Raw genomic sequence first — 57,671 nt, 5'->3', positions numbered from 1 at the left:
GGACCTTTACATGGTGTTTTATTAGATTCGGATAAAGAATTTAAAAACTTTCAGATGTTAGAAATGGGAGGTGATTTCCAAATTGATAATTAACTATCTTTACCAAAATATATTTTACATAACATATAAGACAAGCCTGTTAAGATTATATTGCTCAGCTGAGTGATTACATAGTAAACGGCATGTCATAGTTGAAAAAAATTACACATATGAAATTAACGAGGATCTTTCAATACGCTTACCTTGTTTTTGCAGCTTTATTCTTGTACGATGTTGTGATGACATGGATAGATGAACAAGTCGTTGCTTACATATCTTTAGGGCTTGCTGCATTAGCAATTTTTATGTTTTTCTTTAAAAAACGATTTAATAATAAACTTGAAGACCGAAATAATAAGTAATTTATGACGGCTGACATAGTCATTATTATAAGTACACTTATACTTTCAGCTTTTTTCTCTGGTATGGAAATCGCTTATGTCTCTTCGAATAAAATTCATATCGAATTAGAGAAGAAACAAGGAGATTTTTTAGGAAAGATTTTAGGAAAGCTTACCGCAAAACCATCAAAATATATTGCCACAATGCTTATTGGAAACAATATTGCATTGGTGATCTATGGTTTTAAAATGGGTGAGGTTTTGGTGCGTTGGTTTCAAACCATGTTACCTTCAGACAGTACGGCTTTAACCTATTTGTTTTTAGATTTGCAACTGTTAACACAGACGGTAATTTCAACCTTGGTTATTTTAATTACTGCAGAATTTTTACCTAAAGTATTCTTTCAAATTTATGCCAACACTTTATTAAAGGTGTTAGCATTTCCAACCTATATATTCTATGTGTTGTTTTCGTGGGTTTCAGATTTTATTATTTGGATTTCAGATGCCGTTTTAAAATACATTTTTAGAGCTGATGGTGAAGATGTCGTTTTAGCAATGACCAAAGTAGAATTAGGTAATTACATTACGGAACAAATGGAATCCGTTGAAAATCATGATGATGTAGACAGTGAGATTCAAATTTTTCAAAATGCTTTAGAGTTTTCAGAAGTGAAAGCACGTGAGGTTATGGTACCACGAACTGAGATAACTGGTGTAGAGATTTCAGATTCTATCGAAAATTTAAGACAGCTTTTTATAGAAACAGGTCGAACTAAAATCATTGTTTACAAAGATAGTATCGATGATATTTTGGGTTATGTACATTCTTTTGAATTGTTTAAAAAACCAGAAACGATTAAGTCCATTATAATTCGTGTGGCTTTCGTGCCAGAAACAATACTTATTAAAGATGTGTTGAGTATTTTGACTAAAAAGCGTCGAAGTATGGCTGTTGTAATTGACGAATATGGTGGAACTTCTGGAATTATGACGGTTGAAGATATTGTTGAAGAATTATTTGGTGAAATTGAAGATGAACACGATATCATTGAGATGATAGAGGAGCAAATTAATGACAATACCTATAAGTTTTCAGCACGTTTAGAAGTGGATTATATTAACGAAACTTATAAGTTAAATCTTCCTAAGAGCGAAAATTATGAAACCTTAGGTGGATTAATAGTGCATGCTACAGAAGGAATTCCTCAAGAAAACGACGATGTACACATCGAAAATTTCAAATTTACAATTACAGAAGTGTCTTCTACAAAAATTGATGAGGTTTTAGTAAAGGTGCTTGATGTAGATTAGCAATTTTTTAGGGCATCAAAACGTAACATTTGGTCCATATTTCTGCACATTAAAGAGAAGAATTTTATGCGCCTTTCACATAAATTTTGAATAAAGCTTCTATCACTTATAAAAACTACACTTCTCCTTTTATTATTTACAATAAAATACTATTTTCGCAGACTTATTTACACCAAATTAAAGATATTACAAAAAGACTATGGCAGTTTTAAATAAAATTAGACAACGCTCACTGGTATTAATATTAGTAATTGCATTAGCATTATTTTCATTCGTAATTGGAGATTTATTCAAAAATTCTGATGCTCTAACAGGAGGATCTCAAGATGTAATAGCGACCATTAATGGTACAGATATCAACAGACTAGAGTTTCAGCAAAAGGTAAAAAATTACCAAGATAGAGCAGGTGGAGCACAAACGTCTACACAATCTATGAATGCGATTTACAATCAAGAGGTTCGTAAAATCGTATTACAATCAGAAATTGATGAATTAGGATTGTCTGTTGAAAAAGATGAAATGAGAGATTTGTTGAAGACTAGTTTTTCGTCATATCCAGAATTTCAAGATGCAAACGGAAACTTTGATGTTAATCGTTTAAATGCATTTATAGCGAATTTAAAAGATTTAAACGGAGAAACTGCTCCATTAGGAAACTTCCTTGTTAACTATGAAAGCTGGACAAACAACGAACAAACTATTGCAGCAAACGCAATTCAGCAAACCTATTACAACCTCGTTAAAGCAGGTATAGGAACAACTATTGCTGAAGCAGAAGAAGATTATTTAGGAGATTCTAAAACGGTAGATATAAGTTACGTTCAAGTACCATACACAACTATTGCAGATAGTCTAGTTGCGGTTTCTAAAAGTGAAATAACTGCTTATATGAAAGACCATGAGGATACCTATAAAACGGATGCTACTAGAGAAGTTGTATATGTAGAATTTAAGGAAGAGCCTTCTAAAGCAGATGAAGATGAAATAAAAGCAGAGCTGTTAGCATTAAAGTCAGATAGAACAGAATATAACGACAATAGTAAGAATACAGATACAATTCCTGGATTTGATTCTGCTACAGATATTGAAGAGTTTGTAAATACATATTCTGCTATAAAATACAACGATGCTTTCTTAAGAGCTGGACAATTACCAGCTGTAGCTAAAGATACTTTAATGAAATTAGGTGTTGGTAGTTATTACGGACCTTATAAAGATGGTGAATACTATAAATTATCTAAAGTTGTTGCAACAAAACAATTACCAGACTCAGTAAAAGTGCGTCATATACTAGTGCCTTTTGTAGGTGGACAAAGAGCAGATGCGTCTGTAACAAAAACTCCAGAACAAGCAAAGGCAACTGCAGATAGTATTTTTGCAAAAATTCAAGGTGGTACTAAATTTATGGATTTATTAGAATTATCTTCTGATAAAGTAAGTAATGAGCAAGATGGTGAAATTGAATTTGACTATTTAGCAGGAATGGCACCAGAATTTAAAGCCTATGCTTTTGATAATAACGAAGGTGATATTGATGTTGTACGTACGTCTTTCGGATACCATATTATTGAAATATTAGAACAAAAGAGTTTTAATAAAGCAGTAAAAGTTGCGACAGTTGCTAATAAACTTGAACCATCTGATAAAACACTTCAAGATGTATTTAATGTAATGTCTAAGTTTGAAATTGCTATAAAAGATGGTGATTTTAATGAAATTGCAAAAGAGCGTAATTTAACTGTAAAGCCAATTACATTTAATGCTTTAGACGAAAATATTCCAGGTCTTGGAAGTCAGAGAGAAGTTGTAAGATGGAGTTTTGATGAAGATACAGAAGCAGGCGATTACAAGAACTTTGCCATATCTAATTTCGGATTTATAGTTGCTAAAGTTGTTGAGGTTAGAGAAGAAGGGTTAATGAGTACTGAAGACGCATCAATCACAGCTTTACCAGAAATTAGAAAAGAAAAGAAAGCGAAGTTAATTCGTGAAAAAATTACAGGAACTACGGTTGCAGAAATCGCTAAGAATCAAGGTCAGAACGCTAGAACAGCAGCAGCTGTTACCATTAAAAACACGACCTTATCTGGTGCAGGTGTTGAACCTAAAGTTGTAGGAGCAGCATTTGGTTTAGCAGAAGGTGAAACGTCTAAGCCAATTGATGGCGAAAAAGGTGTTTACGTTGTAAATGTTACTAAAGTAAACGAGGCTACTAAGTTAGATAACTACGGAGCTATTGTGAATAGATTAAATGCTGAACGTAGAAATGCTGTACAGACTAAAGTGTATTCAGCTTTAGAAGAATCTGCAGAAATAGAAGATAATAGAGCTAAAACGGTGTACTAACCAACAAGCATTAAAATTATTTTGAAATGGCTTTACAGAAATGTGAAGCCATTTTTTTATCCTGTAAGGTTTCAAAAACCATGTAGGGATTTAAAGGTAGATAAAGTCAAAGTTTAGTCTTTATATTAAAACCATATCCTCATAAGGTAGAACAGTCTCAAAACCCTTGCTATTAAAATACGTTGAAGGATTTTCTTCACTTGCCACTAAAATAAAATCGCCTCCCCAAGCACCTAAACTTTTTATGGCACCATTAAAATCTGAGAATAATCGTGATTGAATAGGGGCTTGTTGAATGAGATTGGAGATAATGTTTTCATGGGCTTCAATCAAATTTTGAAATTCTATAAGCGACTTACAAACAAGCATTGCTTCAGTAATAGAATTGATGTCATCAATACTATTAGAATTTATGTTTCCAAGCGCTTTATAAGCTGAAATCCCATCACGACTGTTTTGTTTCTCATTGAGATAAACAAAATACAGTTGGTGTTTAAATTCAGGTTGAAACGTTACAGGTTTTACATTTGGATTTTTTTGATGCTTTTGAAGTTGAAATGATATGGCGTAATTATTTTTAGCACAAGCAATATCATAGCCGCTTCCACCAAATGTTTTTTCGAGTAATTGATAGGCATCAACATGTGCCCACTCTGCAATATTATTTATTAAAGTCGAAGAAGTGCCCAAACCCCAAAGCCGATTAAAATCTTGATGTGTTGTAATATCAAATCCTTGATTAGACTTTAAGAATTCAGGATTCAAGTTTTTGGCCACATTTAAAATTTGGATTAAGCGTTCTTTTACGTCTTGGCCTTTAATCTTTTTTTGAGGGTTTGCTGTTTCATTGAGCGCAGTAGATGTGTCTTCATAAGAAATTGTGCACTCAAACCAAACCTCATTCAGCTCATTATAGCTCTTCCAATTAATAACATTAAAATCATTAGACTTAATAACCAAACTCTGTCCATATTTTGTGGGAATAGCCAAAGCTTTCGCACCATCTAAGACAGCATATTCTGCCGTTAGTAATAGTTTTCCGTTGCTTCGGTATGTTGTTGCTTTGTCGTTCAAAAATGATCGAAATTAAGGTGTTGAGTTATTATGGCTTTGCGTCTCTGGGTCGTTGCGCGATACTATTCATCCGAGTGTGCTTTCGAATTTTGTTTTTACAATTTATCTACTCACGTATGTTTTTTAAAGCTTCCACAACAGCACTATGCGTTACCACATTCGTTTTAAAATGTTCAACAAGTGTTACTTTTTCTTTATCTGTAGCTTCAAACTGATTCAAGATGTTCATTAAGTGCATTTTCATGTGTCCTTCTTGAATTCCTGTTGTTGTTAAGGATTTTACAGCTCCAAAATTTTGCGCTAATCCGGCAACAGCAACAATTTTCATTAAGTCTTTTGCTGTTGGTTTTTGTAACATTTCTAAGGATAACTTTACTAAAGGATGTAAGTTGGTTAAACCACCAACAGTTCCTAAGGCTAATGGGATTTCAATCCAAAATTTAAAGATACCATCATCCACCGAACAATGTGTTAAACTAGTGTAGCTACCATCTTTTGCGGCATAAGCATGTACACCAGCTTCAACGGCTCTAAAATCATTTCCTGTCGCCAAAACAACAGCGTCAATACCATTCATTATGCCTTTGTTATGTGTTACCGCTCTGTAAGGTTCTATTTCTGCAATGGTAACGGCTTGTTTAAATTTTTGTGCAAAGTCTTCCGGATTCGGAATGTCTTTACTTTTTAAATCTTCAACTTTACATGAGACTTCAGCTCGCACCAAACATTGTGGTACGTAGTTAGAAAGAATACTCATAATTATATCTAGGTTTCCTTCTAACGATTTTTCAGCTTCACTTTTCAGAGTTTGTGCAAATTGTTCTAAACACGAGTTTATGAAGTTGGCTCCCATTGCATCGAGCGTTTCAAACGTAGCATGCAATTGATAATAGTTTTCAAGCTCTTTTGTTTTGTCTTTTAATTCAATATTTAAAATGCCACCACCGCGATTTTGCATGCTTTTCGTGATTGATTGAGTGTCCTCAAAGAACTTTTGCTTAATCACAGTATCTATATAAAGCTTTAAATCCTCGTTATCTCCATCATAAGTAAAATGAACTTGCCCGATTTTTTCAGTCGATATGACTTCAGCTTTAAAACCACCACGTTCTAACCAAAACTTAGCCGCTTTACTCGCCGCTGCAATGACTGAACTTTCCTCAATGGCCATTGGAATAGTATAAAACGTATCGTTAATTCGAAAATTTGGTGCAACACCTAATGGTAAATAATAATTTGTTATGGTATTTTCAATAAACTCATCGTGTAACTTTTGAAGTTTTTTATCAGTATTCCAATAGTTTTGAATAAGTTGTCTTGCGTTGTCTTTGTTGGTAAAATAGGTGTCTAAAAGCCACTCAATCTTTTCGGATTTAGATAGCTTAGAAAAGCCAGAAATCGTATTTGGCATCGTAGTATTGATTTTTTGTTTTTGGTCGGAAATACAACAAAATAAAAAACAGTTTCTATTCGCGATATTTCTCTTTATTTTTTAATCGTCTGATGCTAAGGCTTCACCTCAGAGAAATAAAAATAAATCACATCAAAAATAATTTATTTTGTAAAATTCGTCTATTGCCGACCAAAAACTTTTTAGTAAAAACAAAGATACTAGGATTGGAATAAAATGTTGGTATAATCGGTTGTAAATGCCTATTTAGTGTTAATAATAGTGATTTTTTGCATAATTTTTAGTAAACTTGGCATTGCTTTGTTGAAACATAAAATTTATGAGCTTGAGACACGTTGCGGCTGTATTCGCCTTTTTAATGACTTCCTTAGTTTTTTGTCAGGAAAAACAACTTACACTTCAAGAAATCTGGAGTGGTGAATTTAGAACAGAAGGTATGCAAGCCTTACATTCCATGGCGAATGGGAACCAGTATTCGGTGTTAAATTTTGATAGGCAAAGCCGAACTTCAACCATAGATATTTACGATTATAAGACATTAAAAAAAGTGAAGACCTTAGTCTCTTCCGCGGATATTTCTGAGATTAGAGGTTTCTATGATTATTCATTTAGTGCCGATGAATCTAAACTAATCTTAACTACAAAATCGGAACCTGTATTTAGACGTTCGACTTTAGGTGAGTATTATATTTATGATATCGCATCAAAAACAGTAACCAAAGTATCTGATGATTTGGTGCAAGAACCAACATTATCACCAGATGGTACTAAAGTAGCGTATGGATTTGAAAATAATTTATATGTAAAAAACTTAACATCAGGAAAGGTTGATCAAATCACAACAGATGGTGAAAAAAATAAAATAATCAACGGTATTACAGACTGGGTTTACGAAGAAGAGTTTGCTTTTGTAAGAGCTTTTGATTGGAATGCAGATAGCAACCAAATTGCCTATATTAAGTTTGATGAGTCTGAAGTGCCAGAATTTTCAATGGATGTGTATGGTTCAGAATTGTATCAAACGCAGCACGTGTTCAAATACCCAAAAGCAGGTGAAGCAAATTCTAAAGTGTCTTTGCAATTGTATAATGTAGATGACAAAAGCACCATAGAATTAAGCGAAGGTAAACCAGGTGATTTTTATATTCCTAGATTACAGTGGACAAATGACCCTAATATTTTAAGCGTTCAATTTATGAACCGTCATCAAAATGAGTTAGATCTTATACTTTTTGATACTAAAGAAAAGACAATGATTAATGTACTAGCTGAGATAGATAAAGCGTATATAGATGTAACTTTTAATCTTACATTTTTAAAAGATAATAGTTTTATATGGACGAGTGAAAAAGATGGTTTTAACCATATTTATCATTATTCAAAAGAAGGGAATTTAATTAATCAAGTAACCAAAGGAAATTGGGAAGTCACCAACTACTATGGTTTTAATGAGAAAGCCAACACCATTTATTACCAATCTACAGAGAATGGTTCTATAAATAGAGATGTCTATTCAATTCAGCTAAATGGCAAAAACAAAAAACGTCTGACTCAGAAGAATGGAACAAATAGTGCTTCATTCAGTGCTGATTTTACGTATTTCATAAATACATTTTCAAGCGCAACAACTCCACAAGAATATACATTATACGATTCTAAATCTGGTAAAATAGTAAAGCAGATTAAAGATAATAATGCACTAACTACAAAGTTGGAAGATTATGTGATGTCTGAAAAAGAATTCAGCACTATAACAGTAAATGGCAATGACTTAAACATGTGGACGATAAAGCCTAAGGATTTTGATGCGAACAAAACATATCCATTATTTATGTATCAATATTCTGGTCCAGGATCGCAGCAAGTGGCAAATCGTTGGAATATCACTAACGATTATTGGTATCAAATGTTAGCACAAGAAGGTTATATCGTTGTTTGTATTGATGGACGAGGAACTGGTTATAAAGGATCTGACTTTAAAAAAGTAACTCAAAACGAACTTGGTAAATACGAAGTTGAAGACCAGATTGAAGCCGCAAAGCAACTAGGAAAATTAGACCACATTGACGAATCGCGAATAGGAATTTGGGGTTGGAGTTATGGTGGTTTTATGAGTAGTAATGCACTTCTTAAAGGAAACGATGTCTTTAAAATGGCGATTGCAGTAGCACCTGTTACAAGTTGGAGATTCTATGATACAATTTATACAGAGCGTTACATGACCACACCTCAAGAAAATCCAAGTGGTTATGATGAAAATTCGCCGATCAATCACGTTGATAAACTTAAAGGTGATTATTTATTAATTCATGGAACAGGTGATGATAATGTGCATGTGCAAAACACCATGTTAATGGTTGAAGCTTTAATACAAGCCGATAAGCAATTTGAATGGATGATTTATCCAGATAAAAACCACGGTATTTATGGTGGCAACACGAGACTGCACTTATATAAAAAGATGACAAATTTTATCCATAAAACATTGGGTGATAAATTAAAAGCATCTGAAAATTAGAAATCTTTATATTAACAATTCAACTAACTAAACTATAAAATTATGTCAACAACAACTCAGCCAATTAAACGAAAGGAACTTTTTGGGCATCCAGTAGGACTTTTTATTTTGTTTTTTACAGAAATGTGGGAGCGATTTTCTTATTACGGAATGCGAGGAATTCTTGTGCTTTATATGGCAGCATCAGCTACTGCAATTGACCCAGGGTTGGGTTGGTCTAATAAAGATGCTATTTGGTTATATGGTTGGTATACGATGCTAGTTTATGTAGCTTCAATCCCAGGAGGTTGGATTGCCGATAAGTTTTTAGGCCAAAAGAAAACTGTAATGCTTGGTGGGTTGTTGCTTTGTGCTGGCCATGGAGTATTAGCAATCCCTCAAAGTTGGGCGTTTTTTACGGGTCTTATTTTAATTATTTTAGGAGTTGGTGGACTTAAACCTAACATCTCAACGATGGTTGGAGGTCTCTATAAAGAAGGAGATATTAGACGTGATAGTGGTTTTACTATATTTTATATCGGAATTAACATAGGTGCATTTTTGGCAAGTATTACGGTAGGTTTAGTAGCCTATTATTATGGTTGGCATTATGGATTTGGTTTAGCTGGTATTGGTATGTTAGTTGGTCAGGCTGTATTTATTTGGGGCCAAAAATACTTAAAAGGAGTTGGTGAATTCACAGGAGGAAGTCAGGCAACAGAAGCTGAACGATTAGCTTCAAAACGTCCTTTAAGTAAAATTGAAAAGGATAGAGTGGTTGTTTTATTAATTTCATTCTTAATCGTTGTGGTGTTCTGGGGAGCTTTTGAACAAGCAGGTGGCCTAATGAATCTTTACACAGATGCTAAAGTCGATAGATTTATCGGATTGAGCTGGTTAGAAGAAATACCTGCGGCAGTTTTTCAATCTTTAAATGCAGGTTATATCATAATTTTTGGAACCGTGATAGGTGGTTTCTGGATTTGGTGGAAGAAAAAAGGAAAGGAATCATCTTCTTTATTCAAAATGGCCATTGGTACCATAATTATGGGACTAGGTTATGTGTTTATGATGTTTGCATCGCAAGAAGCTAGTGCAGAAACTTTTGGTAAAGCAGCTATGGTTTGGATTTTCTTGGCTTATTTGTTCCATACGATAGGTGAGCTGTGTACATCGCCAGTTTCATTATCTTTCATTACAAAATTGGCACCTTTGAAATATGCGTCTATTATGATGGGTGTTTATTTTGCAGCAACAGGTTTTGGAAACAAATTAGCAGGAAGTATAGGTGAAGCATCACAATTGGAGTCTTTTACAGGTGAAATGGTAGTGAGTAAACAAGAAATTATACCATTTATATCTAAAGAAACCTTCAAAGTTAAAAATGAAAATAAGGAAGTTGTCGAAATAACAGAGTATCCTATTAATGAAGATAAAAATTTCAGCATTAAATCTACAGTTTACCCAGAGAATGGACAAGTCGTATTTAAAGATTTTGAAACTGGTAAGGATTTGAATGCATTATTTAAAATGTCTCAAGGTGAAGACTCAAATTCAAAGCAGTTATTAGAGGATTTGACCGAAAACAACGTTTCTGCTTCAAACCCATATCATGCAAAATTAGTATTCGAAAAGGATAAAGATAAAGCTCAGATTACTGAAAATAAAGGAGATGGAAATGACTATGGAGTGTCTTTTGTTTTAGAAGAAGAACAAAGTGAGCAAGAATATGCAACGTTCATGTGGTTAACTATATTTACAGTAGCTTTCGGTTTATTACTTTTATTGTTCTTGAAAAAATTGAAGAAATTAACTCATGGAGCAGAAGATAATGAGCATGAAATATTGGAACAAGAACCATTTGAACTTGCTAATCCAGACCTAAACGAATAACTACTATTTATTAAAAGCCAAACTCTTGTACAATATTTAGTATAAGAGTTTTGGCTTACTAACTAAACTATTATATATGAATACAGACATCGAAAACCTGTTTAAAGATAAAGTTCTTGGACATCCTGCTGGACTTTTTGTATTGTTTTTTACAGAAATGTGGGAACGTTTTTCCTTTTACGGAATGCGTGTATTATTGGTAAATTTCTTGACCATGGCAGCCATTGGCTATAATCCAGGTTGGGAATGGACTGTTGAAAATGCAGGTGCACTTTTTGGGACTTATGCCATGCTACTTTATATAACTCCGATTATTGGTGGTTGGCTTGCAGATAAATATACAGGATATCGATGGGCTGTTATTATTGGGTCGTTAATTATGACCGCAGGTCATGCTTCTATGGCTATTGAAACAGAGTTTTCATTGTACTTTGGTTTGTTCTTATTAGTTGTAGGTACAGGTTTCTTTAAACCAACTATGACTTCTATTATTTCAGATATGTATAAAAAAAACCCAGAGAAAAAAGATGGTGCTTATACCATCTATTATATGGGAGTGAACGCAGGAGCATTTTTCGGAATGATGCTTTGTGGTTACTTAGCTGAAAAAGTAGGTTGGGCTTATGGTTTTGGGCTTGCGGGAATCTTCATGTTATTAGGAACTATTCAGTTTTGGTTAGCAGGTCCTTTGTTTGGGAAAATTGGAGCTAAACCATCTAAAGTTCATGACGTAGAGTTACCTCAAAATATTAACGAAGAAAGTGTAGAAGTTGAAGATTCTACGGAAGAAAAAGAAGAACGACCAAATCCATTTACAACTTTCGATAAAGTTTTAATTATTATTTCCTCTATTATTGGTCTTGGGTATGCTATTAACGATCCAATGTCAAAAATTGGAGGCATAGATATGTTTTCATTTTTGCAAATTGGTGATTTTGAAGGACAATATACGGCTGTACTTTTTGCGCTATTGTTGTTTTTAATTTTAGTAATTGGACGAATTCTACGATATACTGCTGTGGTGAGGGATAGAATGATTGCGTTTATCATATTTGCTTTTTTTACGGTATTCTTTTGGATGTCATTTGAGCAAGGTGCATCATCTTTAGTGATATTTGCAAGAGACAATGTAGATCGAATGCTAAGTGGTAATTCGGCTACCATTTTCAACGTGGTTAACACCTTACTTACGGTAATTCCATTAATTATTATTTCTTATGTGCTATATGTCCTATGGAAAAAAACATTCAGTAAAATTGCAGGTTCAAACATTGTATTGGTTCTCTGTTTTTTATTGATGTGGGGAATTGTTGGTTGGATGCTTAACAGAGATTATAACACTATTGCTTATGATGTTGAATACTCTGCTATTGAACAACCTGATTTAGATGAAGACGGTAAGCAGAAAAAGGATAAAGACGGTAAATTACAGTTCGTTTATATTCCAGTTTCTGAAAATACTGCAGCTAATTCTGACCACCAAGTAGTAACAAGAACTACTTCTATTGCAGAACCACTGACTTTTAATTTGGGTGATAAATTAAACATAACACCTAAAAATAATGACGGTACTGAATTTGGGGTTTTAGATGATACACGTTTAGAACTCACTAGACAAAAAGGGAAAGAGTTAAATAGAGATAATGGAGTTGTGGCAGCTACAATTACCAATGTACGTGAAAACGAAGTTGAAATAACAGTATCTTGGTTTAGTATTTTAAACTCCTTTTTTATTATCGTTTTTGCATCTTTCTTTTCAAAATGGTGGGAAAGTAAATACAATCCAAGTGCCGCAACTAAATATGCGCTGGGTTTAAGTGTAATGGGAATTGGTTTTGGCTTACTAGCATTTGGTGCATTTGGCATTGTAGATGGAGTAAAAGTGAGTATGATTTGGCTGATTTTAGCCTATCTATTCCATACACTTGGAGAACTCTGTTTATCTCCTGTAGGGCTATCGTATGTAAGTAAGTTAGTGCCTGGAAGAATGATTGCCTTAATGTTTGGAATGTGGTATTTGGCCATTGCCATAGGTAATAAGTTAGCGGCAGTACTAGGTGGTCAGATAGAAAACATTACAAAGGAGTACAGCTTGTCAACTTTCTTTTTGATTTTTACAATTGTGCCTATAATTGCAGGACTTGTAATATTCTTTTTAAACCCATTACTTAAAAAACTAATGCACGGAGTACGCTAAGTAAACCGTTAAATATATCTAAAATGCTCCTGTTTAGGAGCATTTTTTGTAAGTTCGGAGCATTATTTGCTACAAATCGAATATGATGAAAAAAATAACTTTAGGATTAATTGCTGTTTTTGCTTTTTCAATAGTAGGAATCGCACAAGAGATTAACTGGGTCACTATGGACGAAGCATTGGAGCTTCAGAAAAAAGAACCTAAAAAGATTTTTATGGATGTGTATACCAATTGGTGTGGTCCTTGTAAAATGTTAGATAAAAATACGTTTGGTAATGCAGATGTTGCAGCTTTTGTCAATGAACATTATTATGCTGTAAAGTTTAATGCCGAAGGGAATGAAGAGGTCACATACAAAGACAATACATTTAAGAATCCAAATTACGACGCTACAAAAGCTAATAGACGAAATAGCGCACATGAATTTTCGAGATACTTACAAGTTAGGGCTTATCCAACAATGGTATTTTTTGATGAAGAAGGTGGTGTGATTTCTCCAGTGCAAGGGTATTTAAAACCACAGCAGTTAGAACTGTATTTAAAGATTTTTCAAAGTGATAAGTATAAAGAAATGACCTCCCAAAAGCAGTTCAATGAATACTACAAATCATTTAAACCTACGTTTAAAGAATAAGTTGATGTTGGGTTGAGCCTTAGACTGCGCTCAGGATAAACTAAAGTTGAAACCGATTTATGTCTTCAACTTTATTATTTAATAATAAAAGCTCCCTTTTCATTAGTTTGATGGAAAGGGATTTTTTTATGCTCACAAGTTTCCTTCCAGCGTTTTAAGTACGATTTATAATTACTTGCATCAGCAATAATAAGTTCAGGTTTTAAACTGTCTATAACTCTATTGAGATTCAATCTTGGTGAGTTTCGTAATAAAATATAATGTGGCCGAAACGTAACTTCCTTGTAAACGGCTAAACTATCAATTTCTAAAATAACCTTATTCTTAAACGCGTAAACCGATTGTAAACTATCTAAAGTAATCGTGTCTATTGCTTCACCAACCTTGTAATTCGTAATGGTATAATCTGATTTTAGTTTTTTAAAATCATAGTTGTGATAGAGCATTAATTTTTCATTTTGCTTTTTACCAATGATAGAATAACGACTCTTATTAAAAATTATAAATGCGTCATTTTGAGTCTGATGTTTGTTGTAAAAGTAAACTCCTTGAAGCCCAATAATCGCGATCAAACTAAGTGCAATCCATTTAAAGTTTCGGAATTTATAAGCTTGTACTAAAGCCATTATAATTGCATAAGTAGCCACAACCTGAAGTATCGTAAAAGGAATATCTCTGAACAGAAAGTTTTCAAATTGCGCCACCCAAGCTATAAATCCATTTAAGCAATCAATGATAAAACTATAAGTTATAACTAGGAAATTTGGTATTACATTTAGTAAAGCCAAAACAATAACCAGTATGCCCAAACCTAGTATGAGTCCTAAAAACGGAATGACAACAAGGTTAGAAATAAAAAACAATCCTGGAAATTGATGAAAATAAAATAGGCTAATGGGAACAACTCCAATTTGAGCTGCTAAAGTCACAGTGAAGATTTGCCAAGGTTTATCTATAATCCAATATTTGGGTTTCCAAAGTTTATAAAAAATAGGTTGAATAGTAACAATACCTAATACGGCCAAATAACTCATTTGAAATCCGACAGCAAATAAAAACGCAGGTTTAAATAGCAAAATAAGGAATGCAGAAATAATTAAGGTATTATAAATGTTAGTTCTTCGTTTAAGATGCATTGCGATACTAATAACACTAAACATGGTTACGGCTCGTGTTACAGAAGGACGTAATCCGGCTATAACAGCAAAACTCCATAATAAGGCGACTAAAATGATTGGTCTAATAAAATGACCATATTTAAGACGGAGTAATGGTTTAAATATGACATTTAGAATTATTAAAATAATACCAACATGAAGGCCTGAAACCGCCAAAATATGAATGGTTCCAGAGTTAACATAATTATCATATACGGTTTTATCAATGGTTTGTCGTTGGCCCAATAAAAGCGCATTCATTATACTTAGTGCATCGCCTGTAAAACCAGCTTCTACAAGTTTTAAGTTAATTTTAGTTCTTAAAGCATCAGCATAACCGTAAATGGTTCTTTTTGAATCTGAAAGTAGTAAGATGTTTGTTGAATTGAGGTAAAGTTGATGATATACCTGTTGCATTTCTAGATACTTACCATAATCAAACTGATGCGGATTTAGTGGTTTTTGAATCACTTTTAATTCAGATGACGTAAAGAATATATCATCTACATATATAGGCTTCGAAATACTATCGCGTTTAATATTAATTAATAAACGACCTATCGCTTCCTTATCGTTAAAGGATGTAATAGCAACAATATATTTGTCATTATAAGCGTCTGGTTTTAGTCGTTCTTCAATTTGAAAAACGATGGAATTATAATTTTCGCTAGCATTGAGATGTGTATAATGGTGAGGTCGCAGTTTTTCGTCTTGTATATTGTAAGACGTCATACCAACACCTATCATACAGCAGCAAGCTAAAATGCCAAAATAGGGTGCACGATTAATTTTTGATCTTAAAATTAGCCAATACACTCCTAGAGCAAATACCAGAGCAATAGTGAGACATAAAACGACATGAAAATCTAGCTTTAGGTAATGCGCCAAAAGAATGCCAAGAACCAAACAAATGGTTAGTTTTATTATGGTAAAATTTAGTAACTTCATGATTATGAGTTACTAAGATAAAGAAAATGTAAATTACAAGACGCGTCTTGCTTGCACAAAAGAGAAATACCAATACTTTTCAGCCAAGGAAGAAATCATAACACCTCTACTACTAGAGGCATGGAGAAACTCAACATTGCCTGGTCGCACACTGGTTACAATACCAACATGGTTCACGTTTCGGCTGTTCTTTTTAGTTGCAAAAAACACCAAATCACCAACGTTAACTTCTTTTAAGTCTATCCAATCACCTGTACTTTTAAGTGTAGATGTAGTTCTAGGTAAATTGACATCATATTTTTTATAACTCGTATGTATCAAGCCAGAACAATCCATGCCTTTTTTAGTGGTACCTCCATATTTGTAACGTGTGCCACTAAAAGTTTTTGCATATTTTACAATGGATTCTGCTTCAGCCGTAGGTTTGGCAGTCGTATTTACTTTTACAGAATGTGTCTGTCTATTTTTACTAGAAGCTGTTTTTTTAGATTTACAGCTCACTATAAATAAGGTCAAAAATAAGAATGGAAGTAAACGTTTCATTTAAGTGTTTAGTAGGAGTAGTTACTTTGAAGTCGAAATTAATAAAAAAAGATGATGAATTTTTATAAATTTATAGAATCATGAAAATTATAACACTTTATTCTGAAGTAGAGCATTTTATTTTTGCAGGCATAGCTTTAATAACAGTAATGGTATTTTTTAATTTGCTGTCAAAAAGATTACATTCTCAAGAGGAAGAATCTAATTATTTACCTGAAGATAACGTCGATATTAATTTAGATTATTATGTGCTAAATTTCGATGGCACTTTTGTTAAACAGAAAAAAATAAGTTTTAAATCTCAAATTATTTTATGTGTTTTGGCATTTGCCATTATATGCATTCCTCTAAATAAACTTATTAATTTTTAATCGCGTTATAAATTAAACTAGCGGTTTTTTCACTAGCTCCACGACCTCCTAATTTCTTCTCTAGTTCATAATATTCCAAAAAGAGTTGTTCTCGTTTTTTGGTGTCTAAAATGGCTGTTAATTCTTTTTTAAGTCGCTTTTTGTTTAGATCTCCTTGGATGAGTTCCGTAACCACTTCACGATCCATAATTAAATTCACTAACGAAATATATTTTAAAGTAATAATTCGTTTGGCTATCTGATAAGAAATGGCATTGGCTTTATAGCAAACCACTTGTGGGACTTTAAACAAAGCTGTTTCTAACGTGGCAGTACCAGAAGTCACTAATGCAGCCGTTGAAATACTCAGTAAATCATACGTTTTATTAGATATAAATTTAATGTTTTTCTTCTTTATAAAACTTTTGTAAAAGTCAAAATCCTGACTTGGTGCTCCAGCAATAACAAACTGATAGTCCTTAAAATCATCAACTAAACTGAGCATTACGCCAAGCATTTTTGTGATTTCTTGCTTTCTACTTCCAGGTAATAAGGCGATGATAGGTTGGTCGCTAAGCTTGTGTTCTTCTCTAAAAACTTGGTCATTAACTTGGGGTCTGTTTGCAATAGCATCAATCAGTGGATGACCAACAAAATTAATATCGTAGTCATATTTTTTATAAAATGCTTTTTCAAATGGAAGGATGCAGTACATAGCATCAACATCTTGTTTTATTTTTTCAACTCTACTTGCTCTAGATGCCCAAACTTGAGGTGAAATATAATAATGGGTTTTATAATTGTGTGCTTTTGCCCATTTGGCAATTCTTAAGTTGAAACCAGAATTATCAATAAAAATTATTACATCTGGTTGAAATTTTTCGATATCAGATTTACAGAACTTTATTTGACCTAAAACTTTTCTGAGGTTAAGTATAACTTCAGCAAAACCCATAAATTGACGGTCCTTATAATGCATTACTAATTCACCACCAACACGCTGCATAAGGTCGCCTCCCCAAAATCTTATGTTGGCTTCCTCGTCTTGTTTAAACAACGCCTTCATGAGGTTAGAACCATGCAAATCGCCTGAAGCTTCACCAGCAATGATATAGTATTTCATGTGTGTTTTATTGCTTTTTATACGTCAAAGGAACAATTTAAATAATCAGTTAAAAAATTTAATAACCATTGTTATAATTAGTATTACCACTGTAGAAATTAAAACTCCTTTTGCTCTGTGGTCTTTATTCTTCTTCAAGAAAATGAAAAATGCTCCTAAGTTGAGTAGGGCACCAATACTCATTAGTTTTGTGAAAAAACCTTCGGTAATGGCTTGTTCAATTACAGTTCCCCAATCATCAGAGTGTCCAAAAATCTGAATAGCAAAAATAAATCCAAAAATTGTAGCGATAACGCCAACTGCAAATCCTATTAAAATCTCTTTTTTCATATGCTATTTGGTCTAAACGCCGTAGTGTTTAGTTGTTTAATTTCCAGGTGTTTAAGTTTTGAATCGTGTGATGTGCGGTTAAATCAAAATGAACAGGCACAACAGAGACATAACCATGTTCTAAAGCCCATTCGTCGGTATCTTGCCCTTTGTCCATATTTACAAATTTACCACTTAGCCAGTAATATTCACGACCCATTGGGTTGGTGCGTTTGTCAAACTCTTCTTTCCAATTGGCACGCGCTTGTCGGCAAACCTTAATGCCTTTTATAGCTTTTTTTTCAAGGTTTGGTATGTTTACATTTAGAACAACACCGTCTGGTAATCCATGTTCTAAAACTCGTCTTGTAATGGTTTCTACAAAAGATTTACAATGTTCAAAATTTGCATTCCAGTTGTAATCTAATAACGAAAACCCAATGGCAGGAATACTCTCAATACCAGCTTCTAAAGCCGCGCTCATTGTACCCGAATAAATAACGTTTATTGATGAATTAGATCCGTGGTTTATTCCCGAAACACAAATGTCTGGTCGTCTACCTAAAATTTCATTAACAGCGAGTTTTACACAATCTGCAGGAGTGCCAGAACAACTATATTCAGGTTGCTTACCATCTATAGTTACTTTTTCCATATGTAATGTAGAATTGATGGTAATAGCATGTCCCATTGCGCTTTGAGGACTGTCTGGTGCAACCACCACAACATCTCCAATGTCGTTCATTACAGAAATTAAAGTTCTTAATCCTGGAGCAGTGATGCCATCATCATTGGTAACTAAAATTAAAGGGCGTGCTGACATTTCGTACAAAAGTTTAATGAGTTGTAAAAATACTAAAAAAGGTAGCGATTTATGAGTAATCTTAGCTTTAACAAAAAAATAGGCTATCTATTTTTTATGGCACGGTTTTTTCTACTATTTTAGTGAAAAATTGAGAACCTACTTAATAATAATCATTTAAGGAATTAATGGACTAAAACAAAGTATCAGCTTCAATTGAAGAGTTTTGATGATTGTTTAAGTTGTTTTTACCGAATTAATACAATAAAAAAGAATTATGAAAGGGAAATATAAATTTTTGCTACTCGCTTTATTGATAGCATTCGCCTCATGCAGTTTTACAAGTAAGAAATTTGAAGATCCAGATAAGGATAAATTACTGATGCAGCTTATTACGTATCTTTTAGATCAAGGTCATTTTGAGCCAAAGGACATTAATGATGATTTTTCATTTGAAGTATTTGAAGATTATTTGAATAACGTCGATCAATTTAAGCGATTTTTTTACGCATCAGATATCAAAGAATTTAAAGCTTATCAAGATAAAATAGATGATCAAATTAAAGCGTATGATGTGTCATTTTTCAACCTTACACATCAACGCCTATTACAACGTATTGCAGAAGCAAAAACAATCTATACTGAAATTTTAGAAAAACCATTCGATTTTTCTAAAGATGAAGACTATGTTGCAGATTATGAGGACTTAACTTACGCTACAAATAAGCGTGAATTGAAAGAGCGTTGGAGACAACAACTTAAATTTTCAACCATTGCTAATTATGATGAAATAATTTCACAGCAAGAAGCAGATTCAGAAACATCAGAGACTAATGAGAAGAAGTCATTGAAGGAAATTGAAGCTGAAGCACGATTAGCAACAAAAGAATCAATCGATGTATTGTACGATTATATTGAAGACAGAACACGTAACGATTGGTTTTCTGTTTATATCAATGCAATTGTAGAAGGCTTTGATCCGCATACATTTTATTTTGCACCGGAAGATAAGGAGCGTTTTGATAGAGATATTTCTGGAAAGTTTGAAGGAATAGGTGCTCGTTTACAAAAGAAAGTAGATGGTATTCTGGTTGACGAAGTTATTAGTGGTGGACCAGCATGGAGAGGAAACGAATTAGAAGTTGGCGATCAAATTCTTAAAGTAAAACAAGAAGATGAAAACGAGTCAATCAATGTGGTTGGCATGCGCTTAGCTGACGCAATTAAATATATAAAAGGCCCAAAAGGAACAGTTGTTACATTAACCTTGAAAAAAGTAGATGGAACTATTCAAGACATTTCTATAACAAGAGATGTGGTTGAATTAGAAGAAACCTACGCAAAATCTTCGATAGTAGAAAAAGAAGGAAAGACCTTTGGTGTCATAAATTTACCTAAGTTCTATATCAGTTTTGAAGATTATAACGAACGAAATGCGGCTTCAGATATTAAAAAAGAAATTTTAAGGTTAAAAGAAGAAGGTGTTGAAGGCTTGGTTATGGACCTAAGAAATAATGGTGGAGGTTCGTTACAAACCGTTGTAGATATTGCAGGCTTGTTTATAGAAGAAGGGCCAATTGTGCAAGTAAAAACAACAGGTTCTGCAAAAGAAGTACTTGCGGATAAAGATAAGTCTATTGTTTGGGATGGACCATTAGTGATATTAGTAAATGAATTGTCTGCTTCTGCATCTGAGATTTTAGCGGCTGCGATGCAAGATTATAAGCGAGGTATCGTCATTGGTAGTAAGCAAACTTACGGTAAAGGAACTGTGCAAACGGTTATGGACCTCAATCGAATGGTTAAGAATAACACTAAGGGAGATATGGGAGCGTTAAAGTTTACCACTCAAAAGTTTTATAGAATTAATGGAGGGTCAACACAATTAGAAGGTGTAAAGAGTGATGTAATTGTCCCAGACCGTTACAGTTATATTGATATAGGAGAAAAAAATCAAGATAACCCTTTAGCTTGGGATAAAATTGATGCTGCTGATTATGAAGTTTGGGGTAATTATTTCGATTACGATACTACAATTAGTAAGAGTAAAGCCAGAATGGCAGCTAATGAACAGTTGAAACTTATTGATGCAAATGCACAATGGGTAAAGAAAATTAGAGATCGTGAGTCGTATTCTTTAAACTATGAGACGTACAAAAAGGAAATGGATATTAACGAAGAAGAAGCAAAACGTTTTGCTAAGCTATCCGAATACCAAACAGACTTAACTTTTACATCGTTGCCTTATGAAGTTAAACTAATGGATAAGGATTCTGTATTGTTAGAAAAGCGTAATCGCTGGCATGAAGCTTTAGCTAAAGATGTGTATGTTGAGGAAGCTATTAATGTACTTCACGATTTAAAAATGACGTATGCTATAAAAAATAAAGTTGCAGAATCTGTGAAGAATTAAGCGACTAAATCTTTAATGGTTCAATACCTTTGTTTCTGTCCTAAATGTTTTAATTATATGGATTGTCCTCTTGAGGAGACTTTAGGGGTGTTTCACTTACTTAAACATTTAACAATGGTACAATTCTAAAGCTCAATATGTCTAACGAAAATAATTCATTAACAAGCTTAGCGCTTCAAAAGTTTAAAAAGAACTTTTGGGGCGTTTTTAGTTTGGCTATCATTACGTGTATTGGGTTAATTTCTATCTTTGCTTATGTGTTTGCACCAGACGCTTCAAAAAATGCGAATCAAATGCATTTGTCTATTCATTCAAAATCACCCGGTTTTGAAGTGCAAATGCTAACCATTCCATCAGGAATTGAAGCGGGTCAAAACTTCTTTTCAAAATTATTCTTCGGAAAAAATAATACAGATACCGAGATTCCTATTCAGTCTTATGAGGTGAAAAATGAGGTTTTACATTATGTAGAATATGCATCAGATGGTTTGCAAGGACAGGAAAAGCAAATCGTTGTGTCACGATTTCCAAATTCAAATTATGAATCTTATATAGAAAACAGAGGATTTGTTTTTGGTACTGATAAATACGGACGCGATTATTTAAGCCGTATTCTAATTGGTTCACGGATTTCATTCTTCATTGGTTTTGTTGCTGTTTTTATTTCCTTAATCGTTGGACTATTAATGGGAAGTTTAGCAGGCTATTATGGTGGTAAAATAGATGCCTTTATTATGTGGATCATAAATATCACGTGGTCCATTCCTACGTTGTTATTAGTTATTGCTATTACACTGGCCTTAGGAAAAGGCTTTTGGCAAGTTTTTATTGCTGTGGGTTTAACGATGTGGGTGGAAGTGGCAAGAGTGGTGAGAGGGCAAATAATTAGTGCTAAGGAAATGCAATATGTTACAGCGGCAAGAGCTTTAGGGTATAATGATTATAGAATTATCACAAAACACATATTGCCCAATATTTTTGGGCCTTTAATCGTCATTTCGGCCGCTAATTTTGCGGCCGCTATTTTAATAGAAAGCGGTTTAAGTTTCTTAGGCATTGGAGCGCAACCACCTATGGCAAGTTGGGGCGCGATGATAAAAGATCATTACAATTATATAATATTAGGAAAACCGTATTTGGCCTTAATTCCAGGACTTTGTATTATGCTATTGGTAATGGCGTTTATGTTAGTTGGTAATGCTTTACGAGATGCTTTGGATGTGAAGACTTAATTAGATTTTAATTCTTCAATCTCTTCATTTGTAGCGCCAATAAACCCTAAAACTTCGTCTTGCCCAATGCCTTTTGAAGAAGACGTTACAAAATAAGGTGGTAATTCTTCCCAAGTTTTCAGAAGTACTTCGCAATACGCTTCAACGTGTTTTTCAATGGCTTTTGGCTTTAGTTTATCAGCTTTGGTGAAGATGATTCCAAAAGGAATGCCGCTTTCACCCAAGTACTGCATAAATTCTAAATCGATCGGTTGAGGTTTATGTCTAATATCAACAAGGACAAATGCAGAAAGTAATTGTTGTCGTTGTTCAAAATAATTGGTAATAAATTTCTGAAACTTCTTCTTAGATGATTTTGAAACACGCGCATAACCATAACCTGGTAAATCTACTAAATACCAATTTTTATTAATCAAAAAGTGATTGATTAACTGTGTTTTTCCTGGTCGTCCAGACGTTTTTGCTAGGCTTTTGCGATCCGTTAGCATGTTAATTAAAGACGATTTGCCCACGTTACTTCGTCCAATAAAAGCATATTCGGGTAAATTATCTTTGGGGCATTTTGCCACTTCAGAATTACTAACTACAAATTCAGCTGATTTTATTTTCATCTTTAGTTCCCATGACAATGGGAATCTTATTTTAATTAAACTTTAAGGTAATTTATTCTTTACTATATAAGAGGCTTTGTGTGAGTTTAAGCTATTTAGAATCCTCTTTTTATTAACCAAGCACTCAATATGTCATTAAATTCTTCAGGGTGTTCCATCATGGCCGCATGGCCGCATTTATCAATCCAATACAACTCAGAATCTGGTAATAACTCATGAAACTCTTCTGCAACTTCTGGTGGAGTTACAGTGTCATTCTTTCCCCAAATAATACAGATAGGTGTATTCATATTTGGTAAATCCTTTGCCATATTATGTCTAATGGCACTTTTTGCTATGGCCAAGGTTTTTATAAGCTTATTGCGGTCATTAACCGTTTCATAGACTTCGTCCACGATGTCTTTGGTTGCTACAGCAGGATCGTAAAACACTTCTTGCGCTTTCTTTTTCATTACTTCGTAATCGCTTCGTTTGGTGTAACCACCTCCCATGGCGCTTTCGTAAAGTCCAGAGCTTCCTGTGATTATAAGCGCTTTTATTTTTTCAGGATATAATTTTGTATGGTATAAACCTATGTGTCCACCTAAAGAGTTACCTAATAAAATAACATCGTCTAAACCTTTAAATTCGATAAAATCCTTTAGGTAATTAGCAAAGTTTTTAACATTGGTTTTTATTAGAGACATGGTGTAAATAGGGAGTTCAGGTATAATAACCTTGTAACCTATAGAACTAAAATGTTTAGTGACTCCGTCAAAGTTACTGAGTCCACCCATTAAGCCATGCAACACAATAATTGGTGTGCCTTCGCCTACTTCAATATATCTAAAATCCTTTTCTTTCTTTAAAAGGTGTGCCATTTGCAAGTTCGTGCTTATGTGTTAGAAACAAATATAACCAAATCCTTTAGAATATAAATAATATGGAAAAAATATCGAAATTTTTTATCGGAAGAATATGACGTTAGAGGTTGTTAATAATTCCCACTTAAAAATAGTTGCTGAAAAGTTGAATTCATTGGTGTTAATATAAGTTGAAGTGGTTTTAAACCAAAACTTATCAACAAATGTGGTAAAATGTGGTAAAAAGTGGTTAAATTTTCAATATCTTTGATTCTTAATCGTTAGAATAGAAAGAAAAACGGATTGAATTCATTTATAGGAACATACGAATGTAAAGCTGATGCTAAAGGGAGGTTAATGATACCTGCTGTCTTAAAAAAACAGTTGTCAGCGGCTTTGCAAGATGGTTTTGTATTAAAGCGCGCTGTGTTTCAACCGTGTTTGGAGTTGTATCCTATGTCTGAATGGAACAAAATGATGGAGAAAATAAATAAGCTCAATCGTTTTAAGAAAAAGAATAATGATTTTATAAGACGATTTACGGCTGGTGTTAAAATTGTTGAAGTAGATAGTACTGGTCGCTTATTAATTCCGAAAAATTTAATCAGTTTTTCAGGTATTACAAAAGAGGTCGTGTTGGCTTCTGCTGTTAATATTCTTGAAATCTGGGATAAAGATAAATACGAACAAGCTATTGATGATGCGGCTTCAGATTTTGCAGATTTGGCCGAAGAAGTCATGGGGCAAGACGATGAAGACAATGGATTATCATAATGCAGTTTTACTAAAAGAAACCGTCGATGGTTTGGCAATTAAGCCAGACGGTGTATATGTCGATGTCACTTTTGGAGGTGGAGGTCATAGTCGTGAAATCTTATCGCGCTTAGGTCCAAACGGAAAATTATTCGCTTTTGATCAAGATAAAGATGCGTTGGTAAATACAATTGATGATGATCGGTTTGTGTTAATCAATGAGAATTTCAGATTTATAAAACGTTTTTTAAGGTTTTATGGCGCTAAAGAGGTTGATGGAGTGTTGGCTGACTTCGGAGTGTCATCGCATCAATTTGATGTTGCCGAACGTGGTTTTTCTACACGCTTTGAAGCTGACTTAGATATGCGAATGAATCAAGATAGTAAGCTGTCGGCATTTGAAGTTATTAATAATTATGACGAAGAACAATTAAGAGCTGTTCTGTTTCAATATGGTGAATTAAGACAAGCGCCTGCAATGGCAAGAGTAATTGTTGGGGCACGTAAGGATGAAGAAATAAAAACAAGCGAACAGTTAAAAGCGGTTTTAAAACAGTTTTTAAACCATCAAAAGGAAAATAAAGTTTTGGCGCAAATCTATCAAGCTATTCGTATTGAAGTGAATCAAGAAATTGAAGTGCTAAAAGAATTATTGCTTCAAACACCAGAGGTTTTAAAAAAGAAAGGTCGCTTAAGTTTTATCTCATACCATTCTTTAGAAGATAGGTTGGTGAAACGCTTTATACGAAATGGCTTGTTTGAAGGTGAGCCAGAACGCGATGTGTTTGGCAATTTTGAAGTGCCATTAAAAAAGGTTGGGAAATTGATAGTTCCAACAAAAGAAGAAATAAAACAAAACAATAGAGCTAGAAGTGCGAAACTGAGGATTGCCGAAAAAATATGAAAAAAAACATATACAGCATATTAAGAGGTAAGTTTCTAATCAGTGATGATTCGTTTAAAAATTGGCGTATCATCATTTTTATTTCATTTCTAGCAATCATAATGATTGCGAGTTCGCATAGTGCTGATCAGAAAGTTTATGAAATCGCAAAACTAACAAATGAAGTAAAAGAATTGCGTTCGGCATTTGTAGATAAAAGAGGAAAGCTAATGCAGCTTAAAAAGGAATCTTTTGTAGAAGCTGAAATGAAAAAAAAAGGAATTGGGATTTCCTTAAACCCACCAACAAAAATAATAGTTAAATCACAACAGCAACAAGACTAAGCTTTGGCAATAACAGAAAAAAACATATTACACAGATTGTACTTCGTAGCAGGCTGCATGTTTGTATTCGCTTTGGCTGTGGTGTTCAAGTTGGTGAGTATTCAGTTTGTGCATGGTGATAAATATAGAGCGCTTGCAGAAAAAACTACAACTAGAGATTTTCCTATACCTGCAAATCGTGGTAATGTGTATTCTGCAGATGGAAGTTTGCTAGCAACTTCTGTTCCTAAATATGATATTAGAATTGATGCCATCCAGGCAAAAGACGTCACTTTTGAAAAATATATCGGAGCCTTAGCAGATTCACTTCACGTTTATAAAGGGAAACCTAAGTCGTACTACAGAAATATAATTCGCAAAGCCCGAAAAAACAAAAACAGATATTTCCTATTAGCGCGAAATATTAGTTATTCTGATTATATCAGAATGCGCAATTTCCCATTGTTAAATCTCGGCGCGATTAAAGGAGGTTTAATTGTTGAGCAAACCACTAGGCGTGAACACCCAATGGGTGGAATTGCAGAACGAACCATAGGGTATGAGCGTCAAGATGAAGATGGGAACTTTACAAGGCCAGGTATAGATGGTGCTTTTGGAGTTAAATATTTACAGGGCAAAAACGGTAAACGTTTAAAACAAAAAATTGGTAATGGGCAATGGAAACCTATTGCAGATTTTGATCAAATAGAACCGCAAGATGGATATGATGTGTATACCACTATTGATGTAAACATTCAAGATATTGCGCATCACTCTTTATTAAGGCAGTTAGAAATCTATGAAGCAGATCATGGTTGTGTTGTAGTTATGGATGTAAAAACTGGTGAAATTAAAGCGATTTCTAATCTTGGACGAAACAAAAATGGAAACTATTACGAACGTCTAAATTATGCGGTTGGCGAAAGTCATGAGCCTGGTTCTACATTTAAAGTTATGGCTTTGATGGCGGCTTTAGAAGATAAGGTTATTGATACATCAACCGTTGTAGATACTAAGAAAGGAAGAAAATCACTTTATGGTCGTGTGATTACGGATTCTGGTCCTGGTTATGGTGAGATTTCTGCTGCAAGAGCTTTAGAAGTGTCTTCTAATATTGGTTTGGCAACTATTATTGACGAGCATTATTCACAAGAACCAGAAAAGTTTTTGAATAGATTAAGATCGTGGAGGTTAGATAAAACTTTAGGTGTTGCTATTATTGGAGAAGGTGAGCCAGATATTCCAAAGCCTGGAGCTGCTAACTGGAGTAGAAATGCTTTGCCATCTATGGCTTATGGCTATAACTTAGAAATGACTCCGCTTCAAATATTAGCGTTTTATAATGCTATTGCAAATGATGGTGAATTGATTAAGCCTCGTTTTTTAAAATCGGTAAAGTCGTTTGATAAAAACATTGAAGTATTTAAAAAAGAAGTCCTTGTAGAAAAAATATGCTCTAATAAGACATTGAATGAAATGCAAGACATATTAAAGAATGTTGTGATTCGTGGCACAGGTAGACGAATGTATTCTGAAACATTTTCTATGGCAGGTAAAACAGGTACAGCTAGAACGGATTATGCAAATACCGAAGAATGGAATAAAGACCGTAAGTATATTTCTTCATTTGCTGGTTATTTTCCGGCAGATAACCCAAAATATTCATGCATTGTAGTTATTCATAAACCGAGTACAAAAGTAGGTATTTATGGGTCTGATGTTGCTGGTCCAGTTTTTAAAAGAGTTGCTCAAAAGATCTATACGGATACGCCTATTATAGATGAAGTTGAAACCTTAAACTTTGAACACAAGGTGGTTGAGGAAGATTTTGAGAGCTATTATGAAAACGCTCGAAAATATAGAGAATTAATGCCAAGCGTAATAGGAATGCCAGCGATGGATGCTATTGCATTGTTAGAAAATTTGCAAGTAGATGTACGAGTGAAGTTGAATGGGAATGGCATTATAAAAAAGCAGTCTGTTGAAAGACATCAGAAATTACAAACCAATCAAACCGTTGTTTTAGAAGCATCATGATGGTATTAAAAGACATATTATATAAGGTTACAATTAATGCTGTTGTTGGTAGTACCAATATTACAGTGGGTAAAATTGAATTCGATTCACGTCAAATTGAAACCAATGATGTTTTTGTGGCAATTTCTGGAACAGTTACTAATGGTCATCTTTATATTGAAAAAGCAATCAAAGATGGTGCTACAGCGATAGTTTGTGAGCGGCTTCCCGAGACATTAGAAGATGGAATTACTTATATAGAAGTTGTTAATTCTAATCAGGCTATGGCTTATATGGCAGCCAATTTCTATGGTCATCCTTCAGAGAATTTAAAACTTGTTGGTGTTACAGGGACTAATGGAAAAACAACAGTTTCAAGTTTGTTGTATCAGTTGTTTAAAAAGGCAGGCTATAAAGTTGGTTTGTTGTCTACTGTAAAGGTTATGGTAGATAATACAACGTATAAGGCAACGCATACCACGCCAGATTCCTTAACAATTAATAGGTATTTGCAGTTAATGAATGATGAAGGTGTAGAGTTTTGCTTCATGGAAGTGAGTTCGCATGGTATTCATCAAAGTAGAACAGAAGGCTTAAAGTTTGAAGGTGGTATTTATACCAACTTATCGCATGATCACTTAGATTATCACGACACCTTTGCAGAATATAGAGATGTAAAGAAGCGGTTTTTTGATCAATTACCAAATGATGCTTTTGCCTTAACCAATATAGATGATAAAAATGGTTTGGTGATGTTTCAAAATACATCAGCCAAAAAATATACATACGCTTTAAAAAATTATGCCGATTTCAGAGCGAAAATTTTAGAGAATGAATTTAGTGGATTACTATTAAAGTTGAATGACAGTGAGCTGTGGACGCGATTAATAGGAAGTTTTAATGCTTACAATATTCTTGCTATTTACGGAACAGCTGAATTATTAGGTTTAGATAAAGTTGAAATATTACGCTTAATAAGTGAGCTTGAAAATGTAGCTGGACGCTTTCAGTATTTTATTTCAGAAGAAAAAATTACTGCCATTGTAGATTATGCACACACACCAGATGCGTTGAAAAATGTTTTACAAACTATTAATGATATCAGAACTAAAAATGAAGAACTGATTACAGTCGTTGGATGTGGTGGTAATAGAGATAAAACGAAACGGCCAAAAATGGCGCATATCGCTTCAACCTTAAGTACTAAAGTGATTTTAACTAGCGATAACCCAAGACATGAAGTCCCTGAAACCATAATTGAAGACATGGAAAAAGGTGTTGAGCCTCAGGATTTCAAAAAAACCTTGTCCATTACAGATAGAAAGCAAGCGATTAAAACAGCTTGTCAGATGGCAGGACCAAACGATATTATTTTAATTGCAGGAAAAGGCCATGAGACGTATCAAGAGATAAAAGGAGAACGGTCTGATTTTGATGATTATAAAATCGTTAAAAACTATTTAGAACAATTACAGAAATAAATACTCCTGCAAGGTTTCTAAAACCTTGTAGGTGTTTGGAAGAACGAAGTAAAAAAGAAAATAAATAATTAACAAAATACGATGCTGTATTACTTATTCGAATATCTAGAACAACAGTTCCAATTACCTGGAGCTTCACTTTTTGGGTTTATAACCTTTAGAGCGGCTGTGGCAATTATATTGTCATTGTTAATTTCTACGATTTTTGGTAAGCGGATCATCCGATTTTTACAAAAACAGCAAGTGGGAGAAACCATTCGTGATTTGGGATTAGAAGGTCAGGTTGAAAAAGCTGGAACGCCAACCATGGGTGGAATCATTATTATTTTAGCCACACTTATTCCAGTACTGTTATTAGCAAAACTTGAAAACATTTATATAATTCTTCTAATCGTAACCACACTTTGGATGGGAACCATTGGGTTTATTGACGATTATATAAAGAAGTTCAAAAATGATAAAGAAGGTTTAAAAGGAAAGTTTAAAGTGCTTGGTCAAGTTGGTTTAGGAATTATAGTTGGTGCAACTCTATTTTTTCATCAAGATGTAACCATTAAAGAAAAATTACCAATTGCACAACAGAATGAATTACGTACATCAAATCCAGATGTACAAGCTACAAAACTATTTAAAGAAGAAACAAAATCAACAAAGACCACCATTCCTTTCGCAAAAGACAATGAGTTTAATTATTCAGATTTAATTACTTGGATAAGTCCTGAACTAGAAAAGTATGCGTGGATCGTTTTTATTCTAGTTAGCATTTTCATAATTACAGCAGTGTCTAATGGTGCAAATCTCACAGATGGAATAGATGGTCTCGCAGCAGGAACTTCTGCTATAATTGTATTAACACTTGGGATTTTTGCATGGGTTTCTAGTAACATCGTTTTTTCAGGATACTTAGATATTATGTATATCCCAAGAGCAGAAGAAATAACAATTTACATCGCTGCATTTGTAGGGGCATTAGTTGGTTTCTTGTGGTATAATACGTATCCAGCTCAAGTTTTTATGGGAGATACAGGAAGTTTAACCATTGGAGGTATTATAGCTGTTATTGCGATTGCTGTTAGGAAAGAATGGTTAATTCCAATACTATGTGGAATTTTCTTAGCAGAAAACTTATCGGTTGTTTTGCAGGTTAGCTATTTCAAATACACTAGAAAAAAGTTTGGTGAAGGACGACGCATTTTCAAAATGTCTCCATTACACCATCACTATCAAAAATCAGGTTATCACGAAAGTAAGATTGTAACGCGTTTTTGGATTGTTGGAATCCTGCTTGCCATTATAACTATTGTAACTCTTAAAATTAGATAAACGATTTGTTATTCCTGCAAAAGCAGGGATCCACAATAAAAGTAGAATATAAGTAGGTTCCTGCTTTTGCAGGAATGACATAAAGAAAATAATGAACGAAGCAATTAATAACCAGCAAAGTGAGAAGTCCTTTTCTTTTGGGGAAGGAATTAGGGGTCAGCTTCGGTTAGTAATTCTTGGAGGTGGTGAAAGTGGAGTAGGAACAGCATTGCTCGGAAAAGCAAAAGGATACAAGGTTTTTGTATCTGATAAAGGAAAAGTTAAAGAAAAATATAAAGACGTTCTTTTAAATAATGAGATTGAATTTGAAGATGAGCAGCACACAGAATCAAAAATTCTAAATGCAGACATCATCATGAAAAGTCCAGGTATTCCAGATAAGGTGGCTTTGGTGAAACAAATTCGTGAAGCTAAAATAACAGTGGTGTCTGAAATTGAGTTTGCATCAAAATTTACAGATGCAACTTTGGTGGCTATAACTGGTAGTAACGGTAAAACGACAACAGCAACACTAACACACCATCTCTTAAAACAAGAAATAAATGTTGGTTTAGCAGGAAATATAGGTGATAGTTTCGCGAAACAAATTTTAGATAAAGATCATGATAATTATGTGCTGGAGGTTAGCAGTTTTCAGTTAGATGATATTATAGATTTTAAACCAAAAATTGCTGTGTTAACTAATTTGTCACCAGACCATTTAGATCGCTACGATTATAAGTTTGAAAATTATATCGCTTCAAAATTTAGAGTAATAGAGAATCAAACAGAAGACGATTATTTTATATATGATGCCGATGATGAGGTCATTTTAGAGTACATGAGTAAGCATCAAATTCAATCTAGAAAATTACCTTTTTCATTAACGAAAGTTATTGAACAAGGTGCTTATTTAGATCACGATAATAATATAATAATAACAATAGATAATAATAAAATCATTATGCCAACAAATAACTTAGCATTAGAAGGAAAACACAACGTGAAAAACGCAATGGCAGCTTCTACTGTTGCGCATTTATTAAAAATTAGAAAGCAAACCATTCGCGAAAGTTTAGAGAACTTTCAAGGTGTGGAGCATCGCTTAGAGCACGTGTTAAAAATCAATAAAGTACGCTATATCAATGATTCAAAAGCAACCAATGTTAATGCAACGTATTTTGCTTTAGAAAGTATGGATGCGCCTACAGTATGGATTGTTGGTGGTGTTGATAAAGGTAATGAGTATCGAGAATTATTTCCGTTTGTAAACGAAAAAGTCAAAGCAATTATCTGTTTAGGTGTAGACAATGCGAAGCTTATGGAGTCTTTTGGTAACATGGTAGATGTAGTCGTTGAGACGCAATATATGAGCGAAGCTGTAAAGATTGCTTACAGGTTAGCAGAAGCTGGCGATAATGTATTGTTGTCACCTGCTTGTGCAAGTTTCGATTTATTTGAGAGTTACGAAGACAGAGGACGACAGTTTAAAAATGCTGTGAGAAATTTATAAAACAGTGTCATAAATTTTAAGGTTCCTACGGGAAATTACCTCAAACGATAGTACAGGGTTAGGAAGGATAAAACAAAACATGCAAAAGTTATTTAAACAAATAAAAGGGGATAAAGCTATTTGGGCAATAGTCGCGCTATTGGCTATATTTTCGTTTATGCCTGTTTATAGTGCTGCCAGTAATTTAGCAAATAGTGGAAACACCAACACGTTTTCATTCTTTGTAAAGCATTTTATGCATTTGTTTTTGGGTATTGTTATTATGTTTGGCGTTCATAAAGTTCCTTACAAGTATTTTCGTGGTTTATCAATGGTAATGATTCCTATTGTGTTTGTGTTGTTGTTGGTTACAATGCTGCAAGGAACAACTATTGCAGGTGCAAACGCAAGCCGCTGGATTCAGATTCCGATTGTTAATATGTCGTTTCAAACTTCGACCTTAGCATCAGTGGTGTTAATGGTTTATGTGGCGAGGTATTTGTCAAAAATAAAAGATAAAGAGGTTAAGTTTACAGAAACAATTTTACCGCTTTGGACACCTGTTTTTGTGATTTTAATGCTCATTCTTCCAGCTAATTTTTCAACAACAGCTATCATTTTTACAATGATTATGATGTTGGCATTTATAGGTGGTTATCCTCTAAAGTATTTGGTTTTAATGATGTTGAGTGGTTTTGCAGCCTTGGCAATTTTCGTTTTGGTAGCTAAAGCATTTCCTGAGGCGATGCCAAATAGAGTAGATACTTGGATGAGTAGAATTGAGAATTTTGCAAATGGAGAAGATACAGAAGCGGACTATCAGATAGAAAAAGCAAAAATTGCAATTGCGACAGGACTTACGCCTTTAGGACCAGGAAAAAGTGTGCAAAAGAATTTTTTGCCACAGTCGTCATCCGATTTTATTTTTGCCATTATAATTGAAGAATACGGCTTGTTTGGTGGTGTGCTTTTACTGGTGTTATATATGTGGCTATTATTCAGAATAGTAGTTGTAAGTCATAAATCAGATACCATTTTTGGTAAATTACTGGTTTTAGGTGTTGGTTTGCCAATAGTATTTCAGGCCTTAATTAATATGGCAGTAGCGGTTGAGTTATTTCCGGTTACTGGCCAAACGTTACCATTAATAAGTAGTGGTGGAACATCTATTTGGATGACCTGTTTGGCTATAGGGATTATACTAAGCGTAAGTGCAAGACGACAAGAAATAAAGGACAATAAAGATGAGGCGGATAACGATAATCCATTATCAATTTTAAGCGAAACAATTTAATGAGTAATTACAAATTCATATTATCTGGAGGAGGAACAGGAGGACATATTTATCCTGCAGTTGCGATTGCCGACGAATTAAAGTCGCGCTATCCTGATGCCGAATTCTTATTTGTTGGAGCTTCTGACCGTATGGAAATGGATAAAGTGCCGCAAGCTGGTTATAAGATTGAAGGGTTATGGATTTCTGGAATTCAAAGAAAGCTGACTTTGAAAAATTTAGCATTTCCATTTAAGTTAATTAGTAGTTTGTTACGGTCACGAAAAATTGTAAATGCGTTTAAACCAGATGCTGTAATTGGTACAGGTGGTTTTGCAAGTGGACCTTTATTGCAGGTAGCTTCTTCAAAAGGAGTTCCGAGTTTAATTCAAGAACAGAATTCTTTTCCAGGCATAACTAATAAGTTATTGGCTAAAAAAGTGAACACTATTTGTGTGGCTTATGAAGGGTTGGAGAAATTCTTCCCAAAAGAAAAAATTAAACTAACAGGCAACCCAATCCGTAAAGATTTATTACAGGTAAAAAACAAACCTACTGAAGGTAAAGATGCGTTCAATCTAAAACACAATAAACAAACGCTATTGGTGTTAGGTGGTAGTTTGGGAGCAAGACGAATTAATCAATTAATTGAGGATAATATTCCGTTTTTTGAAGCGCAAGATATTCAAGTGGTTTGGCAGTGTGGCAAATTGTACCACGCGCAATACAAAAAGCATAATCAATTAAAAAATATTCAAGTCCATGCCTTTTTAAATCAGATGGATTTGGCTTATGCAGCAGCAGATGCAATAATTTCTCGGGCAGGTGCGATTTCGGTTTCAGAACTATGTATTGTTGGAAAACCGGTAATTTTTATTCCGTCGCCAAATGTAGCAGAAGATCACCAAACAAAAAATGCAAAAGCGGTTGCAGATAAAAATGCTGCGATTTTAATAAAAGAGCAAGATTTGGACACTGAATTTCAAACGGAATTTTCAGAATTAATGTCCAATGAAACTAAGAAAGAAGAATTAAGTAAAAACATTGAAGCTTTAGCTTTAGTAAATGCCACAAATGACATAGTGGATGAAGTTGAAAAATTATTAAAAAGCAAGTGAATTTTAGTACAGTAAATAACGTCTATTTTATTGGTATCGGAGGCATCGGAATGAGTGCTATTGCGCGCTATTTTGAGGCCAACGGTAAACAAGTGGCTGGTTATGACAAAACATCAACTGACATCACAAATGCATTGGGAGGGTTAGGAATTGATATTCACTTTGAAGATGATGTCAATAAAATTCCTAGCACATTTTTAAATTCTGAAGATACGCTTGTGGTATATACGCCAGCCATTCCTAAAAACCATTCAGAATTCGATTATTTTAAGGATAATAATTTTAATGTTTTAAAGCGTTCTGCTGTATTAGGAGAAATAACAAAACAAACCGTTTGTTTGGCAGTTGCAGGTACGCATGGTAAAACAACGACGACCAGTATTTTAGGGCATTTGTTGAATGCGTGCAATGTGCCAGTAACCGCATTTTTAGGCGGAATAAGTGAAAATTACAATTCTAATTTAATTATAAACGGAACTGAAGTAACCGTTGTAGAGGCAGATGAATTCGATCGTTCATTTTTAACCTTGTCGCCAGATTTGGCATGTATTACGTCTATGGATGCAGACCATCTAGATATTTATGGTAATGCTGAAGCGTTGGTAGAAACATTCAAAGATTTTTCAGAGTGTATAAAACCAAATGGAAAGCTATTTGTAAAGAATGGATTACCGCTAAAAGGGATAACTTACGGTATTGATGATGACTCAGATTATTGTGCGCAAAATATCTCCATAGAAAATGGTTCTTATATTTTTGATATAAAAACACCAAGCGGAACGTATTACGATTTCAAATTTAGTTTACCAGGCAGGCATAATCTTTCTAACGCCATTATTGCGATAGCTATGGCTGCAGAATATGGTTGTGAATACAATGAATTGTCGAAAGCTCTTGAAACCTATAAAGGCGTCAAACGACGATTTACCTATCATATTAGAACAGACGATTTTGTGTTTATTGATGATTATGCACATCATCCTGAAGAAATAAATGCTGTACATCAGGCTGTTAGGGAAATGTATCCCGATAAAAAAGTGTTGGCAATTTTTCAACCACATTTATATACTAGAACAAGAGATTTTGTGGATGGATTTGCTGAAAGTCTTTCAAATTTCGACGAATTATTACTCTTAGATATCTATCCAGCAAGAGAAATACCAATTGATGGAGTGACGTCTAAATGGCTTTTAGATAAGGTTAAAAATCCTAATAAAAAATTAATTGAAAAATCACATTTAATTGATGAAATAGAAAAATCTAATGCTCAAATTGTATTAACTATTGGAGCAGGAGATATTGGAATTGAAGTTAAACACATAAAAGCAGCGTTCCATGTTAAAAAATAATTATAACAATATAAAAATCACAGGGTTAGTGGTTTTGGTGGGCTTTTTATTTGCGTTTTCTAATCAAAGAAATAAAACTAGAAAAGTCAGTGAGCCAAACATCACGTTTTTAGGCGAAAACAAATTGTTTATAACAGATGCGAATGTTAGTAAATTGTTAATAGTAAATCAAGAACCTGTTTCGGAGCAACCCAAAGAAATTATAGATTTGAACAAATTAGAATCTGCCCTGAAATCTAATCCGATGATAAAGCAAGCAGAAGTGTTCATGTCAGTAAACGGTGCACTTTCAGCTGAAATTGAACAAAAAAAACCTATTGCAAGAGTGCACACAACTGCATCGTATTATATCGATGACGAAGGAGGAGTTATGCCTTTGTCTCATAATTATGCTGCAAGAGTACCATTAATTACAGGAAATATTAATAAAAATAAGCTCGAAACAGTTTTTAAATTTGCAAAAACGGTGGATGAAGATGAGTTTTTAAAAAAACATATCATTGAAATTCGTCAGAATGATGATAACACCATTGATTTCAAAGTTAGAAAAAGTGATTTTATAGTTCATGTTGGAACTTTAAAACAACTCGATAAAAAGATAAACAATTTTAAGGCGTTTTATCAAAAGGCTTTAAAAGACCAGGTTTTAGAGAACTACAGTTTAGTGAATCTGAAATTTGATAAACAAGTTATTTGCACCAAAAAGTAAGCTATGGACAAACAAAATATTTCAGTAGGTCTAGATATAGGAACCACAAAAATTGTGGCCATGATTGGTCGCAAAAATGAATACGATAAAGTTGAAATTTTAGGCTTAGGAAGAGCCAAGAGTTTGGGTGTACATCGTGGTGTGGTTAATAATATAACACAAACCATTCAGTCTATTCAACAGGCAGTTCAAGAAGCGGAAGCTGCTGCATCAGAAAAAATTGAAGATGTCACCGTTGGTATTGCTGGTCAGCATATTCGTAGTTTACAACATAGCGATTACATAACCCGTCCTAATTCAGATATGGTTATTGATGAAGAGGATATTGATCGTTTAATTAATCAAGTTCATAAACTCGTTATGCTTCCTGGTGAAGAAATAATTCATGTGTTACCACAAGAATTTAAAATTGATGGTCAGGCTGAAATTACAGAACCAATTGGGATGTATGGTGGACGTTTGGAAGCCAATTTTCATGTTGTAGTCGGTCAGGTGTCATCGATTAGAAATGTTGGACGTTGTATAAAAAGTGCAGGCTTAAATTTAGAAGGTATCACATTAGAGCCCTTAGCGTCTGCCAATGCGGTTTTAAGTAGAGAAGAGAAAGAAGCTGGTGTAGCTCTGATAGATATAGGAGGTGGAACAACTGATTTAGCAGTTTTTAAAGACGGCATAATTCGTCATACAGCGGTCATTCCTTTCGGTGGAGGTGTAATTACCGAAGACATAAAAGAAGGCTGTTCAATAATTGAAAAGCAAGCTGAACTTTTAAAAGTGAAGTTTGGTTCGGCATGGCCAGGAGAAAATAAGGATAACGAAATTGTATCTATTCCAGGATTAAGAGGAAGAGAGCCAAAAGAAATTACCTTAAAGAATTTGTCTAAAATTATCCATGCAAGAGTTGTAGAAATTATAGAACAAGTTTATGTTGAGATAAAAAATTACGGTCACGAAGAACAAAAAAAGAAACTAATTGGAGGTATTGTGTTAACTGGAGGTGGTGCACAATTAAAACATTTAAAGCAATTAGTAGAATATATCACAGGTATGGATACCAGAATTGGATATCCAAATGAGCATTTAGCAGGTGATAGCGATGAGGATATTGCAAGTCCTTTGTTTGCCACAGCAGTTGGTTTAGTAATGGACGGCTTAAAACGTCAAGAACGTAAAAAGAAAGAAGCCATTGAAGAAGAACTTGTTGTTGAAAATGAAGCCGAAGAAATGCCAGAACAAGAAGCCATAGCGCCAGAACCCATAAAAGAACGTCGTTCGTTTTTAGATAAATTAACAGAACGTGTAAAAGATTTTTTGGATAATGCAGAATAAAGCATGTATGGACAATGCGTGAATTGTCCATATGAATGCACAATTCAGTATAAATTATCCGATTATAAATAAAATAATAAAGTAGAATAATAGTTAATCCATAATATATGAGTAATAGCAACGAATTTGGAAACATTTCATTTGATTTGCCAAAACATCAATCAAACGTCATCAAAGTAATTGGTGTTGGTGGTGGAGGTAGCAATGCCATAAATCACATGTTTCAACAAGGTATAAAAGGTGTCGATTTTGTAATCTGTAATACAGATTCTCAAGCCCTTCAAAATAGTGGTGTTCCAAACAAAATACAGTTAGGAGTAAATTTAACGGAAGGATTAGGAGCAGGTGCCAATCCAGATATCGGAGAAGAAGCTGCCGTAGAAAGTTTAGAGGACATTCGCAGAATGTTAGACACCAATACTAAGATGGTGTTTATCACTGCAGGAATGGGCGGAGGAACAGGAACAGGAGCTGCACCAATTATTGCTAAGTTGGCAAAAGAACTCGATATCCTTACCGTTGGTATTGTAACCATGCCTTTTCAGTTTGAAGGTAAAATGCGTAATGCACAAGCACAACGCGGTATCGATAAATTACGTTCTCATGTAGATTCATTGGTTGTAATTAATAATAATAAACTTCGTGAAGTTTACGGAAACCTTGGATTTAAAGCTGGTTTCTCTAAAGCAGACGAAGTATTATCTACAGCATCTCGTGGTATTGCAGAAGTTATAACACATCACTATACACAGAATATTGATTTACGCGATGCAAAAACCGTGTTGAGCAATAGTGGAACAGCAATTATGGGATCTGCTACAGCTTCTGGTCAAACCAGAGCACAAGAAGCGATAATGAGCGCTTTAGATTCACCGTTACTTAACGATAATAAAATCACAGGAGCTAAAAACGTATTGTTGCTAATCGTTTCAGGTTCTCAAGAAATTACTATTGATGAAATCGGAGAAATCAATGATCATATTCAAACTGAAGCCGGATTTGGAGCTAATATTATTATGGGTGTTGGTGAAGATGAAGAGTTACAAGAATCAATTTCAGTAACTATTATTGCTACAGGGTTTGACATCGATCAGCAAAATGAAATTTCTAATACGGAAACTAAAAAAGTAATTCATGCTTTAGGTGATACTAATGACGCTAGTACTAAAGAAAAGGAGCCAGCGATTATTACGCCAGATATTGTTTTAGAAAAAGAAAAGGAAGCACCAATAGTTCGTCATACGTTACTTGAAGAAGAGGAAGAGGTTAAAAATGAACCTAAAGCCAAAGACAATGACGATACCGATTTAATTGCAACGTCAGATTTCTTAAAAAACATGAATGTGGTTTATGATGAAGTTTTAGACACAAAACCTGAAGCAACTATTGAGCCAGAAGAATTTGTAATTACACCAATTGAAAATAAAGCTGAAACACGTGAAGAGGTTCATGAAGAACAAATAACATTTTCTTTCGACCTTCCAATTTCTAACAAAGAATCTGAAAAGGAGGATGAAGAGCCAAAAGCTAAAGAAGAAAAGATGCTCTTTAGTTTAGATGAAGAAGTCAATGAGATAGATGTTAATGAACCTGTTGAAATTATCGCAGTTCCTGAGGAAAATGAAAAAGGTGAAAAGCGATATACTTTAGATGATTTTGAAACCTATCCTTCTTCTATAAACACGAAAAAGGAAAAAGCAGAAGTTAAGGAAGATGTTGTTTTTGAAAAGAAAACAATTTCTGTGGATGACACTAAAGGGCAACCAGAAGAGGAAATAGACCCAATGAATAGTCCAATCTCTGAATTGCTCGTTGCTCGTGCAGATGAGCGCAGAAGAAAAATGAAGGATTTCAATTATAAGTTTAATGATGCTAAAATGAATGAAATCGAAAACGTACCAGCGTACAAAAGACGCGGTATTGATTTAGATGAAGCACAGCATTCTTCAGAGACAAAAGCATCTAGACTATCTGTTGGAACAGATGAAAACGACGATATCCAATTACGAAGTAATAATTCATTTTTACACGATAACGTCGATTAGTTATATGTTTAATTTATAGTGTAAAATACACTAAACTCAAGCCCAAAAAGGTCCTCAAACTTTTTGGGCTTTTTGTTTACTAAAAATTTTAATAGGTATCTGTTATTCTTCTGTTAGCTTAGAGGAACTTTTTGTTATCTTCGCAGTCTTAATAAAGTATTAAAACTATGAGTTTACAAGTAGACATAATGACTGCTATGAAAGCAGCAATGAAAGAAAAAGACCAAGTGGCTTTAGCTGCTTTACGAGCTGTAAAATCAGAAATACTATTAGCGCAAACCGCTACAGGTTCTAAAGAAGAGATTTCAGAAGATGTAGAAATAAAAATATTATCTAAAATGGTGAAACAGCGCAAAGATAGTGCTGCAATATTTTTAGAACAAAATCGTAAAGATTTAGCTGAGCCAGAAATTGCACAAGCAGAAATAATTGGTCAGTTTTTGCCAGCACAACTTTCGGAAGAAGAAATAACTGTTGAAGTAATGAAAGCGATTGCAGCAACAGGTGCTGCAGGAATGAAAGATATGGGACGCGTTATGGGAATTGTAAGTGGAAAATTAGCAGGAAAAGCTGATGGTAAAACAATTTCGAAAATTGTTAAGGCTAAATTGTCTTAAATTAAGTATATAAATATGGTACCTTGAGCATAGTCGAAAGGTCTCATAGTGTATTGGCCTCGTAGTTCAACTGGATAGAATATCAGATTTCGGCTCTGAGGGTTGGAGGTTCGAATCCTCTCGAGGTCACGAATAAAACAAAAAGTTGCACGTCAAATCAAGCTCGCTTGAATTTGTAAGTGCAACTTTTTGTTTTTCAAAGCGGAGCATTAGAGGATGCGCAGCAATCCTATAAAGCTTCGTTTTGTTTTAATAAATAAGAATAATCCAACTCGCTTGAATTTGTAAGTGCAACTTTTTGTTTTAATAAATAAGAATAATCAAGCTCGCTTGAATTTGTAAGTGCAACTTTTTAAATATTCAAAACTTTAATTTGATTATAGGTATCTAGCTGATATGAAAAATGTAATTCTTAACATTTTAACATTCATTTTGTAGTAGGTTACCATTTTATAAGCTTACTTTGTACTATAATTTGAACTCAAACATGTTTAAAACGCTTTTTAATATAATTATAATTGCTATTGGCTTTGCGACTTCTGCACATGCCAATACCTTCGAGTTATTAAAAAGTACTGTTGAACAGTCTGTTGTAGAATCTTCGAGCGAGGTTAGTGCGTTTGCATCAAATCATCATCCTTATATTGATGTGCAAACAGAGCAATCTAGCGTTGTGACTATTGTTAATGTTGAGCCTTCACCATCAGAAGAAATTTCTGTAAACTATGAAGGTCTTTCTAATCGCAGTAGTCAGCTTTTCGCATTACAGCATACTCTATTTGTAAGAGCAGAGCGCGATAGTGTAATTCACATTCATTTAAGGGCCATCCTTTTTCCATTTCATTCGTTTTGGTAAAACACGTGTAAACCATTTTTTTATTTCATCAATTTCTATTAAGAAATGGTAAAAAAACATCATAAAAAATGATGTCAACTATGGCAGAAAATGCCGTATCAAATGCTTACACTTTAATTATTATCAAAAAAAACAAAATATCATGGGAACAGGATTATTCATTATCGATGCGATTATTATTGCAATCGTTATATTACCGTTTGTATTATTTATAAATGGACGTAAAAAAAGACAAAAAAAATTACAGAAGGCACTTCAATCTGAAGCCTCTCTGCACAATTGTAAATTAAGTAAAGTAGAAACACATAGCAATTTTGCTATAGGTATAGATTCTTCAGAGCAAAAACTATTCTTTTATAAAGAAACAGAGGAAGCAGCTTATGCGCAAACTGTGGATTTAAAATCTATAAGCGCTTGTAAATCAATAAAAGAATATAAGCAGGCTAAAGGGAATGCGAAACCGAACAATGTTATAGACAAAATACAATTGTCTTTTATACATCGTAATCAAAAGGACGCTACACACTTAGTGTTATATAACAATAATGATGAAATGACTCTAAATAATGAACTTGTTGTTGCACAAAAATGGCAAGATTATATTACTGAGTTTCTAGAATCAAAAGTTGAGGTGCAGACGTCTGAAACTAGTAAACACGTTGCTACAGCTTAAACGGATTATTTCGTAAAAAAGCCTTCTTTCTAAATTCAATTTAGAAAGAAGGCTTTTTCGTTTAAACATCATTCATATATAATTGATGTAGAAACTATTCTTCTTTAAATTTAGCGGTTAATTTCAACATTTTTTCACTCAAGCTATATAGCCAATATAATTGCTCCCAGATTAAATGTGCTTCTTTATGTGAACGCACACTATCGGTTCGCGAAATGGCATCATTAGTCATACGATTAATAGGGAAATTGAACGGTTCAGGTGTAAAAGTGGTGTCGTTATGTGTTGATGTTTCAAAATTGATACGTTTTAATTGTTCACAAACTTTATCTAAATTGCTATTAATCTTTTCAGAAATTGCTATAAAATCTTCAGATGCTTCTGAGGTTTCATGGTTTTGAATATAAGTACTTAACGATGCTAAAGACGATAAAAAACTATGGTTAATACCTACAAGTTCATAAATGTCGTCTATATGATTCTGTTTAGATGCTGGCTCTTGTGCCATACGTTGAAATGCCGAACTTAAATTTGACGTCTGTAAAAACGCCTCTTTTCGATTTACTTTTAAACTTGTTGGGACTTGGCCTTTTTTCTGGTAATACGAACTAATGGATTTAAAAAATGCTGTATTTGCTTTTAAACAATCTGTTATGTTATCTCCAATTTCCATAAACGACCACGCGGGCCATAGCCAACGCATAGCCATATACGAGATTGTAGCTCCAATTAGTGTATCAATAACTCTAAATTGAATCACTGTTAAAACATCGGGTTGTAAAATGGCATAAATAAATATAACACTCAGTGTAATAAAGGTTGCGGATGCTTTATAATTTTTCTGTATCATAGAAAAGGCAACCACTAAGGACAATACACCTAAAGCACCATAAATATAAGGATCGTTAATTGAAAAAACGAGACTACTTGCTATGGCTGCACCAATGAGGGTCCCAATAATTCGATCTTTAGAACGTGTTTTTGTAAGTCCGTAACTCGGTCGCATAATCACAATAACAGTAAGAATAATCCAATACGGGTTCTGAAAATCGAAAGTTAAACCAACACCGTAACCCAACATTACCGCAACTGCTAACCGTAACGAATGTTTAAATATGGTAGATCTAAAGCTGAAATTTCTAAGAATTAATTTAGGGTTATAATCTTGCGAATCTATAAAACGTTTTAGCTTATCATTTTTAATATAATCGTCTGAGACTAATTTAGGACGACCTAAAAGCCATTTTATTTTTTTAATTTTTTCGAATTGTTTTTTCTGGTAATCTAACAGGTTCTGAAGCATTAAGTAACGTTCGTAATCTTCAGTATGATCTTCTTTTTTGAATATTAAGATGTCATTTTCAAGTTCTTTAAAGGCGTCTGAAAGGACTTTATTGGGCGGAAATAATTTTGATTTATTAATGTTTTCTGCAATAGCTCGAAGTTGGTTAGAGAATTCAGAAATTAACTTCTGAAAATCGGTTTTAAACTCAGGATGTTTTTCAAAAAGCTCATCCATTTTATCATAATTTACAGGATTTGCAACGGCAGTTTCTAGTATTTCTATCAGCTGGATAAATACTAATAGACGTCTGCTTTGGTAATTAGATTTTCCTGAGCTTTTTCGAGATAAAATTAATATCTCTCGTAAGGTTCCATGGTGTTCAGTAAGCTCACTTTGCAAAGTCATTAATTGTGTTTGCAAACTGTCTCTGTCTGGTTGCTCGCCTATAAGTTGTCTTCTTGTATCTAAAAAATCAGCCGTAAGTAAAAAGATTTTGTTCAGTTCTTCTTCGGTTTGCGCTTTTGGATTGAGTTTAAACCACAATGTAGAGAGCAACAAATACCATAAGCCACCAATCCCAATTAATAGTGCGTATTGATAGACTTCTAAGTTTTCGGAGGTGTGTGCAAAACTTAAAATCAAGGCTAATAATCCCGAAAAGCTAATTAACGATGCTCTAAATCCGTAAATGGAAATAAAGGCAATACCAAAGGTTAAAATTCCTAAAATAGGGAAGAGGACGTAATTTGAAATATTGAGGTAACCGCCAATGAAGCTAATAATAACAACCAATATAGCCGAAAAGAGTATTCCAACTTGTTTATGCATCAATTTGCCGCTAACATCACTTGGGGAGCACCAAAATGCTCCAAAGCAAAGTGCAAGACCTATTTCAAAATGATGCGTTGCAATACCTAAAACTATAGGTATAGTCACTGCAACACCAATTAAAATGGCTTTAGAAAAGCTGGTGCTCTTAAAGAATTCTAATAATTCTTTAGTGTGTTTTGAGATTAAAGTTAAAATGAGATCAGTACTTTTATTATTTAAAACAAAGATACAATTTGAATTGCGAAGCGTATTTTTTTATCTCAACAATCGCTAGTAAATCAAAGACATAATAAAAGCTGTTAACCTTTCATTAAAAATGAAAAATTAACAGCTCAAAAAAATAGTTGCGTATCTCTATTACTTCATGATTCGAGTTAATTGATAGAATTTCTTGTATTCTTCTGGTATGGTATCAATGTTTAACAAACAGCCTTCTTCAATTGGAGGATAAATATCATGATAGGTTTTGACGCTGTATAGTCCAACGCGTTTACTAATATGATCTCGAGTTAATTCCGACGGATTATTAAGTCCTGCAGCAGCAACAAGTTCTAGGAAACTATGAATAGTAGCTTCGTGGTAGCGTTGCGCTCGTGGAGCCTTATCTTCTACAACTAATCCTTTTACTAAAGAAGGGTTTTGGGTTGCAACTCCAACAGGACATGTGTTAGTATTACATTGTAACGCTTGGATGCAACCAATTGAAAGCATCATAGCACGAGCGCTATTACAACCATCTGCACCTAAAGCCAATGCTCTTGCCATGTGGAAACCAGTAATAATTTTTCCTGCAACGATCACTTTAATGTCTTTTCTTAAGTTAAAGCCGACTAAAGTATCGTGTACAAAGATTAACCCTTCACGTAAAGGCATTCCCATTGAATTTGAAAATTCAACAGGTGCGGCACCAGTTCCTCCTTCACCACCATCTACAGAGATAAAGTCTGGTAATATACCTGTGTAAACCATGGCCTCACAAAAATCCATAAATTCTTGTTTTCTCCCTAGACATAATTTAAAACCAATAGGTTTTCCATCAGAAAGCTCTCTAAGTTTTTTTATAAAATGCATAAACTGAATAGGGTCAGCAAATGCAGAGTGCGAAGGTGGAGAGTGGACAGCAATTCCAGGTTTTACATGTCTAATACGTGCAATTTCTTCTGTGTTTTTTGACGCAGGAAGAATTCCTCCATGCCCAGGTTTTGCACCTTGAGATAATTTAATTTCAATCATCTTAACTTCAGGTCTCAACGCGTTTTCTCTAAATGTATCACTATTAAAAGTACCATCGTCATTTCTACATCCAAAATATCCAGTTCCTATTTGCCAAATTAAATCGCCACCATATTTTAAATGGTGATCACTAATAGCACCTTCTCCTGTATTATGAGCAAAATTCCCCATTTTGGCACCTTTATTTAAAGCTAAAACAGCATTGTTACTAAGCGAACCAAAACTCATGGCAGATATATTCAGTAAACTTGATGAGTAAGGTTGTTTACAATCTTTTCCACCAATGATTAAACGTGGGAATTCCCCAATATTTTTTGGATTCGTTTTAGCATACATCGAATGTTCAAGCCACTCGTAGCCAGAATGATAAATGTCCATCTGAGTCCCAAATGGTTCGGTGTCATTTAGTCCTTTTGCTCTTCTATAAATTAAAGATCGTAGAATACGGTTAAGAGGTCTTCCTTCAGTATCAGTCTCAACAAAATATTGCATTATTTCCGGTCTAATAGATTCTAAAACGTATCTAAAACGACCTAATAAAGGAAAGTTTCTTCGTATTGTATGTGATTTTTGAAATATATCAAAAAGACCCATTAGTACAAGTGGTCCAACAAGCAGAAAGAGCCATAAAATAGGTTGCCATAAAAAAGCTATTCCAACGATAGCTAAAACTACAACTGTAGAAATTATAATAAAATACTCACGAACTTTCATAGTGATAACTTTAAAATGAATTGGCAAAGATAGGATTACCTATTCAAATAATAAATTAATATTATAGAGTTTGTTATTTATTGTATAAAAATTTTAGAAATCAATAAATTTACTGTCCTATATTTTGAATCTGTTAAATATTTCGAATATTAAAACCTTGTCGCATGGTGTTTTACACTCTAGCATTTATAGCAGTTTCTTAATTCCTAATTTTTTAATTTTTTGTGATTAAAAATGTGTTATTTTAAGCTGATTGTTAATGTTTTGTAATATGAATTGGATTTTAATAGGACAAATAGTTTATAGCCTCATCGTTATACTCGTTATTTTTAGAGTGATATATGATACACGCAGTGGTACAAAATCTTTAGCTTACATTTTGTTCATTGTGTTTGTTCCTTTTGTTGGAATGATATTTTACTTTTCATTCGGAATTAATTATAGAAAACGAAAACTCTACAGTAAGAAAATAGGGTTAGATGAACCATTAAGAGATCGTATTAGAAACAAGTTGAATTCTTATTCTGATGCTATTTGGAATTCAGGTTTAACAAGAGATAATTATAAAAACCTAATACAGTATATACGGCGCTCAGGAAGTAGTCCTCTAACCGCAAACAACGAGGTAAAATTATTTATTAACGGAGAGGAAAAATTCCCTGCCCTTCTAGAAGCATTAGAGAAAGCAACGTCTCACATTCATATTGAATACTATATTTATGAAAATGATATTACCGGAAACCAAATTGCCGATCTTTTAATTAATAAAGCCAAAGAAGGCATAGAAGTTCGGTTTATGTACGATGATTTTGGAAGTCGTGGTTTAGGTAAAAAATTTATAAAAAAACTTAACGATGCAGGTGTGCATACAGCTCCTTTTTATAAAATAAAATGGTATGCTTTTGCCAACCGCCTCAATTACAGGAATCACAGAAAAATTGTGATTATAGATGGAACTGTTGGTTTTATTGGAGGTGTTAATATGAGTGATAGATATCGCAACGATTTAAAAGGCGAGAACGATTTGTATTGGCGAGATACACATTTAATGATTACTGGTCAGGCCACAGCATACCTTCAGTATTTGTTTTTATGCGATTGGAATTTTTGCAGCGCTATTAATTTTGAATATTCAGATGTTTATTTTCCAGATAATACAAAACATGCTTCAATTGAAAAGGAGGTGGTTCAGATCGCAGCTTCGGGGCCAGATAGTGTACAACCTGTAATTTTCTATTCGTTGTTAGAAGCTATAAATTCAGCAAAACAAAGAATTTATATTACAAGCCCTTATTTTATTCCAGGCGAAAGTTTAATGGACGCTTTAATTATTGCGATACAAAGTGGTTTGGAGGTGAAAATTATTGTTCCAGGAGTTTCGGATTCCAAAATGGTAAATGCAGCAGCTAGTGCGTACTATACGGAATTGCTTCAGTATGGTGCTAAAATTTATAAGTATAATAAAGGCTTTGTACATGCTAAAACCATGGTTATTGACGATGATTTAGCGGTTGTTGGTTCAGCAAATATGGACTATAGAAGTTTTGAACTTAATTTTGAAGTGAATGCTATGGTTTATAGTAAAGATATCGCAAAACAACTTACAGTTGCTTTTGAAAATGATTTAAAAGTAGCTGCCCAAATAGATGCACAAATATGGCTCAATAGACCAAAATATATTCAGTTATGGGAAAAAATGGTACGTTTATTATCTCCCTTCCTATAGTTTCACAACCGTGTAAAACGGTTGTTAAAGTTTAAAATCGGATTTAAGTTAATATTACAAAAATTCTGTTTACTTTGTAAGTATTAAAAACGAAGTAATACATGAGAGCAAATAGTATAACCAACAGCACTTTTACCGATATTGGATTATTAATTTTAAGAGTGTTTCTTGGATTAGGAATGTGTTTAGGTCATGGACTAGGAAAGTGGACTAAGCTTTTTAGTGGTGAGGAAATTCATTTTGCAGATCCGTTTGGGCTTGGAGCATTCACTTCGTTAGCGGTGGCTGTCTTTGCGGAAGTTGTTTGCAGTATTCTTTTAACTTTAGGGCTGTTAACACGCTGGTCATTAGTACCATTATTAATGACGATGCTCGTCGCTGTATTTGTGGTTCATATTTCAGATGGTTTTGGAGGTATGGAAAAAGCGTTGCTTTACGGTATAGGCTACATCACTATTTTATTTACAGGACCAGGTAAATTTTCCCTAGATGCTTTTTTGAAACGTAAAAGCAAATAATATTTTAAGTAGATTCTTAAAACTTTCTTTCAATATAACGATTAGTGCTTGCTAATTATGTAGTAATTCAGAATTGACGTAAGCAATAGGTTTGCGTTATGGGATAACTATCATTTATTTCTGGTGTAAAAAAGGACATAATCAATGTGATGTTATGAACTTTAATGTTATAGAATTCAAAAAGGTGAAAGCGTGAATATGAAACTGTTCTGAGGTTATATTTAAGTTAAATATGGTTTAAATTTAAAATAAATAGTGAGCTTTCTTATCTTTGGGAATCATTTTTTTACAAAAACGACTTATATGATTAAAAAAGTATTTCTCTCACCATTCCAGAAATTTACAAGCTTACAAGGCTCAAGTGGTATTTTACTATTACTAATGACTATCATTGCTCTTATATGGGCAAACTCACCTTATGGGCAAAGTTATTTAGAATTATGGCAATATGATATTGGTATTGTGACAGAAACTTTTGAATTTAAAAAACCTTTAATCCTCTGGATTAACGACGGATTAATGGCTATTTTCTTTTTTCTGATTGGTTTAGAAATAAAACGTGAATTGTTAATAGGAGAGCTTAATTCTCCAATGAAAATAGCATTTCCCTTAGTTGGAGCGCTTGGAGGTATGTTGGTGCCAGTAGTATTATTTCTAGTACTCAATCAAAACCCAGAAACAACAAAAGGTTGGGGAATCCCAATGGCGACTGATATAGCTTTTTCACTTGCGATTTTAAATGCATTGGGTAATCGCGTGCCATTGAGTCTTAAGGTGTTTTTAACCGCTTTTGCTATTGTTGATGATATCGGAGCCGTCTTAGTAATCGCAATTTTTTATAGTGGTACTATTAATTTAACCTTATTGTTAATAGCGGGTCTATTATTAGCCTTTTTATTCTACCTCTCTTATAAAGGTTATTTTTCTAAATTTATATTGTTTACATTAGGTGTAGCTATTTGGTTCTTGTTTTTAAAAGCAGGTATTCACCCAACAGTAGCAGGGATTTTACTTGCTTTTACAGTACCTATAAGACAAAAAATTGATACTTCAACTTTTCTAGATCAATTAAATAAAGTATATAAGGATATTAAGAATTCTACGGAATTACAAAAGCCAATTCTTTCAAATGAACAACTACATCTTATAGGTGATTTAGATGACTGGTCTTCTCGATTTCAATCGCCATTGCAGCACTTAGAGCATAACCTGCATGGTTGGGTTGGGTACTTTATCATTCCAATATTTGCACTTGCTAATGCAGGAGTGGTCATTGGAGATGTTGCCAGTATGGATGTCGCCTTAGTTGTTAATATAATTGTGTGCTTAGTATTAGGAAAAGGTTTTGGAGTTAGTTTAATAGTGCTTCTTGCCAGAAAGATAAAATTAATAGAAGTGCCAAAGGATATAAGTTTTAGACATATTCTAGGTGTTTCTTTTATAGCAGGTATTGGTTTTACAATGGCTATCTTTATTGCAGGTTTAGCATTCGCTACGCATCCTGAATATATAGATTCCGCTAAAATTGGAATTTTAATTGGGTCATTATTATCGGCAATTATTGGATTTGTGATTTTGCGAACAGCATCGTATCATCCAAAACCAGAACTTCCACAAAGTTAGTATAGATAATGAGTTCACATAGATCACAAAAAATTGATATTAGTTAATTCTCAATAAAAGCCCTTTTTATTATTGAAAGTGTTATTTTTGCAGCATAATTATATGTAATTCTAAAAAAGTAATACTCATATATGGGAAATTCAAAAGAAAACGTAAAGACAAAAAATAAAAAAGCTCCCTTAAAAGGTATGATGGATAATGTGATGGAGCAGTTTAATAGTGCTGCCAATCACATAAACCTTCACCCTAATATTAGGAAGATCTTAAGTATCACTAACAATGAGATTTTAGTGAACTTTCCGGTAAAAATGGATAATGGAGATGTTGAAGTTTTTACAGGTTACCGTGTACAACATAATGGCGCATTAGGTCCTTATAAGGGTGGGTTACGTTATCACCCAACAGTAGATTTAGATGCCGCAAGAGCATTAGCGATGTGGATGACATGGAAATCGTCTTTAGCTGGCTTACCTTATGGAGGAGCCAAGGGAGGAATTAAAATTAATCCAGAACTATATTCGGAATCTGAAATAGAACGTATTACAAGGCGGTTTACGTATGCTTTAGCAGACAATATTGGTCCTGAACACGATATTCCTGCTCCAGACGTTAATACCAACAGTCAGACGATGGCTTGGATTGCTGATACTTATATGAGTACGAGGCCTCCAGCGCAACGTACCGCAAATCAACATGTCGTTACCGGAAAACCAGATGGAAGTGGTGGACTAGAAGGTAGAGATAGAGCGACAGGGTTTGGTGTTTATTTAACTATTAAATTCTGGGCAGATAAGAATGATATCGATTTAAACGGTAAGAAATTTATCGTTCAAGGATTTGGAAATGTTGGCTATTGGGCGTCACATTTTTTAGAAAATGATGGTGCTAAATTAGTTGGAGTTCAAGATGCTCATGGTAACATTATGAACCAGGACGGTATAGATGTTGAAGCACTTCATACATATAATTTAGAGAACAATGGCACCGTTGTTAACTATCCTAATGCCCAACCAATTGATAAGAGTGAGTTCTTCTCTATAGATTGTGATATTTGTATTCCTGCAGCGTTAGGAAACCAAATAACAAAAGAAAATGCACCAAAAATTAAGGCAAAAATAATAGCAGAAGGTGCTAATGGTCCAACAAACGTTGAAGGAGAAAAAATACTGATCGAAAGAGGTATCGTTATTATACCAGATATTTTATGTAATTCTGGTGGTGTAATTGGTAGTTATTATGAATGGTTACAGAACAGAAGTGGTGAAATTTGGCATTTAGAAGAAGTTATGGATAAGTTGACTAAAAAGCTCAAAGTGTCTTTTGATAAAGTGTATAGCTATTCGGAGAATGAGAAAGTAGACATGAGAACCGCAGCCTTTTGCATTGCAATAGCGCGCATAGAAAAAGCCTACGTACAACGAGGTATTTTCCCATAGGCCTTAAAATTAGAACTATAATATTAGAAAAGTAAGTATGTGTCTATTTTCACATGCTTACTTTTTTTTATTGATTAAAAATGGATATCATATATTGTAACCTTCTAATACGTGCTTGTTTTGAAACGAAACTTTAAATTCATATTATAAGACTATTCTAATGATGATATCAAAAACGGAACAAGAGCTTTTTGAGTTGGAGGTAATTTCTAACTATATAATACCTATTGGTGTTGTCTTAATTGTGCTTTTTATTCTGTATAGACTGATGCGAATTTTTCAGTTATTTTACGCTTCTACATATAATAAACCCTTGTTTGTTTATCGTTTTTTTAAGCTTAGTAACTTACCAACTAAGCAAAAAGAAATATTAGAAAATGAGCATTCCTTTTTTGGTAAGTTGTCTAATAAGCACCAACGTCAATTTGAGCATAGAGTTTCTCAATTTATTCAATCGAATACATTTATTGGTAAGCAAGAATTAGAAGTTACGGATCAGATGAAAGTTAAGATTGCGGCTACTGCTTCTATGTTATGCTTCGGATTTAAAAAGCACCAATTAGATATTATCGAAAATGTTATAATTTATCCGAATGCCTATTACTCTCAAACGAATAAAACCTTCCATAAAGGGGAAGTCAATCCTAAACTAAAAACTATTGTATTTTCCTGGAAAGATTTTCAATATGGTTATGAAGTAGGAGATGATAACCTTAATCTAGGTATTCATGAATTTGGGCATGCTATTCATTTAAATGCCTCTATGAACAATGATGTTAGTAGCATAATTTTTAATCAAGGATATAATAGATTAGTGACGTATTTACAAGAGCACGAAACGCTAAGGCAACAACTAATTGCCTCAAAGTATTTTAGGGCTTATGCTTATACTAACCAATATGAGTTTTTTGCTGTTTTACTCGAGAACTTTATAGAAACACCGTCAGAATTTAAGTTACAGTTTCCAGAACTTTATAAATGCCTGAAACAGATGCTCAATTTTAAGTTTGCAGGGTATTAATCACTATTAAATAAAAATATATGTTAATTTTAACCCATAAATAGAATTAATACATGAAAAGAATTTTGGTTACTGGCGGAGCTGGTTTTGTGGGCTCTCACTTATGTGAACGTCTGTTAAATGAAGGCAATGAAATAATTTGTTTAGACAATTATTTTACAGGTTCTAAGCGAAATATTGAACATTTAATGGATCATCACTATTTTGAATTGGTGCGCCATGATATCACAAATCCTTATATGGCTGAAGTCGATGAAATATATAACTTGGCTTGTCCGGCATCACCTGTTCATTACCAGCATAACCCTATAAAAACGGTGAAAACGTCTGTCATGGGAGCTATTAATATGCTGGGATTGGCAAAGCGTGTAGGAGCAAAAATATTACAAGCGTCTACAAGTGAAGTGTATGGTGACCCATCTGTACATCCACAACCAGAAAGTTATTGGGGAAATGTAAACCCAATAGGTCTGCGGTCTTGCTACGATGAAGGGAAACGTTGTGCCGAGACTTTATTTATGGATTATCACAACCAGAATGAAGTCGATGTTAAAATCATTCGTATTTTTAATACGTATGGGCCTAAAATGCATCCACGAGATGGTCGTGTTGTTTCGAACTTTATAGTTCAAGCTTTAAATGGTGACGATATTACGATTTTTGGTGATGGAACACAAACAAGAAGTTTCCAGTATGTGAATGATCTAGTTGAAGGTATGCATAGAATGATGAATAGTAGAGATGGTTTTGTTGGTCCAGTAAACATAGGAAACCCTATTGAATTTACAATGTTAGAATTAGCCAAGGAAGTTATTGATTTAACGGATTCTAAGTCTAAAATCACGTTCTTACCATTACCACAAGATGATCCTTTACAACGTCAGCCAAATATCAATTTAGCCAAGAAAGAATTAAATGGTTGGGAACCAAAAGTACAATTAAAAGAAGGATTAAATCACACTATTAAATATTTTGATAAATTATTAAAAGAGCGTTAGAGTATTTCTTGTAACCCTCAAAAAAATGCCATCTTATAGATGGCATTTTTTATTTAATCAATTAAAAAAAGTTCACATTCAATGCGAGCTTTTTTTTTTATGTTTATATGATTAGCTACAATAGTTTAAACACGGCTTGTAAGTGATATTGCCAATGGTTGTTATCGAAACCACTCTCAGGATGATTAAATGCAAATTTCGCTGTGGTTTGAGCTCTTAAACCAAAGGTTCTATTAGTGTTTAGCCAAAATAAAAAACCACCACCAAGATTGGCAGAAACATTAGTTTCTTCGATATTAAAGAAACCAATTCCAGCATTGGCATGTATTTCGAGCCAGTTAGCATTTGGAAAAATGAGTTGCCCAAAATAATATTTTACATGGGTGTCAAAAGATAGGTAATTGTAATCTTTAGTTAACACAGCACCATCAATAACGTCGCCTTCGTTAAAACCATTAAAGGTTACAGATTGCTCAATAGCAAATTGTTCACTCCAGTTAAACTCTGCTGCTGCAGAAATAGGAAACTTAAACATCCAATCCTCTGGATGATAAATTGGAGATTGAGAACCTAAACTGTTTATAGCGTTAACACCAATACTTAGATACCAATCGTTACTAGCTCTGCTATTTCGTTGTGCAAATGCGGATAGACTAAATGCTACTAACAACGCTACTAAAAATAATTTTTTCATTCTAAAATAATTTTGATCAAAGGTAAACTATATCAATTATAAAACAAATAATACATACAAAGTTATCATAATTAAAATAAATTTAATTCTTTCGTAAAATAGACATAAAATGGGTGAATATGCGATTTTTATCAAGAATAATGGCTTTACGATACGCTTTATTCGAAATAAATAACCACGATCTATGTAATAGAATTGGAATGATAGCGCCTAATCGCAATAATTTATTCCAAAATCTATAAAACTTAATATGTTTTAACTTAAAGAGATAAAAATAGGAAAAAATGTCGGGTTTTACGTTTTTTGTCTTTCTTATTTCGTTAAAAAACAGACTGGTATATTTAAAATACTTTTTAAAAACCTTTTGATTAGACCAGGTGTTAGGTTCAGTATAGTCCTGCAATAATAAAATGGTATCATATGCAGATCTAAAAGTTATGCTATTGTATAAGGCACCATCATCATTTATTTGATGATTAAGAATGGTGTGCATTAAGAGATGTTTTTGTGATGGTATGTAAATGGATGCTATCTGCCTTGTTTCCTTAAAAATAGACTGTGGCTGTAAGGCGTCATAGTGATATGAAACAAATAGTTTTCTGTGAACTTCAACTGCGGCAATACGAGTTGCAGTTAGCTTAGTTTCTAATCTTGGTAAGTGTTTATGTTCAAAAAAATGATGACCTAAAGTCATAGTTTTAGGTTGGTATCCGTCATCACGTAATAATTCAAAAGCGGTGGTTAACTGCTCTGGGTGCACTAAAATATCAATATCTCCTAGCATTCGTTCCGCAATATCTTTATATGTTCCAGAAGCTAAAAGAGCAGCTCCTTTTAAGAATGTGTGCTCTATATTATGGGAATTAAGGAGATCCGTGAGCTCATTTATTTGTGCGAGTATGATAGTGTTTCTTTGTCTATTTTCATCAGTAATATAGTCGAGATAACTAATTAAATCTTTTGGTAATACATGTAAAAGTTGTCTCGACCTTAATCGGCAATAAATAGCAGGTATAACATAATGAAGGCTACCTTCTTTTACAATCGCTTCCCAGTTAAATGTAGGATCACTCAGCGTGTGCTCTAGTTTTGAATTTGAACTTTCAAAACTCAATATATCTGCTATATGTTGATATGTAATCGCTAAATTATTCATAGGGTTTTAAACATATCACTAATATACTGTTATTATAAAGTCTGAGGTGCTTGTTTAAAAAGCGTTGAAATCTCTGTAACCACACTTGCTGTGGAACTATAGGTTAATTGATATAAAGTTACTCCATTTAGCCAATTTAAAAATTGATTGGCATGCTTTGGATTTGGTGATAACCATGAATCTTCAATTAGGGTTTCTAATATGTGTTTAATTGAAACGGTCTCTAGTTTTGTTTCGGAGTCAGGTTGATAATTTACGAGAATAATTGAATGACAAGGATAGTGTTGCTTTCTAGGTATACGGCATGGCATATATTTCAGCCGTCCTTTAGTTGTATTGAACTCCACGATGGGTAATGTTTCAAAATTTGTTACTATAGGTTGTAATAGGTTAAAAGCACCTTCTTTAAGTGAGATGGCTGAAGGGTTGTAATATATATGTTGATTTTTGGATAACAAAGGGGAGACGTCATCTGCTAACAAATCAAAACCATTTGCCGCTAATAATGCACATAAAGTACTTTTTCCTTTTCCAGATTTTCCAACAAAAAGCATTGAAGAATTACCATCTGTAATAGTTGACCCGTGAAGTGTTCCTATCCAATCTTGTTCTACTTTATTATGAAGTACACAAAGCAATTGCATTATAAATTTACCTTGAATAAGGTGATAATCGCTTTTAGGAACACAAGAAATTAAGTGTTTGTCCTTAAAGAGGTATAAGTCATCATTTTGTAAATATATATCGAAAGTTACATCAGCTTTGTGGGTTGATGAATTACAATAGTGTGCTATCGACGGATGAATGGTTTTTAAAACGAGTTCTGAACTGTAGTGAATTTGAACGTTCTTTGTGTCAAAAATGTATTGTTTTGAAATATTCCGAAGCGAAGTGTCTAGTTTAGCTAGGTTTGTTGTTGCAGACGTATAGGGTATGTTGCAACATTCTAGGTAATTAAGTAGCGTATCAGAAATTTGTGCTTTATCTGAATCACTAAGTTCATTTGAAATTGTAGAAGAAAATACTGTTGTTGTTTCGGATGCTAAATAAGTATCTAATAGTAACTTAAAATCTGAATTAATTACACTATAACTATTAGAGATGGCATACCACAACACCCAATAGTCACCAAATACTTTTTTATAAGTTGGAGCCAAACTTGTAATCAAAATAAAAACTAAAAATTAATCCACTGGAGGGAACAGACCTCCTCCTGGGTCTGGTGGTGATGATGATTGTGCTTTAAGCGGGTTTAAAATCACAAATGTCCCGACTGCAGTTAATGCAGCATATTTACCCATTTTTGAAATGGCTTCCTTACGGGTGATTTTATCTGAGTTGTTGTCTTTTTTCATGGCTTTTGCCCTAAATTTGTGTTCAAAAATAGTAAAATATTTTATTTATTGGAGTAAAATACGAAAAGGTTTATAAAATATTCGAATTTACTCTACGAAACAATAAAGTTCTCGGTTAAATTACAATTAGGATATGTTCTTTTTTCGTGTTTCACCTTAAGTATTATATTAGGTTATTACGTTATAAAATAGGTTTTACAGAGTGATTTTTAACGCAATAACCATTGTGTTTAATTGATAATTATTTTTTGAGTTTTAAGTTGTGTTCCATTATCTAATTGAACCACATACACTCCGGCATTTAAGTTACTCACATCAATACTATGCATGCTACCCCTTGTGTTATCTAAAATGATATGACTTACGGTTCGGCCTTGCATATCATAGAGTTTCATAGTTGTAGGTGTTAATAGCTGGCCAGCAATAACAATAGTTTTATCAGCTTTATTGATGTATATATTTAAGTGGTCAAAATGGTTATCTATTGTAGATAATGTCGTCTCTGTAGTTCTAAGATAAAATCTTCCTGTACCAGATAATTCTGAATTAGGTGTTAAAACGTAATCTTCACCATTTAACAAGGTTGACGTGTTAGCTACGGTGTCGTCCAAATACACATTAACATTATTTTCTAATGTAGATTCTGCAATACTAAATGTTAATTGCTCTCCTTGGTTGGCATGAACTCCTAAAGGAATTGATACCTCACTTAAATCTGTAGTGTTTAAAGATTGTAAGGCTATTGGCAATCCTGTGTTATCTTCAACTAAATGTGAGTATAGAGC

49 protein-coding genes and 1 tRNA gene (2 of these 50 cut by a window edge) are annotated in these 57,671 nt (G+C 33.7%); 34 read left to right on the top strand and 16 right to left on the bottom strand.

The window, feature by feature from the left end; translation table 11 throughout:
- The 4 genes from lptC to ITJ86_RS01560 all read left to right on the top strand — a co-directional run.
- On the top strand, positions 1-93 hold the end of the coding sequence (gene lptC, locus ITJ86_RS01575) for an LPS export ABC transporter periplasmic protein LptC (RefSeq protein ID WP_195869846.1). The gene continues 474 nt to the left of window position 1, outside the view; the window shows 93 of its 567 coding nt (coding positions 475-567); its start codon lies beyond the left edge, outside the window; the stop codon is at positions 91-93.
- Between the two features lie 116 nt (positions 94-209).
- The gene (locus ITJ86_RS01570; protein WP_195869845.1) at positions 210-401 is read left to right on the top strand and encodes a hypothetical protein; all 192 of its coding nucleotides are present in this window, start codon (positions 210-212) and stop codon (positions 399-401) included.
- Between the two features lie 3 nt (positions 402-404).
- Complete coding sequence (locus ITJ86_RS01565) at positions 405-1,694, top strand: hemolysin family protein (protein WP_195869844.1); 1,290 nt, start codon at positions 405-407, stop codon at positions 1,692-1,694.
- 199 nt (positions 1,695-1,893) lie between these two features.
- Complete coding sequence (locus ITJ86_RS01560; RefSeq protein ID WP_195869843.1) at positions 1,894-4,041, top strand: peptidylprolyl isomerase; 2,148 nt, start codon at positions 1,894-1,896, stop codon at positions 4,039-4,041.
- A gap of 120 nt (positions 4,042-4,161) precedes the next feature.
- On the opposite strand, the gene ITJ86_RS01555 is transcribed toward ITJ86_RS01560, so the two are convergent.
- Both ITJ86_RS01555 and ITJ86_RS01550 read right to left on the bottom strand, forming a co-directional pair.
- Entirely contained in the window at positions 4,162-5,115 is a 954-nt protein-coding gene (locus ITJ86_RS01555; RefSeq protein WP_195869842.1) for a GYDIA family GHMP kinase, read from the bottom strand.
- Between the two features lie 106 nt (positions 5,116-5,221).
- Positions 5,222-6,538, bottom strand: a complete 1,317-nt coding sequence (locus ITJ86_RS01550; RefSeq protein WP_317190613.1) for a hydroxymethylglutaryl-CoA reductase, degradative — start codon at positions 6,536-6,538, stop codon at positions 5,222-5,224.
- A 307-nt stretch (positions 6,539-6,845) separates the two neighbouring features.
- On the opposite strand from ITJ86_RS01550, the gene ITJ86_RS01545 reads away from it, so the two are divergent.
- From ITJ86_RS01545 to ITJ86_RS01530, 4 genes are all read left to right on the top strand, one after another.
- Positions 6,846-9,044 (top strand): S9 family peptidase, encoded by a 2,199-nt coding sequence (locus ITJ86_RS01545; protein WP_195869840.1) that lies wholly within the window; start codon positions 6,846-6,848, stop codon positions 9,042-9,044.
- Between the two features lie 42 nt (positions 9,045-9,086).
- On the top strand, positions 9,087-10,916 hold the full coding sequence (locus tag ITJ86_RS01540) for a peptide MFS transporter (protein ID WP_195869839.1): 1,830 nt from the start codon (positions 9,087-9,089) through the stop codon (positions 10,914-10,916).
- Positions 10,917-10,992: 76 nt separating this feature from the next.
- A complete protein-coding gene (locus ITJ86_RS01535; protein WP_195869838.1) occupies positions 10,993-13,113 on the top strand; it encodes a peptide MFS transporter in 2,121 nt (706 codons plus the stop codon).
- Positions 13,114-13,198: 85 nt separating this feature from the next.
- Complete coding sequence (locus ITJ86_RS01530) at positions 13,199-13,747, top strand: thioredoxin family protein (protein ID WP_195869837.1); 549 nt, start codon at positions 13,199-13,201, stop codon at positions 13,745-13,747.
- A gap of 74 nt (positions 13,748-13,821) precedes the next feature.
- On the opposite strand, the gene ITJ86_RS01525 is transcribed toward ITJ86_RS01530, so the two are convergent.
- Entirely contained in the window at positions 13,822-15,852 is a 2,031-nt protein-coding gene (locus ITJ86_RS01525; RefSeq protein WP_195869836.1) for a ComEC/Rec2 family competence protein, read from the bottom strand.
- A 33-nt stretch (positions 15,853-15,885) separates the two neighbouring features.
- A complete protein-coding gene (locus tag ITJ86_RS01520) occupies positions 15,886-16,395 on the bottom strand; it encodes a C40 family peptidase (protein ID WP_195869835.1) in 510 nt (169 codons plus the stop codon).
- A gap of 80 nt (positions 16,396-16,475) precedes the next feature.
- On the opposite strand from ITJ86_RS01520, the gene ITJ86_RS01515 reads away from it, so the two are divergent.
- The gene (locus tag ITJ86_RS01515; RefSeq protein WP_195869834.1) at positions 16,476-16,766 is read left to right on the top strand and encodes a hypothetical protein; all 291 of its coding nucleotides are present in this window, start codon (positions 16,476-16,478) and stop codon (positions 16,764-16,766) included.
- On the opposite strand, the gene lpxB is transcribed toward ITJ86_RS01515, so the two are convergent.
- Genes lpxB through surE form a run of 3 tightly spaced genes read right to left on the bottom strand, consistent with a single transcriptional unit; the run spans position 16,756 to position 19,000 of the window.
- Positions 16,756-17,868 (bottom strand): lipid-A-disaccharide synthase, encoded by a 1,113-nt coding sequence (lpxB, locus tag ITJ86_RS01510; protein WP_195869833.1) that lies wholly within the window; start codon positions 17,866-17,868, stop codon positions 16,756-16,758. The two genes, ITJ86_RS01515 and lpxB, sit on opposite strands and share 11 nt — an antisense overlap.
- Positions 17,869-17,913: 45 nt before the next feature.
- A complete protein-coding gene (locus ITJ86_RS01505) occupies positions 17,914-18,198 on the bottom strand; it encodes a hypothetical protein (RefSeq protein WP_195869832.1) in 285 nt (94 codons plus the stop codon).
- Positions 18,199-18,226: 28 nt separating this feature from the next.
- Positions 18,227-19,000, bottom strand: coding sequence for a 5'/3'-nucleotidase SurE (gene surE / locus ITJ86_RS01500; protein WP_195869831.1), 774 nt, complete (start codon positions 18,998-19,000; stop codon positions 18,227-18,229).
- 256 nt (positions 19,001-19,256) lie between these two features.
- On the opposite strand from surE, the gene ITJ86_RS01495 reads away from it, so the two are divergent.
- Positions 19,257-21,392 carry a carboxy terminal-processing peptidase gene (locus ITJ86_RS01495; RefSeq protein ID WP_195869830.1) on the top strand — a complete coding sequence of 712 codons (2,136 nt, stop codon included), beginning with the start codon at positions 19,257-19,259 and terminating at the stop codon, positions 21,390-21,392.
- 137 nt (positions 21,393-21,529) lie between these two features.
- Positions 21,530-22,624 carry an ABC transporter permease gene (locus tag ITJ86_RS01490; protein ID WP_195869829.1) on the top strand — a complete coding sequence of 365 codons (1,095 nt, stop codon included), beginning with the start codon at positions 21,530-21,532 and terminating at the stop codon, positions 22,622-22,624.
- Here ITJ86_RS01490 and yihA read toward each other — a convergent pair.
- Both yihA and ITJ86_RS01480 read right to left on the bottom strand, forming a co-directional pair.
- Positions 22,621-23,235, bottom strand: a complete 615-nt coding sequence (yihA, locus tag ITJ86_RS01485; RefSeq protein ID WP_195869828.1) for a ribosome biogenesis GTP-binding protein YihA/YsxC — start codon at positions 23,233-23,235, stop codon at positions 22,621-22,623. The two genes, ITJ86_RS01490 and yihA, sit on opposite strands and share 4 nt — an antisense overlap.
- Before the next feature lie 95 nt (positions 23,236-23,330).
- On the bottom strand, positions 23,331-24,095 hold the full coding sequence (locus ITJ86_RS01480; RefSeq protein ID WP_195869827.1) for an alpha/beta fold hydrolase: 765 nt from the start codon (positions 24,093-24,095) through the stop codon (positions 23,331-23,333).
- Positions 24,096-24,380: 285 nt separating this feature from the next.
- Between ITJ86_RS01480 and mraZ the strand changes: the two genes are divergently transcribed.
- From mraZ to ITJ86_RS01395, 17 genes are all read left to right on the top strand, one after another.
- Complete coding sequence (gene mraZ / locus ITJ86_RS01475; protein WP_195869826.1) at positions 24,381-24,851, top strand: division/cell wall cluster transcriptional repressor MraZ; 471 nt, start codon at positions 24,381-24,383, stop codon at positions 24,849-24,851.
- Positions 24,838-25,734 carry a 16S rRNA (cytosine(1402)-N(4))-methyltransferase RsmH gene (rsmH, locus tag ITJ86_RS01470; RefSeq protein ID WP_195869825.1) on the top strand — a complete coding sequence of 299 codons (897 nt, stop codon included), beginning with the start codon at positions 24,838-24,840 and terminating at the stop codon, positions 25,732-25,734. The genes mraZ and rsmH overlap by 14 nt, the downstream gene beginning before the upstream one ends.
- On the top strand, positions 25,731-26,057 hold the full coding sequence (locus ITJ86_RS01465; protein ID WP_195869824.1) for an FtsL-like putative cell division protein: 327 nt from the start codon (positions 25,731-25,733) through the stop codon (positions 26,055-26,057). Before rsmH ends, ITJ86_RS01465 begins: the two co-directional genes overlap by 4 nt.
- A gap of 57 nt (positions 26,058-26,114) precedes the next feature.
- Complete coding sequence (locus ITJ86_RS01460) at positions 26,115-28,073, top strand: penicillin-binding protein (protein WP_195870161.1); 1,959 nt, start codon at positions 26,115-26,117, stop codon at positions 28,071-28,073.
- A complete protein-coding gene (locus ITJ86_RS01455; protein WP_195869823.1) occupies positions 28,070-29,533 on the top strand; it encodes a UDP-N-acetylmuramoyl-L-alanyl-D-glutamate--2,6-diaminopimelate ligase in 1,464 nt (487 codons plus the stop codon). The genes ITJ86_RS01460 and ITJ86_RS01455 overlap by 4 nt, the downstream gene beginning before the upstream one ends.
- Positions 29,534-29,614: 81 nt before the next feature.
- Complete coding sequence (gene mraY / locus ITJ86_RS01450; RefSeq protein ID WP_195869822.1) at positions 29,615-30,856, top strand: phospho-N-acetylmuramoyl-pentapeptide-transferase; 1,242 nt, start codon at positions 29,615-29,617, stop codon at positions 30,854-30,856.
- Between the two features lie 91 nt (positions 30,857-30,947).
- Positions 30,948-32,348: a UDP-N-acetylmuramoyl-L-alanine--D-glutamate ligase gene (gene murD / locus ITJ86_RS01445; RefSeq protein WP_195869821.1), complete on the top strand. Its 1,401-nt coding sequence runs from the start codon at positions 30,948-30,950 to the stop codon at positions 32,346-32,348.
- Positions 32,349-32,427: 79 nt separating this feature from the next.
- Positions 32,428-33,621 (top strand): FtsW/RodA/SpoVE family cell cycle protein, encoded by a 1,194-nt coding sequence (locus ITJ86_RS01440; protein ID WP_195869820.1) that lies wholly within the window; start codon positions 32,428-32,430, stop codon positions 33,619-33,621.
- Positions 33,621-34,718: an undecaprenyldiphospho-muramoylpentapeptide beta-N-acetylglucosaminyltransferase gene (gene murG, locus ITJ86_RS01435; protein ID WP_195869819.1), complete on the top strand. Its 1,098-nt coding sequence runs from the start codon at positions 33,621-33,623 to the stop codon at positions 34,716-34,718. Before ITJ86_RS01440 ends, murG begins: the two co-directional genes overlap by 1 nt.
- A complete protein-coding gene (gene murC, locus ITJ86_RS01430; RefSeq protein ID WP_195869818.1) occupies positions 34,715-36,067 on the top strand; it encodes a UDP-N-acetylmuramate--L-alanine ligase in 1,353 nt (450 codons plus the stop codon). Before murG ends, murC begins: the two co-directional genes overlap by 4 nt.
- Entirely contained in the window at positions 36,054-36,776 is a 723-nt protein-coding gene (locus ITJ86_RS01425; RefSeq protein WP_195869817.1) for a cell division protein FtsQ/DivIB, read from the top strand. The genes murC and ITJ86_RS01425 overlap by 14 nt, the downstream gene beginning before the upstream one ends.
- A gap of 3 nt (positions 36,777-36,779) precedes the next feature.
- Complete coding sequence (gene ftsA, locus ITJ86_RS01420; protein ID WP_195869816.1) at positions 36,780-38,105, top strand: cell division protein FtsA; 1,326 nt, start codon at positions 36,780-36,782, stop codon at positions 38,103-38,105.
- Positions 38,106-38,212: 107 nt separating this feature from the next.
- Positions 38,213-40,150, top strand: coding sequence for a cell division protein FtsZ (ftsZ, locus tag ITJ86_RS01415; protein ID WP_195869815.1), 1,938 nt, complete (start codon positions 38,213-38,215; stop codon positions 40,148-40,150).
- A 167-nt stretch (positions 40,151-40,317) separates the two neighbouring features.
- Positions 40,318-40,767 (top strand): GatB/YqeY domain-containing protein, encoded by a 450-nt coding sequence (locus ITJ86_RS01410; RefSeq protein ID WP_195869814.1) that lies wholly within the window; start codon positions 40,318-40,320, stop codon positions 40,765-40,767.
- A gap of 55 nt (positions 40,768-40,822) precedes the next feature.
- Positions 40,823-40,896 (top strand) — tRNA-Arg (locus ITJ86_RS01405).
- Positions 40,897-41,254: 358 nt separating this feature from the next.
- Entirely contained in the window at positions 41,255-41,623 is a 369-nt protein-coding gene (locus tag ITJ86_RS01400) for a hypothetical protein (protein ID WP_195869813.1), read from the top strand.
- Between the two features lie 142 nt (positions 41,624-41,765).
- On the top strand, positions 41,766-42,296 hold the full coding sequence (locus tag ITJ86_RS01395) for a hypothetical protein (RefSeq protein WP_195869812.1): 531 nt from the start codon (positions 41,766-41,768) through the stop codon (positions 42,294-42,296).
- A gap of 94 nt (positions 42,297-42,390) precedes the next feature.
- Here ITJ86_RS01395 and ITJ86_RS01390 read toward each other — a convergent pair whose 3' ends face one another.
- Both ITJ86_RS01390 and ITJ86_RS01385 read right to left on the bottom strand, forming a co-directional pair.
- Positions 42,391-44,517 carry an FUSC family protein gene (locus tag ITJ86_RS01390; protein ID WP_317190607.1) on the bottom strand — a complete coding sequence of 709 codons (2,127 nt, stop codon included), beginning with the start codon at positions 44,515-44,517 and terminating at the stop codon, positions 42,391-42,393.
- Between the two features lie 252 nt (positions 44,518-44,769).
- Positions 44,770-46,359: an FMN-binding glutamate synthase family protein gene (locus ITJ86_RS01385; RefSeq protein WP_195869811.1), complete on the bottom strand. Its 1,590-nt coding sequence runs from the start codon at positions 46,357-46,359 to the stop codon at positions 44,770-44,772.
- 271 nt (positions 46,360-46,630) lie between these two features.
- Here ITJ86_RS01385 and cls point away from each other — a divergent pair, with 271 nt between their 5' ends.
- The 6 genes from cls (at position 46,631) to ITJ86_RS01355 (ending at position 53,681) form a co-directional block, all read left to right on the top strand.
- Positions 46,631-48,085, top strand: coding sequence for a cardiolipin synthase (cls, locus tag ITJ86_RS01380; protein ID WP_195869810.1), 1,455 nt, complete (start codon positions 46,631-46,633; stop codon positions 48,083-48,085).
- Positions 48,086-48,186: 101 nt separating this feature from the next.
- Entirely contained in the window at positions 48,187-48,603 is a 417-nt protein-coding gene (locus tag ITJ86_RS01375) for a DoxX family protein (RefSeq protein WP_195869809.1), read from the top strand.
- A gap of 303 nt (positions 48,604-48,906) precedes the next feature.
- A complete protein-coding gene (nhaA, locus tag ITJ86_RS01370; RefSeq protein ID WP_195869808.1) occupies positions 48,907-50,226 on the top strand; it encodes a Na+/H+ antiporter NhaA in 1,320 nt (439 codons plus the stop codon).
- 131 nt (positions 50,227-50,357) lie between these two features.
- Positions 50,358-51,662, top strand: a complete 1,305-nt coding sequence (locus ITJ86_RS01365) for a Glu/Leu/Phe/Val family dehydrogenase (protein ID WP_195869807.1) — start codon at positions 50,358-50,360, stop codon at positions 51,660-51,662.
- A gap of 160 nt (positions 51,663-51,822) precedes the next feature.
- Positions 51,823-52,683, top strand: coding sequence for a zinc-dependent peptidase (locus ITJ86_RS01360; protein ID WP_195869806.1), 861 nt, complete (start codon positions 51,823-51,825; stop codon positions 52,681-52,683).
- 53 nt (positions 52,684-52,736) lie between these two features.
- Positions 52,737-53,681 carry a UDP-glucuronic acid decarboxylase family protein gene (locus ITJ86_RS01355; RefSeq protein ID WP_195869805.1) on the top strand — a complete coding sequence of 315 codons (945 nt, stop codon included), beginning with the start codon at positions 52,737-52,739 and terminating at the stop codon, positions 53,679-53,681.
- A gap of 115 nt (positions 53,682-53,796) precedes the next feature.
- Here the strand turns inward: ITJ86_RS01355 and ITJ86_RS01350 are convergent, their stop codons facing one another.
- The 5 genes from ITJ86_RS01350 to ITJ86_RS01330 form a co-directional block, all read right to left on the bottom strand.
- Positions 53,797-54,375: an outer membrane beta-barrel protein gene (locus ITJ86_RS01350; RefSeq protein WP_195869804.1), complete on the bottom strand. Its 579-nt coding sequence runs from the start codon at positions 54,373-54,375 to the stop codon at positions 53,797-53,799.
- Between the two features lie 82 nt (positions 54,376-54,457).
- Complete coding sequence (locus ITJ86_RS01345) at positions 54,458-55,531, bottom strand: nucleotidyltransferase family protein (RefSeq protein WP_195869803.1); 1,074 nt, start codon at positions 55,529-55,531, stop codon at positions 54,458-54,460.
- 32 nt (positions 55,532-55,563) lie between these two features.
- The gene (locus ITJ86_RS01340) at positions 55,564-56,700 is read right to left on the bottom strand and encodes a hypothetical protein (RefSeq protein WP_195869802.1); all 1,137 of its coding nucleotides are present in this window, start codon (positions 56,698-56,700) and stop codon (positions 55,564-55,566) included.
- 15 nt (positions 56,701-56,715) lie between these two features.
- Positions 56,716-56,886 (bottom strand): hypothetical protein, encoded by a 171-nt coding sequence (locus tag ITJ86_RS01335; RefSeq protein WP_195869801.1) that lies wholly within the window; start codon positions 56,884-56,886, stop codon positions 56,716-56,718.
- Positions 56,887-57,116: 230 nt separating this feature from the next.
- Positions 57,117-57,671, bottom strand: the end of a protein-coding gene (locus tag ITJ86_RS01330) for a lamin tail domain-containing protein (protein ID WP_195869800.1). It continues 4,047 nt past the right edge of the window; the window shows 555 of its 4,602 coding nt (coding positions 4,048-4,602); its start codon lies off the right edge, out of view; the stop codon is at positions 57,117-57,119.

Origin of the sequence: Winogradskyella marina (assembly GCF_015645385.1) — a bacterium.
Classification (GTDB): Bacteria; Bacteroidota; Bacteroidia; order Flavobacteriales; family Flavobacteriaceae; genus Winogradskyella; species Winogradskyella marina.
Note: the sequence above shows the minus strand (reverse complement) of the source record. Positions and strands in the feature narration are given on the sequence as shown.

Excerpts from the sequence above, each read along its gene's own strand:
- ITJ86_RS01570 (WP_195869845.1), top strand. The coding sequence starts at position 210 with ATGAAATTAACGAGGATCTTTCAATACGCTTACCTTGTTTTTGCAGCT.
- ITJ86_RS01565 (WP_195869844.1), top strand. The coding sequence starts at position 405 with ATGACGGCTGACATAGTCATTATTATAAGTACACTTATACTTTCAGCT.
- ITJ86_RS01560 (WP_195869843.1), top strand. The coding sequence starts at position 1,894 with ATGGCAGTTTTAAATAAAATTAGACAACGCTCACTGGTATTAATATTA.
- ITJ86_RS01545 (WP_195869840.1), top strand. The coding sequence starts at position 6,846 with ATGAGCTTGAGACACGTTGCGGCTGTATTCGCCTTTTTAATGACTTCC.
- ITJ86_RS01540 (WP_195869839.1), top strand. The coding sequence starts at position 9,087 with ATGTCAACAACAACTCAGCCAATTAAACGAAAGGAACTTTTTGGGCAT.
- ITJ86_RS01535 (WP_195869838.1), top strand. The coding sequence starts at position 10,993 with ATGAATACAGACATCGAAAACCTGTTTAAAGATAAAGTTCTTGGACAT.
- ITJ86_RS01530 (WP_195869837.1), top strand. The coding sequence starts at position 13,199 with ATGAAAAAAATAACTTTAGGATTAATTGCTGTTTTTGCTTTTTCAATA.
- ITJ86_RS01525 (WP_195869836.1), bottom strand. The coding sequence starts at position 15,852 with ATGAAGTTACTAAATTTTACCATAATAAAACTAACCATTTGTTTGGTT.
- ITJ86_RS01520 (WP_195869835.1), bottom strand. The coding sequence starts at position 16,395 with ATGAAACGTTTACTTCCATTCTTATTTTTGACCTTATTTATAGTGAGC.
- ITJ86_RS01515 (WP_195869834.1), top strand. The coding sequence starts at position 16,476 with ATGAAAATTATAACACTTTATTCTGAAGTAGAGCATTTTATTTTTGCA.
- lpxB (WP_195869833.1), bottom strand. The coding sequence starts at position 17,868 with ATGAAATACTATATCATTGCTGGTGAAGCTTCAGGCGATTTGCATGGT.
- ITJ86_RS01505 (WP_195869832.1), bottom strand. The coding sequence starts at position 18,198 with ATGAAAAAAGAGATTTTAATAGGATTTGCAGTTGGCGTTATCGCTACA.
- surE (WP_195869831.1), bottom strand. The coding sequence starts at position 19,000 with ATGTCAGCACGCCCTTTAATTTTAGTTACCAATGATGATGGCATCACT.
- ITJ86_RS01495 (WP_195869830.1), top strand. The coding sequence starts at position 19,257 with ATGAAAGGGAAATATAAATTTTTGCTACTCGCTTTATTGATAGCATTC.
- ITJ86_RS01490 (WP_195869829.1), top strand. The coding sequence starts at position 21,530 with ATGTCTAACGAAAATAATTCATTAACAAGCTTAGCGCTTCAAAAGTTT.
- yihA (WP_195869828.1), bottom strand. The coding sequence starts at position 23,235 with ATGAAAATAAAATCAGCTGAATTTGTAGTTAGTAATTCTGAAGTGGCA.
- ITJ86_RS01480 (WP_195869827.1), bottom strand. The coding sequence starts at position 24,095 with ATGGCACACCTTTTAAAGAAAGAAAAGGATTTTAGATATATTGAAGTA.
- rsmH (WP_195869825.1), top strand. The coding sequence starts at position 24,838 with ATGGATTATCATAATGCAGTTTTACTAAAAGAAACCGTCGATGGTTTG.
- ITJ86_RS01465 (WP_195869824.1), top strand. The coding sequence starts at position 25,731 with ATGAAAAAAAACATATACAGCATATTAAGAGGTAAGTTTCTAATCAGT.
- ITJ86_RS01460 (WP_195870161.1), top strand. The coding sequence starts at position 26,115 with ATGTTTGTATTCGCTTTGGCTGTGGTGTTCAAGTTGGTGAGTATTCAG.
- ITJ86_RS01455 (WP_195869823.1), top strand. The coding sequence starts at position 28,070 with ATGATGGTATTAAAAGACATATTATATAAGGTTACAATTAATGCTGTT.
- mraY (WP_195869822.1), top strand. The coding sequence starts at position 29,615 with ATGCTGTATTACTTATTCGAATATCTAGAACAACAGTTCCAATTACCT.
- murD (WP_195869821.1), top strand. The coding sequence starts at position 30,948 with ATGAACGAAGCAATTAATAACCAGCAAAGTGAGAAGTCCTTTTCTTTT.
- ITJ86_RS01440 (WP_195869820.1), top strand. The coding sequence starts at position 32,428 with ATGCAAAAGTTATTTAAACAAATAAAAGGGGATAAAGCTATTTGGGCA.
- murG (WP_195869819.1), top strand. The coding sequence starts at position 33,621 with ATGAGTAATTACAAATTCATATTATCTGGAGGAGGAACAGGAGGACAT.
- ITJ86_RS01425 (WP_195869817.1), top strand. The coding sequence starts at position 36,054 with ATGTTAAAAAATAATTATAACAATATAAAAATCACAGGGTTAGTGGTT.
- ftsA (WP_195869816.1), top strand. The coding sequence starts at position 36,780 with ATGGACAAACAAAATATTTCAGTAGGTCTAGATATAGGAACCACAAAA.
- ftsZ (WP_195869815.1), top strand. The coding sequence starts at position 38,213 with ATGAGTAATAGCAACGAATTTGGAAACATTTCATTTGATTTGCCAAAA.
- ITJ86_RS01410 (WP_195869814.1), top strand. The coding sequence starts at position 40,318 with ATGAGTTTACAAGTAGACATAATGACTGCTATGAAAGCAGCAATGAAA.
- ITJ86_RS01400 (WP_195869813.1), top strand. The coding sequence starts at position 41,255 with ATGTTTAAAACGCTTTTTAATATAATTATAATTGCTATTGGCTTTGCG.
- ITJ86_RS01395 (WP_195869812.1), top strand. The coding sequence starts at position 41,766 with ATGGGAACAGGATTATTCATTATCGATGCGATTATTATTGCAATCGTT.
- ITJ86_RS01385 (WP_195869811.1), bottom strand. The coding sequence starts at position 46,359 with ATGAAAGTTCGTGAGTATTTTATTATAATTTCTACAGTTGTAGTTTTA.
- cls (WP_195869810.1), top strand. The coding sequence starts at position 46,631 with ATGAATTGGATTTTAATAGGACAAATAGTTTATAGCCTCATCGTTATA.
- ITJ86_RS01375 (WP_195869809.1), top strand. The coding sequence starts at position 48,187 with ATGAGAGCAAATAGTATAACCAACAGCACTTTTACCGATATTGGATTA.
- nhaA (WP_195869808.1), top strand. The coding sequence starts at position 48,907 with ATGATTAAAAAAGTATTTCTCTCACCATTCCAGAAATTTACAAGCTTA.
- ITJ86_RS01365 (WP_195869807.1), top strand. The coding sequence starts at position 50,358 with ATGGGAAATTCAAAAGAAAACGTAAAGACAAAAAATAAAAAAGCTCCC.
- ITJ86_RS01360 (WP_195869806.1), top strand. The coding sequence starts at position 51,823 with ATGATGATATCAAAAACGGAACAAGAGCTTTTTGAGTTGGAGGTAATT.
- ITJ86_RS01355 (WP_195869805.1), top strand. The coding sequence starts at position 52,737 with ATGAAAAGAATTTTGGTTACTGGCGGAGCTGGTTTTGTGGGCTCTCAC.
- ITJ86_RS01350 (WP_195869804.1), bottom strand. The coding sequence starts at position 54,375 with ATGAAAAAATTATTTTTAGTAGCGTTGTTAGTAGCATTTAGTCTATCC.
- ITJ86_RS01345 (WP_195869803.1), bottom strand. The coding sequence starts at position 55,531 with ATGAATAATTTAGCGATTACATATCAACATATAGCAGATATATTGAGT.
- ITJ86_RS01335 (WP_195869801.1), bottom strand. The coding sequence starts at position 56,886 with ATGAAAAAAGACAACAACTCAGATAAAATCACCCGTAAGGAAGCCATT.